We start from the raw sequence: 55,712 nt of genomic DNA, 5'->3' as shown, positions 1-55,712 counted from the left end.
ACCAAGCCACCAATATAGGCAACGTAAATCAGAAAGATCAGCAGCGAGGGGTCATAGCCGAACCAGAGAGCGGCCGCAGTCAGTAACTTAGCGTCGCCGCCGCCCATGACATTGACGGCAAAGAGGGCGAAACAAACTGCAAAGACGATGGCTGCACCGGCAAAATGCATTCCGATCAATTGCAAAGGCACGCCTGATAACAGGGCGATGACCAAGAACGAAGCTATGAGGATCAGCGACACCCGGTTCGGGATCGTCATCGTAAAAAGATCAGATAGCGCTGCAATGGAGAGGCATAGAGGAAAGATCAGAAATGTAGCAGCTTCGATCATCATGCTCTCCTGCGCGGAAATTAATCCCGCAATGTTGCGGAAGCGATAAGTCAAAAAACCGCCTTTCGTTAAAAAGGCGGTTTCATTATCACCTGGCCATCTGTCGAGACTTAACAGCGGCAACCAGAGCCCGTATCACGGCTTAACAGCAGAAGACGGGTCATTCATTACGGTAGCAAGGTTCTGGAACTGCGCGTTCAGAGCGTTGCCGAGGCTCGAAGCGCCGGCGATCAGGGCAACGGAGATCAGAGCGGCGATGAGGCCGTATTCGATGGCGGTTGCACCGGATTCATCTTTCAGGAAACGGGCGAAAAGCTTGGTCATGGATCAATCCTACTCCACTTGTTGGTCAGCACGTCCGCCAACTGTTTGCCGTTGATCGGATGCCAAAGACGGTACCGAATGCCCGTTTCTATCGACTTAAAGAAGTGAGTTAACAATCAGTAAACCCCGAAACCGCAATAGCTTAGTTAACGTTTGATAGCAAAGTTAGAAATCATTCTATTGAATTTATGGAGCGTCTTCTGCAGTATATAGCTTTAGAAATTGATAATTAAGCGGAGCAACGTTTCGAAATATTACATGCTGCGACGCACGTTCCCATTTTGAATATTCCCAGCACCTTAAGCGACCCGTATTTATACACCAGCACCATATCTTAATCGTTCATTTACCATTTTTTTTCATTCTATGGCATCTTTACCCTGCATGAACGCTCCAAGAGGCCTGATAATGTCAACCCACGGTAGAACGGCATCCCTTGCTTGCGTCATCGCCATTTCCTGGCTGATCCCGCAGATTGCGCAGGCTGCGGATGACATGCTGCGGGTTTATATGGACCATGCCCGCGTCTTGAAACTCGACCGGCCCGTGAGCAAGGTCATCGTCGGAAATTCGCAGGTTGCGGATGCGACAGTGGCGGACCCAAAGACCATCGTGCTGACAGGTCGAGCCTTCGGCACAACGAACATCGTGCTTCTCGACGCAGACGGCAATGCGATCCTCGACGACCGCATTCTGGTGTCGATCGATGAGGGCAATACCGTTCGCGTCTTCCGCCAGACGGATCGATCGGTCTTGTCCTGCACGCCCAATTGCGAAGTGCATGCGCAGCAGAACAACAACGGAGCTGCTGCCCCGGCCGCCGCCGGCCCCTGAAGCCTCATCGCTCCCTCAAATTTCATGGAGCCAAGAAACGGAATATCAACAAACGTTTCCTAGTTTAGCCTGGGTTTCGAAATGATATTCGGTGGCTGGATGACGGTAGGGCGTGAAGACAGAGGCGGAGCTACGACCGTTCTCAGGGGATGGCGTGGTCTTATCCATTCGCGGGATGGTGCAACCGCGATCGAATTCGCGCTTCTGGCCATTCCCTATTTCGTCATCGTTTTTGCCATTCTGGAAACGTTCATAGCCTTTACCGCCGAGCAACTGGTGTCGAACGCGGTCGACACTGTCGGGCGCCAGCTTCGAACCGGACAGATCACCTACAATCTCGGCCGCAGCACCGACAAGACGCAGGCGCAATTCCGCCAGCTCTTCTGTAACGAGATCAACATATTGATCCAATGCTCGGCAACAGAGATCGCCACACCGGACAAACTCTGGCTCGACGTGGAAAGCTATACCTCGTTTGGCAGCATGCCGACGACAGTTCCGATGAAGAACGGCGACCTTGATACGTCGGGCCTGAAATATTCACCTGGTGGTTCCGGCACGATCAACATGCTTCGAGCCTACTATCGCTGGCAGATCATTACCGACCTTGTTCGCCCTTTCGTCAGTACGATCCGACCTTCGGATGGATCCATACCGAGCATATTCCTGATCGTGGCCACTGCTGCCTTCCAGAACGAAAAGTATCCCTGAAATGGTGCGTGACCGTAATTTCCGAAATGAGTCGCCCGCCCCGCAGCCGACCGACGCGCGCGGAGTCATGATACCTTTGGGACTCCTGATCCGCCTTAGCCGTGACAAGCGCGGCATCGGAGCAATCGAATTCGCCATTCTCGCTCCCGTATTGCTGCTGCTCTATCTCGGCGCGCTGGAAATCACGGTCGCGCTGAGCGTTGCCAAGCGTACAAGTCGCGCCTCCGGTACGATCGCCGATATCGTGACGCAGCAAAGCAGCGTCACCAAATCCTTTCTTGCGACCATGCCGTCGGCGGCCAGCGCAATCTTTGCACCCTTCGGCACGACGGGCATGACCATGAAGATCACCGGCATCACGATCGACAGCAGTTCCAAGGCAACGGTGGCGTGGTCGTGGGCGCAGAACGGGACCACGCCTTACAGTGCGGGCAGTGCCGCGTCTGGCGTCCCCACGGACATGAACACGGCGGGTTCGTTTCTCGTTCGCACGGAACTATCCATTCCGTATCAGATGCTGAGTTTCGGCCCCGATTTCCTGCCGTCAGGGACCAATACGATTACGATCTCCAGGGAATATTTTTATCGGCAACGCACCGGACAATCGATCCCGTGCAGCGACTGCTGAGGCGGCTACCTCCTTCACCTGCCCGAACATGAAAATTGCAAAGCCTCTTACCTCGATATATGGGTGAGGGTTAAAGCGCATGGAGGCGGCTGCCGGCCGGCAGTCGGCGCTCTCAATCTCGTATCGGGTGGATAATGGCACGCGCGTTTCTCTTCGTTCTCGACTCCTTCGGCGTCGGCGGTGCTCCGGATGCCGTGGATTATGGTGACGAGGGTGCCGACACGCTTGGGCATATCGCCGAATTCTGCGCCGCAGGGGCCGCAGACCGCGCCGGCTTGCGCGAAGGCCCCCTGGCACTGCCCAATCTGTCGACCCTCGGCCTGATGCAGATTGCGAAAGCGGCCACCGGCGCCTATCCGGCGGGAATGCCAATGCCGGAAAGGCTTTATGGTCTCTATGGCTGCGCCAACGAAGTCTCGCGAGGCAAAGACACGCCTTCCGGGCACTGGGAGATATCAGGAACGCCCGTCATGTTCGACTGGGGCTATTTTTCGTCCGAGGGCGATGCCTTTCCGCCTGACCTTGTCGAGGCGATCTGCAAGGCTGCGGAGATACCGGGCATCCTTGGCAACTGTCACGCATCCGGCACCGATATCATCGCCAGATACGGCGAGGAACATATCCGTACCGGCAAGCCGATCTGCTATACGTCGACGGACTCCGTCTTCCAGATCGCGGCCCACGAAACCCATTTCGGCCTCGAGCGGCTGATCAAGCTCTGCGAAACCGTCCGCACTCTGCTCGATCCCTACAATATCGGCCGCGTCATTGCCCGACCCTTCGTCGGCGAGACGCGAGCCACTTTCGCAAGGACCGGCAATCGTCGTGATTTTTCGGTGCTGCCGCCGGAACCAACCTTGCTCGACCGGCTTGTTGCGGCCGAGCGGACGGTTCATGCGGTCGGCAAGATCGGCGACATCTTCGCACACCAGGGAGTCTCCAAGGTGATCAAGGCCAATGGCAACATGGCGCTGATGGACGCGACGCTTGAGGCAATGGACAATGCTGCCGACGGCGATCTGGTCTTCACCAATTTCGTCGATTTCGACATGGTCTACGGCCACCGCCGCGACGTTGCGGGGTATGCGGCGGCACTGGAAGCCTTCGATGCGCGGTTGCCGGAAGTCCATCGCAAGCTCAAGGCCGGCGATCTCGTCATCCTGACCGCCGACCACGGATGCGATCCGACATGGCGGGGCACCGACCATACGCGCGAGCGTGTGCCGATCATCGCTTACGGGCCAGGAATCCGATCGCGGGCGATCGGCATTCGTCCAAGCTATGCCGATATAGGCGAAACCATTGCATATCATCTGGGGATTGCGGCCGGGCCGCATGGAAGGAGCTTTCTGTGACATCGCATCTGAAGAAGGTCGAGCTGCATTGCCATCTGGAAGGTGCGGCTCCGCCTGCTTTGACGGAGAGCCAGGCGCGTAAATACGGCGTCGACACCACGAGCTTCATGCGCGACGGCGTCTATCTCTGGAATGATTTCGCGGAATTCCTGGTCAGCTACGACAAGGTGTCGGAAGTCTATCGCACGGAAGAGGACTACGCCCTTCTGACCGAGACCTACCTCGAAGAGCTGGCATCCATCGGCACGATCTATAGCGAGCTGATCGTCTCTCCCGATCATGGGGAGCGCATCGGTCTCGGCGCTGACGCCTATATGGCCGGCGTCTCCGCGGGCATTTTGTCGGCAAAAGAGAAAACCGGTATCGAAGCGCGCCTAATCGTGACCGGCGAGCGCCATTTCGGACCGGAGCGCGTCATCCGGGCGGCCGAATATGCCGCAAAGAGCGACAATCCGTTGATTACCGGATTCAACATGGCGGGCGAAGAGCGCATGGGTCGCGTTGCCGACTACGCGCGCGCCTTCGACATCGCCCGCGAGGCCGGTCTCGGGATTACCATCCATGCCGGCGAAGTGTGCGGTGCGTTTAGCGTCGCTGACGCGGTGGATCTCGTCAAACCGGCGCGTATCGGCCATGGCGTGCGGGCGATCGAGGATGGCGAATTGGTCAAGCGGCTCGCCGATCTCGGAACCGTGCTGGAGGTCTGCCCCGGTTCCAACATTGCGCTCAAGGTCTTCCCCGATTTCGCCTCGCATCCACTACGCAGGCTGAAGGAAGCCGGCGTGCGGGTCACGATCAGCTCCGACGACCCGCCATTCTTCCACACCTCGCTGAAGCGCGAATACGAACTGGCCTCGGAGGCCTTCGGCTTCAGCGATGCAGAAATCAACGAGATGACACGCACCGGCATCGAAGCCGCCTTCGTCGATGAAGCGACACGGAAGGCGCTGCTTGCCAAAATATGAGAGATTCCGCCTCGGATTGGGGATGGCTTGGCGCTAAAATCGCCTCCTCTCTTGCAGCGGGATCGATTTCGGTGAAAGAAACATCTGATATCAGGAAATTATCGGAAGGCTGAAACCATGGACGGCGTCACTGTCATCGATCACCCCCTTGTGCAGCACAAGCTCACCATCATGCGCCGCAAGGAAACATCGACGGGTAGCTTTCGTCGCCTGCTCAGGGAAATCTCGACGCTTCTCTGCTACGAGGTGACCCGCGATCTCGAACTGACCATGGAAACGATCGAGACGCCGCTGCAGGAAATCGAATCTCCGATCCTCGAGGGCAAGAAGCTGGTCTTCGCCTCGATCCTGCGCGCCGGAAACGGACTGCTAGAAGGCATGCTCGATCTCGTGCCCTCGGCCCGTGTTTCCCACATCGGCGTCTATCGCGATCATGAGACGCTGCAGCCGGTCGAATATTACTTCAAGGCGCCCGAGGACATTTCGGAACGCCTGATCATCGTCGTCGATCCGATGCTGGCGACAGGCAATTCCTCGATCGCCGCGATCGACAAGCTGAAGGAGCGCGGCGCTCACAATATCCGCTTCCTCTGCCTGCTGGCGGCCCCTGAGGGCATCAAGCATTTCCGCGACGCCCATCCGGATGTCCCGGTCTATACCGCTGCCATCGACAGCCATCTCAACGAGAAGGGCTATATCGTTCCCGGCCTCGGCGACGCCGGCGACCGTATGTACGGCACGAAGTAACTTCAGCCTTTCTTAACTATTTCAAAAATTTTAAGCCCGGCGAAATCAAGTGCCGGGCTTTTTCTTTCCTCGTTCTTAGCAACTTGTCAGCAAACAGAAGATAAAGGTTGCGATATGAAGCACGCCTCGCATGAAGCCGGGGTTTATACGGGAAGGATTCTTGTTGATGCTCATTCGTATGCTGGTTTTCGCCGGGGTGGTCGCGGCGATCGCAACCCAGGTGCCGTCTCTCTTCGAGACGAGCGGCTCTGCCGACATTTCTCCTAAACCCGTCCTGAACGTTGCGCTATCGCAGCAGCCGGTCGTGGTCGATGCCCGTGGCAATGTCCGGCTGAAGGCGGACACGCAGGGCCACTACAATGGCGACTTCAAGATCAACGGCAAACCCGTCCAGGGCCTGATCGATACCGGGGCAACCTATGTCGCGCTGAACGAGACGACCGCAAGGCATCTTGGCTTCAGCGGCAACGCTCTCGACTATCGCTATTCCGTCAATACGGCCAACGGCGCCACGAAGGCGGCCTATGTCAAGCTCGACCGCATGGAGATCGGCTCGATCAAGGTCAACGACGTCGACGCGCTCGTGCTGAAGGACGAGGCGCTGAGCTCCACGCTGATCGGGGTCAGCTTCCTCAAGAAGCTCAATTCATACAGCGTCGAGGATGGCTCGCTCCATCTCATGCAGTAGCGCTTACAGTCGCGTTACGATGACAGGCGGCAAATCAGGCGCATCATCGGAAATCCGATAGCTGTCCAGAAGACTAGCCGCCGCCCTTTCCGCAGCGTCCTCATCCGCCGCATGCACGGTCGCGATGGGGTCGCCTGCTGTCACCTTCGTTCCAAGCGACAGAAGATCGCTGAAACCGACACGGTGGTCGATGCTGTCCTGCGGGCGGCGGCGACCGCCGCCAAGGTCGATGACGGCAATGCCGGTCGAGCGGGCGTCGCATGCGGCGAGCCAGCCATCGACAGGTGCATAAACTGCCTTCTGAACAGGAGCCTTCTGGAGATATCTGTCAGGCTGCTCCAGAAGATCGGCCGGCCCTCCCAGGCCGTGAACCATCTTGCCGAAGGCTTCCGCCGCCCTGCCGGACGCCAAAGCCTGACGAGCAGCGATCTCTCCTTCCTCGAGCGACGCCGCCAGTTTGGACTGGACGAGCATCTCGGCGGCGAAGGCCATTACCACAGTTTCGAGACGCGTATCCGCCTTGCGGCCAGCCAGAAAATCCAGGCAGTTTCGCAATTCCACGACATTTCCGGCAGCATCCGCCAAGGGCTCGTTCATGTCGGTGATGAGCGCTGACGTCCGGACCCCGGCCCCATTGGCAACCTCGACCAGCGAGCGGGCGAGCGTTTCGGCTTCGTCCTTCGATGTCATGAAGGCGCCGTTGCCGATCTTGACGTCGAGTACGAGCGTCTCAAGGCCGGCGGCCAGCTTCTTCGAGAGGATGGAGGCAGTAATCAGCGGAACGGAATCGACCGTGGCGGTCACGTCGCGTACCGCATAAAGCCTGCCGTCCGCGGGGGCCAGACTGCCGGTCTGGCCGATGATGGCGCAACCCGCCTGCTCGACGACCTTTCGGAAAAGCCCTGCGTCAGGCGTAATCGTATAGCCTGGAATGGATTCCAGTTTGTCCAGCGTACCGCCGGTATGGCCAAGTCCCCTGCCCGATATCATCGGCACCGCAAGGCCGCAGGCGGCGGCGATTGGCGCAAGCATCAGCGAAACATTGTCGCCGACACCGCCCGTGGAATGCTTATCGGCGATCGGGCGGTCCAGGCCCGGCCACGAGAGCGTGTCGCCGGAATGCGCCATAGCAAGGGTCAGCGCCACGGTCTCTTCGGGGGTCATTCCACGGAACCAGACGGCCATGGCAAAAGCACCGATCTGGCCCTCGGAGAGCTCGCCCCGGGCAAGCGCATCGATGAAAACATAGATGTCGGCGGCGGAAAGAGTTCCGCCGTTCCGCTTCTGCCGGATGATCTCCTGCGGAATCATGTCAGTAACTGGCCGCAGCCACCTTTGCCGGCTCGCCGCCGCTCAGCACGACGAGGATGTCATCGAGCAGACCGGACGCACCAAAGCGGAAGGTTGACGGCATCGCCCAATCCGGCGCCATGATGGTTTCGGCAAGGCTCAGGTAAAGTGCCGCATCCGCAACGGAGCCAATGCCGCCCGCCGGCTTGAAGCCGATCTTCCGGCCGCTCTCGCGGATCGCCCGCAGCATCACGTCTGCTGCCTCCAGCGTCGCGTTTACGGCAACCTTGCCCGTCGATGTCTTGATGAAATCGGCGCCTGCGGCAATGGCGAGTTCCGAAGCACGCTTGATCAGCGCCACATCCTTCAGCTCGCCGGTCTCCAGAATGACCTTGAGCAAGGTCGATCCGGTGCATTCGGCGCGCACGGCGGCAACCATGTCGGTGACGGTCTGCTCGTTGCCGGCAATCAACGCGCGGTAAGGAATGACGAGATCGATCTCGTCGGCGCCGTCAGCAATCGCCTCACGGGTTTCTGCGGCAACGTCAGCGACCTCCATATCGCCGGCGGGGAAATTCACCACCGTTGCGATCTTCACCGGATGGTCGGCACCGAGAATGCCGCGGGCCTGGGCCACGAAACGCGGCCAGATGCAAATAGCGGCGCTATGGCCGAAAGGGGTTTGGGCGCGGGCGCAGAGCGTGACGATCTGCGCGTCCGTGCAATCGTCCTTGAGATTGGTCAGGTCAAGCAGGGAAAGTGCTACCGCCGCCGTCTCCCTTATCGAATGGTTTGCCATTATTCGCTTCCTCCATCCGCAATCATTTTTTTCAGAATCGCGGCCAGACGGGCGCCACCGACGGGCGCCATGTCTTTTGTTTCTTCGTGGGTCAATTCGTTGCCGGTCATACCCGCCCCATAATTGGTGATCACGGAGGCCGCCGCAACCCTCAAGCCGAAAAGACGCGCAAGAATGACCTCGGGCACGGTCGACATGCCGACGGCATCGGCGCCGAGAATGCGGGCCATCCGGATTTCCGCCGGCGTCTCGAAGCTTGGCCCGGAAAACCACATATAGACGCCGTGGAAAAGGCCGACGCCTGCAGCTTCGGCGGCGCGCCGCATCGCCATCGACATTTCACTGTCATAGGCGTTGGTCATGCCGACGAAGCGATTATCGCTATGCGCGCCGATCAGCGGGTTCATGCCGGAATAGTTGATGTGATCGGTGATCTGCATGACCGACCCGGGTGGCATCTCCTCGCGGAGGGAACCTGCGGAATTCGTCAGGATCAGCTTCTCCACCCCGAGACCTTTCAGGGTCTCGATCGGGACACGCATGGCGTTGGCGTCACCCTTCTCGTAATAGTGGACGCGGCCTGAGAGCATGACAACAGGAACATCGCCAAGCCGTCCGGCGACGAGTTCGCCGGCATGACCGGAAACCGCGCTGACCGGGAAGTCTTGCAGTTCCGAATAGGGTATGCGGACGGCATCAGCCAGTTCGGCAACGAGCGAGCCAAGACCCGAACCGAGCACGATGCCGTGGCGCGGTGACAGCGGGCCGAGCCTCTCGGTGAGCAGGTCGACGGCGTCGGTCATCCCAGTATCTCGGTTTCGAAGCTGAAGGGCAGAAGCTCTTCCATGGACATGGTCTTCTTCACACCAGTCTCGTCGCAGAGATAGATCTTGGTGCCCTTGCTGGCGAACTCGGCGATCTTCTGCCGGCAGCCGCCACAGGGCGGGCAGAGCGGCAGCTTTTCGGCAATCACGGCCATTTCGACGATCTTCTTCGCTCCGCCCATGATCATATGGCTGATCGCGGTCGGCTCGGCGCACCAGCCCTGCGGGAAGGAGAGGTTTTCGATGTTGGCGCCGGCATAGATCTTGCCGTCCTCGGCGCGGATGGCCGCGCCGACCGGGAATTTCGAATAGGGCGCATGGGCAAAAGCCATTGCGTCACGGGCGGCTTCGAAAAGATCATGCGACATGGATCAGCGCTCCTTCACATAGGGGACGCCACCGGCCTTCGGCGGATTGGCGACACCAATGAAACCGGCCAGCAGGATGCAGGTAAGGATATAGGGCAATGCCTGGAAAATCTGCACCGGGACCTCACCGATGAGCGGAACATCCTTGCCCTGCATGAAGTTTGCGAAGGCATCGAGGAAACCGAACAGCAGGCAGGTGAACATGACAGGCACCGGCTTCCACTTGGCAAAGATCAGCGCGGCAAGCGCGATATAGCCCTTGCCGGCCGACATGTTGTTGATGAAGGCGGCCGACTGGGCAATCGCCAGATAGGTGCCGGAGAAACCGCAGAGGATACCGGCGCAGATCAGTGAGCGGTAACGCAGCCATTCGACCGAGATGCCGGCGGTATCGACCGCACCCGGATTTTCGCCGACGGCGCGCAGGCGCAGGCCAAAGCGCGTGCGATAGAGGATCCACCAGCTGATCGGCACGGCGATGAAGGCGAGATAGGTCAGGATATTGTTGCCGGATATAACGTTGGCATAGAGCGGCCCGATGATCGGCACGCCCCGCAATGCATCGGCACCCGGCAGCACGATCGAGCCGAAGCGCGCGGTTGCGGGAAGCGTCGGCGTGCGGCCGCCCTGCCCGAACCAGGAGTTTCCAAGCACGATCGTTAGACCAGCCGTCAGGAAGTTGATCGCAACGCCCGATACGATCTGGTTACCGCGATTGGTGATGGAGGCAAAGCCGTGCAGCAGGCCGAACAACACCGAAATGAGAATACCGGCGAGCAGGCCGAGCCAGGGCGAGCCTGTCACCGAGGCAACACAGGCCGCAGCGAAGGCGGATGCCAGCATCTTGCCTTCGAGACCGATGTCGAAAATGCCCGCCCGCTCGGAGAACAGACCGGCAAGAGCGGTGAAGATCAGCGGGATCGAGAGGCGGATCGTCGAGCCCAGGATACTGATGAGGGTGTCGTAATATTCCATTGTCCGATCCTCAGGCTCTCGCGAATTTCTGATAGGCACGCACCATGGCTGGTCGGAACATATATTCCAGCGCACCGGCAAAGAGGATGACAAGCCCCTGGATCACCACGATCATGTCACGGGTGATGTCGGGCATGTCAAAAGAGAGTGCATCGCCGCCCTGATACAGGATCCCGAACAGGATAGCCGCCAGGATGATGCCGAACGGATGGTTTCTGCCCATCAGTGACACCGCAATGCCAACAAAGCCCGCACCGAGCACGAATTCAACCTGCAGGCGTGCAGAAGCGCCCATGACGGGGTTGAGCGCCATCATGCCCGCGAGGCCGCCTGATATCAGCATGGCAATAATGACCGTGCGCGCATAGGGAATGCCGGCATAAACGGCAGCGGTCTGGCTAAGGCCGAGGGTACGCATCTCGTAACCGAGCTTGGTCCTCCAGACGAGGAACCAGACCAGAACGCACATGACGAGCGCGATCAGGAAGGAAACGTTGAGCGGGGCGGCACCTATCGTCGAGCCGAACATGGCGATCAGCCAGTCCAGTTTCGGCAACTGCCCGCCTTCGAGGAAGGTGCGGGTTTCCGGCGCCATCTTGCCGGGCACGATCAGCACATGCACCAGAATGAAGTTCATCATCGCCGAGGCGATGAAATTGAACATGATTGTCGTAATGACGATATGGCTGCCGCGCTTGGCCTGCAGCCATGCCGGAATCAGAGCCCAGAGTGCGCCGAATACCGCGGAGCCGATGACCGCGAAGGGCATCGTCACATACCAGGGCACATATTTGTCGAGCGTCAGCGCCGCCAGCGCGCAGCCGAGGCCGCCGACATAGGCCTGCCCTTCCGAGCCGATATTGAACAGGCCGGCATGGATAGCAACGGCGACCGAAAGGCCGGTGAAGATGAAGCTCGTCGCATAGAAAAGCGTAAAGCCGATGCCTTCGCCGTTGCCGAGCGCGCCCTGCAGCAGAAGCACCAGCGCGTCCAGCGGATTCTCGCCGATCAGCCAGACCACAAGACCGGAAATCAGGAAGGCGACGATGATATTGATGACAGGGATCAAGCCATAGCTGATCCAATTGGGAAGCGGTACGGAAGCAGTGCTCATCGGGGCCTCATGCGGCAATGCCGGCCATCATCAGGCCGAGGGTCTGTTCACCGGCATCAGCCGTCTTTTCGCCGACGACATGGCCGGCGAACATTACGAGGATACGGTCCGAGAGCGCGCGGATTTCATCGAGTTCCACCGATACAAGCAGGATCGCCTTGCCGGCATCGCGCATGTCGATGACTCGGCGATGGATGAATTCGATGGCACCGATATCGACGCCGCGCGTCGGCTGGCCGATCAGCAGCATCTTCGGGTCGCGCTCGATCTCACGCGCGACGACGATCTTCTGCTGGTTGCCACCGGAGAAATTGGCGGTCTTCAGCTGCGCATTCGGCGGACGGATGTCGTATTTCTCGATCTTTTCGATCGCATCCTTTTTGATGGCCTCGAGATCAAGCAGGCCGCCACGGCCGTATTTCTGGTCGCGGTGATAGCCGAGGATCGAATTCTCGTATTCCTCGAACTTCAGGACGAGGCCCATATGGTGCCGGTCTTCCGGGATATGGCCAAGGCCAAGTTCGCGCAGCCTCGCCGGGTCCGCTTTGTCGATAGATTTGCCGTCGAGGAAGATTTCGCCCGAGGTCGGCTTGCGGATGCCTGCGATCGCTTCCAGCAGCTCCGACTGACCATTGCCGGCAACGCCGGCGATGCCAACGATTTCGCCGGCGCGAACATCGAAGGAAACATTGTCGACCATGGTCACGCCGCGGCCGTCCTTGACCGTCAGATTGCGAACGGAGAGAACAACGTCGCCGGGATTGGCCTCGCCCTTTTCGACGCGCAGCAGAACGCGCCGGCCCACCATCAGCTCGGCGAGCTCTTCGACTGTCGTCTCCGATGTCTTGCGGGTGGCCACCATCTCGCCGCGGCGCATGACGGACACCGTATCGGTGATAGCCATGATCTCACGCAGCTTATGGGTAATCAGTAGAACGGTTTTGCCCTGGTCGCGCAGAACGCCAAGGATGCGAAACAGGTGATCGGCTTCGGCGGGCGTCAGCACGCCGGTCGGCTCGTCCAGGATCAGGATCTCCGCGCCGCGATACATGGCCTTGAGGATTTCGACACGCTGCTGCAGACCGACGGGAAGCTCCTCGATCAATGCATCCGGATTGACCTCGAGGCCGTAATCCGTTTCCAGCCTTTTCAGCTCGGCCCTTGCCGAGGCCACGCCCTTGGCAAGGAGTGCGCCACCCTCGGCGCCGAGCATGACGTTTTCAAGCACTGTGAAATTGTCGACGAGCATGAAATGCTGGTGCACCATGCCGATGCCGGCGCTGATCGCGGCCTGGCTATCGCGGATCGTGATGGGGCTGCCATTGACGCGGATCTCGCCGCTGTCGGCTTGATAGAAACCGTAGATAATCGACATCAGCGTCGATTTGCCGGCACCATTTTCGCCGATGATTCCGTGGATCGAGCCCTTGGAAACAGTCAGGTTAATATCTTTATTGGCGTGGACCGCACCGAATTTCTTATCGATGCCCACGAGTTCGATAGCAGGGGCTTGGCTCACTTACACGGCTCCCAAAAAGCGGAATTCCGGATATGAAAAGGGCGTATGACGATACAATACCGTCATACGCCCTCGTTTCATATCAGCTCTTCGGGCAGGCGTTGTCGGTCGTGTAGTCGTGAACCTTCACAGTGCCGGAAATGATGTCGGCGCGCGCCTTGTCGACGGCGGCCTGCATGTCGGGCGTGATCAGCGACTTGTTGTTGTCGTCGATCGCAGCGTCTACGCCCTGTTCCTTCAGGCCGAGTTCCTGGGTGCCGGGAGTGAACTTGCCGTCCTTGGCATCCATGAAAGCATTGTAGACTGCGAGGTCGACGCGCTTTACGACCGAGGTCAGAACCGAGCCCGGATGCAGGTAGTTCTGGTTCGAGTCGACGCCGACGGAGAGCTTCTTGTTGTCGGCTGCCGTCTGGAGAACGCCAAGGCCGGTCGCGCCTGCAGCTGCGTAGACCACGTCGGCACCCTGGTCGATCTGGTTCTTGGTGAGTTCGCCGCCGCGAACCGGATCGTTCCAGGCTGCGCCCGTCGTGCCGGTCATGTTCTGGAAGACTTCGATCTTCGGGTTGGCGGCGCGGGCGCCGAGTTCATAACCACATTCGAACTTGCGGATCAGCGGAATGTCCATGCCGCCGACGAAGCCGATCTTGCCGGTCTTGGAGGCCATCGCGGACATGACGCCGGCGAGGTAGGAGCCTTCGTTTTCCTTGAACTTGACCGAGCGGACGTTCGGCAGATCGAGGCTGTCGTCGATCAGCACGAACTGGGTCTTCGGATATTCGGCAGCGACCTTCTGAAGAGCGGACGTCCATGCGAAGGACACAGCGATAACGGGGTTGAAGCCCTTACTTGCAAAGTTGCGCAGCGCCTGTTCGCCCTGGGTGTCACCCGTCGGCTCGAAGTCGCGATAGGCAACGCCGGTTTCCTTCTTGAACTTCTCTGCGCCGTTATAGGCTGCTTCGTTGAAGGACTTGTCGAACTTGCCGCCAGTACCATAGACGATCGCCGGCTTGATGTCGGCCGCAAGCGCCGTTGCCGACATTGCAGCCAAGGCAAAGAGAGTCAGAAGGGATTTTTTCATGTGATGCAGCCCTGTTGTTGCTATTTGTTGGGTCCTCCCGCAAGCTCTTATCCGAGCATGTCTGCGGTACCGCCAGCCTCCCCCGAGGCACGGCTTGGCGCGCATCCTTGCATGGCTGCACGAAAAATTCACGAGAAATTTTTCAGTTGGTAAAGATTTGTAGAGTCTGCCAAAAACCCGGCCAAATGGCCTTATTTTTGAACGTTTTAGCCGTCGATCTGCGTTTTTTATAGCCAGATAAACAGCTTAAAATGCCCAGATATGCAGTGGATTCCGACGCAGGACCGAGCGCGACAAGGGCCAGATACGCAGTTTTTGCAACCAATCCGACATCACGCCGCAAAGCGGCCAGAAGCCGGCGGCTTCTTATAGGCGATCATCCAGAGAAGAAGGGAAATGGTGAGAAGAACTGCGAAAGCCGGCTGCGACATGACCCACTCGATGACCTGATTATAGAGGCTCGGATGAATGTAATAGGAGACGGCGGACTGAAGCGTTGTAAGCGCCGAAGGGCTCAAATCCTGCAGGGCATCCTGCATCGGCGTCATCACGACAGCAGACGCCGCCACTGACTGAATGGAATCGAGCGTGCCGGCAATGGTGGCTGCGACCAGTGCCACGAGACTCGCAAAACGGAGCAGGAAACGCATCGACCCTTCCTATACTCAAAACCCATCGGCAGGCGTTTGGGGGGAAGCCGCCAGCTATAAAACTCCGCCTGAAAAAATAGATAGGGCGTCAGCAGCATTCGCGCAACGGAGGTCTGATCGAGAGTTTTATACAGAGAAGTCAAAAAACTGTTAGACTCGGGTTGATCCGGCGAAATTCATCGGTATATATCGCGCCGTTCCGACGATTTGCCTCCAGACCGGATGTGAAGCGCAGATGGACAGGTGGCCGAGTGGTTTAAGGCGCACGCCTGGAACGCGTGTGTACGTGAAAGCGTACCGAGGGTTCGAATCCCTCCCTGTCCGCCATGATTTTTTCGAAGACATCCCGCCAGATTTAGCGACGCATCAGCCATTGCATCGAACCCAAGCTTTAAAACAAAATTAACCGCCATTGCCAGCTGTGGCTTGGCTGCGCGGGCCTTGTCTCTATTTCATCTTTGCAAGAGAAAGCTGATGGAGGACATGGTTTGCTTTCCTGGGAGAACAAGGGAGGCCCTGGCGTTCCCGCCGATGCCTGCGAGCGAAGCTTCCGCGAGATCAGCGCATCACGGCTTTTCGATGCGGTAAAGCATGTCGACGAGATGACGGTGTTTGAACGGCGGCGTCTGCTCAGACAGGCAGCCGATGAAATCTGGAAGACGCGAGAAGAGTTCGAATTCCACGACGGAAGGTTTTCCGAGGCGCCGAACGATCTCGCCAGCGAATTGAGGCTGATGGCCGAACATATTCTTCGAACGCCGCATCCCCTCGTTCGACTTGCATTCCAGGAGGCGGCAGTGGCGCTGCAGGAATTCGAATGCATCAATTCGAATGAGCCTGTCGCGCATTGAAACCGCCCGCGGATGCGCTATGACTTCCAGGCATGAATGCCAACGCCGGCTGCAGACAAAGCCTGCAGCCATTCCGTGCGTCCGGAGACCGACATGCCAATATCATCCGACGATCTCGATCCGCTGTATCTTGCAGAGGATTGGAAAAGTAACGGCCGCGATGTCGCGATTGCCACCGTTATCGACACCTGGGGATCGGCTCCCCGGCCTGCCGGCAGTCATCTGGTGGTCGATGCGGACGGCAATTTTGCAGGTTCCGTTTCGGGCGGCTGCGTCGAAGGCGCGGTCATTGCCGAAGCCATGGACGTCATCGCTTCGGGCAAGGCGAAAATGCTGGAGTTCGGCGTGGCCGACGAAACCGCCTGGAATGTCGGCCTGTCCTGCGGCGGGCGTATCCGTGTGTATGTGGAGCGGGTGAGCTGACCCACAGCGCTTCCCGATTTCGGAAAGCTGCCGGCAACCTGTCATTCACCCTGCCCATCACGTCTCTTTAACGGAACATCATTCGTGACCGCGCCGATTGCCGCGGAAATGTCGTCGGGCCCGTAGGGTTTGCGAATGAACGCCGAGGCAATATCCTGGTCGATGGACGGCGGCTCGTCCTGGCCCGTGGCAAAGATCACGCCGATATCGGGCCAGCGCTTTGCTATTTCGCGCGCAAGATCCATGCCCGTCAGTCCTTGAAATCCGAGATCGGTTATGACGACATCGATATCACCGCTCTCCAGATGACGGATTGCGTCGCTGACATTGGCGGCCTCCTCGACACTGTGCCCGAGTTGCGACACCATCTCGAGGGTCGACATGCGTATCAACGCGTCGTCTTCGACGACAAGCACGGAGTGAGAGGGTCTTTTCGCCGGTTTGAGCGGAGAGTTGACAGCCCCCAACGTCTCCTCGACGAACTCGCGCTGCTTGCGATTGTTCAGCACGGCCCTGATCTTGCGGGCCAGAGCCTCCCGACTATAGGGCTTTGACAAGAGTTCGACACCGGGGTCCAGGCGCCCGCCATGAACGATCGCGTTTTCGGTGTAACCCGAGGTGAACAGAATGGCGAGGTTCGGCAGCCTCCGGCGGGCCTGACGCGCGAGTTCCGTGGTTTTCAGCGTACCGGGCATGACGATATCGGTAAAGAGAAGATCGACCGATACGCCGCTCTCGATGACGCTGAGCGCGCTGGCGGCATCCTTCGCTCTCAAAACGCCGTAGCCGAGCTCATGAAGAAGTTCGATGACCGTTGCCCGGACCTGCTCGTCATCCTCGGCAACCAAAATGGTCTCCGTGCCGCCAGTGACGGGACCGAAATCGGTCTCGCTGGCAGTATCCTCCCGCTGATGAACGCGCGGGAAATAGAGCTTGACCGTAGTTCCCTGCCCCACCTCGCTATAGATCTTGACGTGGCCGCCGGACTGCTTGACGAAACCATAGACCATGGACAGACCAAGGCCCGTGCCCTTGCCGACAGGCTTCGTCGAGAAAAAGGGGTCGAAGACCTTATCCACCACATCGGGCGGCATCCCAGACCCTGTATCGGTGATGGCGAGCATGACATATTGGCCAGCCAGGACTTCGTCGTGCTGCCGGGCGTAGTTGTCGTCGAGATAAGCGTTGCCGACCTCGATGGTGAGCTTGCCGCCGGCGTCCATTGCATCTCGCGCGTTGATCGCCAGATTGAGCAGCGCATTTTCCACCTGGGTCGGATCGACTAGCGCATTCCAGAGGCCGCCGGAGCGAACCGTCTCGATCTCGATCGACTCGCCGAGGGTTCTTCTCAGCATATCCTCAAAGCCGGATACCAACCGACCGATATTGACGACCCTTGGGTCGAGCGGCTGTCGCCGTCCGAAGGCTAAGAGCTGGCTTGCCAATTTCGATCCGCGGCTCACGCCCGCCAATGCGTTTTCGACGCGTCTTTGAGCCCTGGCATTGTCGGATACGTCCTGCGACAGGAGTTGAAGGTTGCCGGAGACCACCTGGAGCAGATTGTTGAAATCATGCGCCACGCCGCCGGTGAGTTGGCCGAGCGCTTCCATTTTCTGTGCCTGGCGGAGGGCTTCCTCCGCCTTGACGCGCTCGTTGAACTCGTCCGATACGCGCTGTTCGAGCGTGACATTCAGGGCTTGCAGCTTTTCCTCGGCCCGCCGGCGCTCCGCGAGTTCCCGTTCGGCCGCCCGAAACAGTCGCGCATTGTCCATGGCGATGGCGCCCTGACCGGCCGCGCCGACGATCAGTTCCTCATGCTCTGCCTTGAACATGGCAGGCAACCGATGCCCGAAGAAGAGGCCGCCTATGACTTCGCCCGAACTGGAGATTACCGGGGCAGCCAGATAGCTTCTGACGGGGAGATGCCCATTCGGCATTCCCTTACGGGGTTCGTTTTTTCCGTAGCGGGCATCCTGCAGAATATCGTCGGACCGAATGACGCCCTCGCCCTTGAAGGTCGGCTGGAAGACTGCCGTTGCCCGCGGCATTGGGAAATCAGCAAATTTTTCGCGTGGGACGCCGGACAACGCATAGAGCATGTAACGCTCGCCGTTTTCGTCCATTACATTGTAGAAAAATGCACCAAACTCGGCGCCTGTCATCTCCACGCCGGCGTCGGTGATCATTTGGACGACCTTCTCAAGGTCCAGCTCCGCGGCGAGATCGGCACCCAGCCTGTTCAAGACGCCGAGGATCCGCGTTTCCCGCCGAAGGGCGTTCTCCGCCCGCTTCTGCTCGGTTACGTCATTTCCCTGGATGAAGATGCCGACCGGCTTTCGATCCTCTCCCAGGACCGGCTGGAAGATGAAATCGACGAATATTTCAGCGACGCGACCGGGCTCCCTTTCCAGCAACACGCGGGAGGATTCACCGACAAACGGCTCGCCAGTGGAATAGACGCGGTCAAGCAATTGGCGAAAGCCCTGCTCGTTCAGTTCCGGCAGGGCTTCCAGCAGCGGATGATCCAAGATGTCGCGATTTCCGATGAGCCGCAGGTAGGCTTCATTTGCCATTTCAAACACGTGGTTGGGACCCACCGTCATGGCCATGAAACCCGGGGCCTGCTCGAACATGCGCGTCAATCGCTCGCGTTCGCCCCGCAGGCGCCGCTCCGCCTTGACCTTGGCCGTCGTCTCGACGACCACGGCGATGACACCCGCCGGCTTGCCCGCCTCGTCTATGACGGGCGAATAGTAGAGATCCATCCAGCCTGCTTCGGGCTTGCCCGTGCGGTTCAGAACGAGTTCCCGATCGGCGTAGTCGAGGGTGCCGCCGCTCAAGCCCACCTTCATCACGTTATCATTGAAATCGGCGACCTCGGGCCAGCCTTCCCGTACCTTCGACCCCAGCAGCCGCGGATGCCTTTCGCCAGCGAAGACGGAATAGGCATCATTGTAGATCATGATGCCTTCTTCGCCCCAGAGCGTGACGATCGGAACGGGCGACTGCAGGACGAGCGCTATCGTCGTCTTGAGGCTTTGCGGCCAGCGCTGGTGGGAACCAATCGAAGTGGAAGACCAATCAAAATCGGCGATCAGGCGGGCCAGTTCGCCGTCATGTGCCAAAAACGCAAATGCTTCTTGCATGAAACCCATCGATTCGGTCGCGGAACGGAAGGAACGTGGGTTAACTAGATTAGTGTTCCGCAACGGCTAGGGACTCGCCCGCGCTGCGACTGAAAAATATTACCATGACCCAATGCTCTGCGTCTGTCCCACAGGGTCGCCGCGAACGGTTCCGCTCACATTTCGCGCTCGGATTTCAGGCGATGGATCGACGTCAACAAGGCCGCGTATTGATAGGGCTTGGGGAGGAAAACCGCATTTGCCGGCAAGGCCATGGGATCAAGCTGCACGACACCTGACGTGATGATGATACCGATGTCAGGGCGGATGGCCCGGACCCTTTTCGCAAGCTGAATGCCATCCATGGATCCTGCCATGTTGACATCGGTAAACAGGATTTCGACGTCACGGCGGCTTTTCAGCAAAACCATGGCCTCATCGGCGTTGCCTGCTTCCAGCGCAACATGTCCGACACCTTCCAGAGCATCCAGCGTGCTGAAGCGAATGAGGGGCTCGTCTTCGACGATGAGGACGACGGACCTGTCGGTATTCATTTTCTCTCCTTTTGGGCGTTCGCTGCGGCCAAGGCGGCCTTGAAAGCAAGCGGTCTTACCCAACATCCCTATGGTCGGCGGAGTGCTATATATATTCGCGATTCCCAAAGGAAACCTCTTGTCGATCCGATCTTTTGGGAGGTTAATGATCTTGGCATGGGGGAAATTGATCGTGGAGGACTGCATTCCGCTTGGATAACTGACATCAACGCTGCTGGCCGAAATCGGTCATCGGAGGTGAAGCATGGTTTTCAATCGCGCTTTACCCGTGCTGGCATCCCTGCCCGCAATTGTTGGAGTCTGTTCCGAGCCTTCCATAGCCAGCGATATAAGCCGGCCTTTTCTCCAAGAAAGAGTGGCGACGCTCGCGCCCTTCGCTCATGTGCGCTTCTGCCTGTCCAATCCGGACCAATGCGTCAAAGGAAATGGTGCGTCGGTCATATTGATGACGCCTGAAATCGAGCAGCAGATCGAAACGGTCAACAGCTACGTCAATCAAGAGATAAGGCCTGAGCGAGATACATCGGCAGAGGAAGATTGGCGCATCGATGTATCCGCGGGCGATTGCAACGATTACGCGGTCACCAAGCGCAAGGACCTCATCGACCGCGGCTTTCCTATCCCCGCCCTTCGATTGGCTGTCGCGATGACGCCTCAGGGCATCGGGCACACGGTGCTCGTGGTGCGTACGACAAAGGGCGACCTCGTTCTGGATAACCGCACCGCGGACATCAAGACATGGAGCCAGACCGGCCTCAGGTGGCTCAAGATCGAATCCGCAACCGACCCGCATCTATGGTTCGCGCTCTAGAGCCTTTCCGGAACGAAAACGTCTCCTTATTCGTTATGAACCACCGGAACCAAAAACGTCATTGAAAAATTCGCGAGAATCCGCGGCCTTGTCGGAGGCGCGGCTTTTCGCGGAAGCGTAGCCGCTAGCACACGGCTGCGTTTCGAGCAGGGAGAAAATTATGCAAAGCAGACCGCGTGCAAAAATGCTTTCGCCGGCGGAGAAAATAAAAAAGGCGGAAGAGACCAAGCATGTAGCACAGGCAACCATCGACGCAGAAAAGAAGGCTCGCGATGAAAAGACCGCGCGGCTGCGTGCCCTTCGGCTTTCGAAGAGCAAGGAGGACTGATTTCCCGCTCTGTTCCGCGGCCCCGCTCAAGCATCGTCACCGCATTCATTATCCCAAAGACGCATCAGCCTTCACTTGCGTGTGACAGGAGCGCGCCATAAATGATGTCCGTCATTTTAATTGACGACGGCATCGATCACCACAGGAGATGTCGTAGAAAAACGCCACGTCAGGAGGACATCCGATGCCGTCCAAGCTCTTCTCGCCCCTGCAGTTCGGCCCCTATCAATTGACGCATCGGGTGGTCATGGCGCCGCTGACGCGCATGCGGGCCGCACAACCGGGCAACGTGCCCCACGCGCTCAACGCCGAATATTATGGGCAACGTGCAAGCAAGGGCGGCCTGATCATATCCGAAGGGTCGCAGATTTCGCCGAGCGGCCAAGGCATGCCGGCAACGCCGGGCATCCATTCTCCCGAACAGATCGCCGGCTGGAAGGCGATCACCGATGCCGTCCATGCAAAGGGTGGCATTATTTTTCTCCAGCTCTGGCATGTCGGACGGATCTCGCATTCCTCGCATCAGCCGGCGAGCGCCCTGCCGATCGCACCCTCTGCGATTGCCGCTGCCGGTGACGCCTTTACGGCCTCCTTCGAGCGTGTTCCCTTCGAAACGCCTCGGGCGTTGGAAACAGGCGAAATCCCCTCATTGATCGAGAGTTACCGGCATGCGGCAGCGAATGCCAAGCTCGCAGGCTTCGATGGCGTCGAGATTCACGGAGCGAACGGCTATCTGCTTGAGCAATTCCTACAGTCGCGCTCGAACCAGCGGACCGACCGTTATGGCGGCTCGATCGAAAATCGCACACGGCTCTTGATCGAGGTCGCCCAGGCCGTCTCCGAGGTCTGGGGAGCCGATCGAGTCGGCGTCCGCCTCTCGCCATTCGGCGTCGCAAACGATAGCGGCGAGGAGGATCCCTTGCCGCTCTATACGCACGCCATCAAGGAGCTGGCAAAACTCGGTCTTGCCTATCTGCATTTCATCGAGCCGCGCGCAAGCGGCGCCGGCCAGGCCGAAGTCGACCACAAGGATGTGCCGTCGGCTGCCGAACTCTTCCGGCCGCTCTGGCCGAACGTGCTGATTGCGGCCGGCAACTTCAAGCCGGATACGGCGGAAGGAGCGGTCGCGTCGGGCAATGCCGATGCCATTGGCTTCGGCCGGCTGTTCATCGCCAATCCCGATCTGCCGAAACGGCTCAAGAAGGGTGCCGAGCTCAATCCCTATTATCGCCCGACCTTCTATGGCGGTGGCGCTGAAGGCTACATCGATTATCCCACGCTGGACGCAAGGGAGGCTGCGGAATGAGCCGACCGAGCGCTATCGTGGTCGGCGTCGGCGCCGAGATGGGGCTGGGTGCTGCCCTCTGCCGACGCTTCGCCTCCGAGGGGTACCACGTCATCATTGCCGGCCGGACAGCCGAGAAGATCGAGAAGGTCGCGGCAACGATCACCGCCGACGGCGGCACTGCCGAGCCGGTTGCGGTGGACGCAGCGGATGAGGCAGCCGCCGTTCGCCTGTTCGATGATGCCTTTGCGGCAAGGGATGGCATTTCGCCGCCGGATCTCGTGGTCTTCAACGCCGGCATCAACCGCCCGATCGGCTTTCGCGATGTGACGGTCGAAGATTTCGAGGAATTCTGGCGCGTCTGCTGTCTGGGCGGTTTCATCGTCGGGCGGGAGGCGGCAAAGCATCTCGTCCCGCTCGGGCGCGGCACCGTCATCTTCACGGGGGCCTCCGCCAGCCTGCGTGGCAAGGCGGGCTTTGCGCAATTCGCGGCCGCCAAGGCCGGTCTTCGGATGATCAGCCAGAGCATGGCCCGCGAGTTCGGACCGCTCGGCATTCACGTGGCCCATACGATCATCGACGGCGGCATCGATGGCGAGAAATTGCGGTCAAGACGGGTTCTTCGCGAAGGTGACGCGGAAGGCCTGCTCAACATCGACGCCATCGCAGACAGCTACTGGCACATTCACCGCCAGCATCCGTCCGCCTGGACGCAGGAACTCGATCTGCGACCCTTCAAGGAAACTTTCTAGGGCCGGCGCAGTGCGCGCCGACCCCTGGCGTTCGTATCAGCCGGCCGGGAACGGGTTGCGTTCGCCAAAGCCGCGCTGGTGCCAATAGGGATAGGCAGGCGTTTTCTCGCTGGCCGCATCGAGGCGTGCGACCTGCTCTGCGGTCAGGTTCCAGCCGATCGCACCGAGATTGTCGCGCAGCTGGCCCTCATCGCGGGCGCCGATGATGATGCTCGACACCGTCGGCCTTTGCAGAAGCCAGTTCAAGGCGACCTGCGGGATGGTCTTGCCCGTCTCCTTGGCCACTTCATCGAGCGCATCGACGACGTTGTAGAGATATTCATCGTCCACCTGCGGACCGTTGTCGGCCGTCTTGTGCAGGCGGCTTACTTCGGGCAGAGGCTGGCCACGGCGGATCTTGCCTGTCAGGCGACCCCAGCCGAGCGGGCTCCAGACCACGGCGCCGACCTTCTGGTCGACGGCAAGCGGCATCAGTTCCCATTCGTAATCGCGGCCGATCAGCGAATAATAGGCCTGGTGGGCGACATAGCGCGGCAGGTTGTAGCGATCGGCGACCGCCAGCGACTTCATCAGGTGCCAGCCGGAGAAATTCGAGCAGCCGACGTAGCGGATCTTGCCAGCACGGACGAGATCGTCGAGCGCCGACAGCGTCTCCTCGATCGGTTTCATGGCATCGAAGCCATGCAGTTGGAAGAGATCGATATGGTCGGTCTGCAGCCGCTTCAGCGCCTTTTCGCAGGATTCGATGAGGTGGAAGCGGGAGGAGCCGACATCGTTCGGGCCATCGCCGGAGCGAAAGGTGGCCTTGGTGGAGATCAGGACCTTGTCACGCCGTCCCTTGATCGCCTCGCCGAGCACTTCTTCGGCAACGCCGCCGGAATAGACATCAGCGCTGTCGAAGAAATTGAGACCGGCGTCAAGGCAGATATCGATCAGGCGGCTGGCTTCCTTGACATCGGTCGCGCCCCAGGCGCCGAAGAACTCGCCCTTTCCACCGAATGTACCTGTTCCGAAGCTGAGTACTGGCACGCGAAGGCCCGAGCCTCCGAGGTAGCGATAATCCATGATACGTCCTCCAATAATAAAATAGCTCTTGTGAATAAATGCGCCGAAGACGGCCGGAAGGACCATAGGGCGCGGCTCGATGTATGAATGCCTGCACTTCGGTTCAACGATGAGGCATCCGACAACAGTCAGGATGCAGCCTTGCCGGAAGGCGTTGCCAAAGCCACCCGAAAGACTATCGTCAGCTTTAACCGAATTCTGTCCAGGGGCGAAATATATGACTGATCGGCTGAAGGGAAAGATCGCAATCATATCGGGCGGCGCGACTGGAATGGGCGGTGCCGCGTCGCGCCTGTTTGCGGCAGAAGGGGCGCGCGTCGCCATCATCGACCGCAATGCGCAAGCGTCTGCCGAAACGGTCGCTGAGATCCGCAAGGCCGGCGGCATCGCGGAATATTGGGTCGCCGATGTCTCGGACGAAGATGCCGTCAACACAGCCGTCAAAGGCGTCGAGGAGCATTTCGGGCCTGTCACGGTGCTTTTCAATCATGCCGGAACGATCGTCATCAAGCCGTTCCTCGAAACGACGCTTGAGGAATGGGAATGGCTGCATGCGGTCAACGTCCGCTCGATGTTTCTGATGACGCGCGCCGTGCTGCCGCAGATGTTGGCCTCCGGCCGCGGCTCGATCGTCTGCACCTCGTCGATTTCGGCGGTTGCGGCGACGCCGATGGAAGTACTCTACGATACGACCAAGGGCGCCGTTCACATGTTTGCCCGCGCTATCGCCGTCGAGTTCCGTGACCGCAACATTCGCTGCAATGCCGTCTGCCCCGGCTTCATCCGCACACCGCACGGCCAGAAGGAAGTCGCCGAATTGCAGGCACTGGGCGTGGATGTCTCGGATGCGGCAATCGCGGCGCAGCAAGGCAGGATCGGCGAGCCCGAGGATGTCGCGCGGGCAGCCCTCTATCTGGCGAGTGATGAATCCAACTTTGTCAACGGCGCGCATCTTTTCGTCGACAACGGCTTCACCGCCATCTGACGGCTTCGGTCAGACCAAAACGGCCTGGTCGACGCGATCCTCGGCGCCGAAGAATTTCAGGTAACGCTCGACCTCATCAGGCTCGCCCGTCGCCTTCTGCGGATTGTCGGAGAGCTTGACGGCCGGACGGCCGTCGGCATCCGTCACCTTGCAGACGATCGAAATCGGGTTCAGGCCCTGGATGTCAGTGGGAGCGCAGCCGGCAAAATCATTGGTCAGGTTAGTGCCCCAGCCGAAACCCATGCGCGCGCGACCGTCGAAGTGCTTGTAGGTGTCGATGATCGCGTCGACATCGAGGCCGTCGGAGAAGATCAGGAGCTTCTGCCGGGGATCGCGGCCCATCTTCTTCCACCAGGCAATGATTTTCTCGCCGCCCTCTATCGGCGGAGCGCTGTCGGGACGGAAGCCCGTCCAGTCGGCAACCCATTCCGGCGCATCGCGCAGGAATGAGGCCGTACCGAAAGCATCGGGCAGCACGATCAGCAGATTGCCACCATAGAGCCGGTTCCAGTCGCGCAGGACCTTGTAGGGTGCATTGCGCAGCTCTTCGTCGGTACGGGCAAGTGCTGCGGCGACCATCGGCAGCTCATGCGCATTGGTGCCTACGGCTTCGAGATCGGAATCCATAGCAAGCAATACATTGCTGGTGCCGGTAAAACCCTGGCCGACGCCTTCCTTCAGCGCTTCCACACACCAGCGCTGCCACAGGAAGCTATGGCGACGGCGGGTGCCGAAATCGGATATGCGAAGCTTCGGCAGCTCCCGCAGCCGCTCGACCTTTTCCCACATCTTGGCCTTGGCGCGGGCGTAGAGAACATCGAGGGTAAATGGGCCAAGCGCCTTGAGAGCGGCACGCGAGCGCAGCTCGTTGATGATGGCGAGCGCCGGGATCTCCCACATGGTCGTCTCTTTCCACGACCCGCGAAACTCCAGGATATACTGGCCATCCCGCTTGGAAAGTTCATATTCGGGGAGCTGGAAAGTCGCCAGCCAGGCAAGGAACTCAGGCTCGAAAATCTGGGCGCGGCCATAGAAACTGTTACCCGCAAGCCAGATCATTTCCTTCTTCGAGAGGCGCAGCGTGCGGGCATGATCCAGCTGTTCGCGCAATTCCCTTTCGTCGATGACCTCGGCAAGTCTCACGCTCTTCGTACGGTTGATGACGGAGAAAGTCGCATCGACATCTGGATAGAGCTTCCAGATCATCTGCAACATCAGCAGCTTGTAGAAATCCGTATCGATCAGGCTGCGGATGATCGGATCGAGCTTCCAGGTGTGATTGTAGACACGGGTGGCGATATCCGTCTTGGTCATGCTGTTCCTGCCCCGTCTTCCAACCCGACGCCGCGTGCGCTGCCCAAGGGAAGACCGGCAGCGTGGTGCATTCCTACTCTTATCAAAAAATGTTGAGCGAAAGTCCAGTCATCGCAAGAAAATTGATACAAAATAAAACGCCCTGCGACCAGGCGGACGCAGGGCGTTACTGTCTTTGATCTTCGGCGTCTATTACTTGTGCTGGGCATCGACCTCCGCCGGTGTTTCCGGCGTCTTGTTCGGCAGCGTGTTGGGCGTAACCTGGCCCTGAGCCGGCGGCTGTGGAGCGGCCTGTTTCGCCGCGTGGCTGCTCCAGATCTCAACCGGCACCCAGACGATGAAAGCAAGGACCAGAGCCGTTATCAGAACCGTCAGCACGCGGCGGCCTGTGCGGCCTTGCTTTGCCTTGGTAGCCGCCAGTTCCTTTTCACTGTGCAGCCGGTTGTCGGCCTTTTCCCATTCGGTATGGATTTCCATCTGCTGTGCCACTGTTGCCTCCTTGGATCTGCAAAAGGCAGGCAAAGACCCGCCATTCAGAAGCGTTCCTTTTGGAAACGACCCGATCTGGCGAAAGTTCCGATGCTTTTCGGCGGCTGAAATGCGGGTCAGTAGCCCGTGGCGCGGTCCACGACATGCTGCAACACTTCGCCCCGCTCGTAGCGGGCGATCTGCGTTTCGACATGGCGAAACAGCGCGTTCACATCCGAGGCCGCAGCCGCATGCGGCGTGATGATGACGTTATCCATGACCCATAGCGGGCTATCTGCCGGCAGCGGCTCGACCTCGAAGACGTCGAGCGATGCTGCTCCGAGCAGACCGTTGTCAAGGGCTGCCACCAGCTCACGCTGGTTCTGGCTCTTGCCGCGGCCGGCATTGATGAAAACAGGTCTTCCGAGCGCTCCGCCCTGGCGCAGCTTGGAAAATAGCTTGCGATCAAAAATTTCCGTCGTTTCAGCGGTCAACGGAAGCAGACCGACAAGAATGTCTGTTTTGGCTAGAAACGCATCGAGTTGCCCGGCGTCATATGTCTCTGTCCCGTCGATCACCTTGTGACGCCGCGACCAGCCGATGACGTTGAAACCCATCACCTTCAGCTTTGCCACAGCATCCTGGCCGAGAACGCCGAGTCCCATGACGCCGACCGTGACTTCCCTCGCTTCCGGCTGGACGAGTTCGTTCCAGACGCGGTCGCGCGCCTGTCTTTCATAGGCTTTGACCTGCCGCAGGTGCGTCAGGCATTGCAGGACAACCCACTCGCTCATCCGTGTCGTCAGGCTATGGTCGACGAAGCGAACGACCGGAATATCAGGCAGTCCCTTGAGCGTCATGACGTGATCGACGCCGGCGCCGCCCGAAAACAGCACCTTCAGGTTCGGTGCACGAGCAAAGAGATCGGCATGCGGCTTCCAGATGACGGCATAGTCCAGGCCGGACAGATCACGATCCCCGTTTGCGGGATCGGCCAGATCGATGCTGCTGCGATCGGGAAACGCGGTCTTCAGGGCGTGCGTGATCGCCTCAGGATCGAATTTGAGGTCGATAAGGACGGGGGGCTTGGTCGGCATGGGGCTGTCTTTATTGCTGGACGGTTGCTGACGGGACCGCCTCGATGTTGAAGGCGGCGGCAAGAAGCGCCTTGGTATATTCTTCCTGCGGCGCGCGGAAGATATCTGCGGAAGCGCCCTGCTCGACGACCTTGCCGAAACGCATGACGATCAGATCGTTGGCGAGCGCCTTCACGACCCTCAGATCGTGGCTGATGAAGAGATAGGCGAGGTCGTGCTTGCGCTGCAGGTCGCGCAGGAGATCGACCACCTGCGCCTGCACGCTCATGTCGAGCGCAGACGTCGGCTCATCCAGCATCACGAAGCGCGGCTTGAGCACCATGGCACGGGCAATGGCGATACGCTGGCGCTGGCCGCCGGAGAATTCATGCGGGAAACGCCAGCGGGTCTGCGGATCGAGGCCGACTTCCTCCAGCGCCCAACAGACGCGCTGGTCGCGATCCTCCGGCGAAAGCTCGCGTTCGTGGACCTTCAGGCCTTCCGCCACGATGTCGCCGACCGACATGCGCGGGCTGAGCGAGCCATAGGGATCCTGGAAGACCACCTGCAGCTGGCTGCGCAGGGGACGCATCTCGCGGAAGGAATAGGCGGCAATGTCCTTGCCGACGAAGCTGATGCGGCCTTGCGACGAGATAAGGCGGGTCAGCGCCAGGCCGAGTGTCGTCTTGCCTGACCCGGATTCGCCGACGACACCCAGCGTCTGCCCGGCGCGCAGCTTGAGATCGATGCCGTCGACCGCCTTCACATGATCGACGACCTTGCGCATCAACCCCGACTTGATCGGGAACCAGACGCGGATATCCGAGCCCTCCATGACGACCGGCTTTCCCGCATCCGTGACCGGCGGCTCGCCACGCGGCTCTGATGCCAAAAGATGGCGCGTATAGTCGTGCTGCGGATTGGTGAAGACCTGTTCGACCGTGCCTGTTTCGACGATCTTGCCCTTGGTCATGACGCAGACGCGATCGGCGAATTTGCGCACGATGCCGAGATCGTGGGTGATGAACAGCATCGACATGCCGTGCTGGCCCTTAAGGTCGCGCAGCAGTTCGAGGATCTGCGCCTGCACCGTCACATCGAGCGCCGTCGTCGGCTCGTCGGCGACCAGAAGCTCCGGCCTGTTGGCGAGCGCCATAGCGATCATGACACGCTGGCGCTGGCCGCCGGAAAGCTCGTGCGGATAGGCTTTCAGGCGCTTTTCCGGCTCGCGGATGCCGACCTGGTTCAGGAGTTCCAGCACGCGGGTCCGGGCCGCCTGACCCGTCAGCCCCTGATGGAGAGCGAGAATCTCGCTGATCTGCTTCTCGATCGTGTGGAGCGGGTTGAGCGATGTCATCGGCTCCTGGAAGATCATCGTGATGTCGTTGCCGCGCACGGCGCGCAACGCGTTGTCCGACGCTTTCAAGAGGTCCTTGCCCTTGAAGAATATCTCCCCGGAGGGATGGCTCGCCGAAGGATAAGGCAAAAGCTTCAGGATCGAATTGGCCGAGACCGATTTGCCCGAACCGGATTCGCCGACCAGCGCCAGCACCTCGCCCTTCATGATATCAAAGGAGATGCCGTCGACGGCGAGTGACGTACCGCCGCCCTGATGAAAGGCGACCGAGAGATTGCGGACGGAGAGCAGGGCTTGCGAGGCTTCGGTCATTTGAACGTCTTTCTCGGATCGAAGGCATCGCGAACGGCTTCGCCGATGAAGATCAGGAGCGAGAGCATGATCGACATGGTGAAGAAGGCGGTGAGACCCAGCCAGGGCGCCTGCAGGTTGGACTTGCCCTGCGCGATCATCTCACCGAGCGAGGGCGAGCCGGGCGGCATGCCGAAACCGAGGAAATCCAGCGAGGTCAGCGTCGTGATCGAGCCCGACAGGATGAAGGGCAGGAAGGTCAGCGTCGCGACCATGGCGTTCGGCAGGAGGTGACGCCACATGATCGTGCGATTGTTGACGCCAAGCGCGCGGGCGGCGCGGACATATTCGAAATTGCGGGCGCGCAGGAATTCGGCGCGCACGACGCCGACGAAGCCGGTCCAGGAGAAGAGCAGGAGGATGCTGAGGAGCACGAAGAAGCCCGGCGGCAGGATGGCGGCGATGATCAGCAGGATATAAAGCACCGGCATCGACGACCATATTTCGATGAAGCGCTGCAGCAGCAGGTCCGTCCAGCCGCCGAAATAGCCTTGAATAGCGCCAGCGGTGACGCCGACGAGCGCAGAGCAGATGGTCAGCGCCAGGCCGAACAGCACCGAGATGCGAAAACCGTAGATCATGCGGGCCATGACGTCGCGCGCCTGGTCGTCGGTGCCCAGCCAGTTGAGATTGCCGAAATTGCAATCGGGGTCGGCCGCCTTCTGCGGATAGCCCGAGCAGCGCTCGTCCTTGCTCATCATCCAGAAGGGCGCTGTTGGCGCAGAATGCGGAATGTTCGAATTGACCGTCTGGTAGGAATAGTGGACCGGCGGCCAGATCATCCAGCCATTGCCGTTGATCTCGTCCTTGATGAAGGAGGAGCGATAGTCGGTTTCGGCGAGGAAGCCGCCAAATTTCTCCTCGGGATAATTTACGAAGACGGGGAAGAGGATTTCGCCCTTGTAGGAGACGATGATCGGGCGGTCATTGGCGATGAATTCGGCACCCATGCTCAGGATGAAGAGGATCAAGAAGAGCCAGAAGGACCAATAACCGCGGCGATTGGCCTTGAAATTCTGCCAGCGGCGGATGTTGGTCGGCGACAGCAGGCCCTTGCGGGGCGGCTTGACGGGAACCGACGTCGGCGCGGTCACGGGCGTGTCCATCTCAGACATCCCTCCGCTCGAAATCGATGCGCGGATCGACCCAGGTATAGAGAAGGTCGGAGATGAGGCCGACGAAAAGGCCCATCAGCGAGAAGATATAGAGCGTGGCGAAGACGATCGGATAGTCGCGGTTGACGATCGAGAGATAGCCGAGGCGGCCGAGCCCATCGAGCGAGAAGATGTTTTCGATCAGCAGCGAGCCGGTGAAGAAGGCCGAGATGAAGGCGCCGGGAAAGCCGGCGATGATGATCAGCATGGCATTGCGGAAAACGTGTCCGTAGAGCACCTGCCGCTCGTTCAGCCCCTTGGCGCGCGCCGTGATGACATACTGCTTCTTGATCTCCTCGATGAAGGAATTCTTGGTGAGCAGTGTCGTGGTCGCGAAGGCGGCGAGCGAGAGCGAGATCAGCGGCAGTATGAGATGCCAGACGTAGTCGAAAATCTTCTGATACCAGTGCAGGTCCCAGAAATTATCCGAGACCAGACCGCGGAGCGGAAACCAGTCGAAGAACGAGCCGCCGGCAAAAATCACGATTAGCAGAATGCCGAAGAGGAAGCTCGGCACGGCATAGCCGACGATGATCACGCCCGAGGTCCAGACATCGAAGGTCGATCCGTCCTTTACCGCCTTGCGGATGCCGAGCGGGATCGAGATCATGTAGGAAAAGATCAAAATCCAGACGCCGAGCGACATGGAAACGGGCAGTTTATCGAGGATGAGATCGAGGACGGGCGTGTTGCGGAAGAAGCTCTCGCCGAAATCGAAGCGGATATAGTTCCACATCATCTCGCCGAAGCGGGTGAGCGGCGGCTTGTCGAAGCCAAACTGCTTCTCGAGCTTGGCGATGAGTTCGGGATCGAGTCCCTGCGCGCCGCGATAGCGCGAGCCGCTGTCGTCGAAGGATTGCTGGTTGGCGAGATCGCCGCCGGCGCCGGACAGGCGGTCAGAGGCGCTGTCGCCCTGCCCTGTCAGCTGGGCGATGACTTGCTCGACCGGGCCGCCAGGGGCAAACTGCACGATCGCGAAGGAGATCGCCATGATGCCGACGATGGTCGGTATCATCAGCAGAATGCGCCGGATGATATAGGCACCCATCAGCCTGCCGCTCCCTGAAGAGCGAGACGCGCCCGCCGACCCTGCATCACCCTATCGATCAATCCGCCTACCTCTTTATCCGCAGCCCTTGGGAAACATCGCAAATCGCTGCGATTCGGCATGGGCCATTTGGACCCCAGCGCGCACAGCAATGCAAGCACCTGCTACTTTGCCGCCGATTTCGACCACCAGACATCGGGGAAGCCGATCGCGTATTTCGGCAGCTCGGGCAGATGCTCGAACTTGTCCCAATAGGCGATGTTGTAGTGTGTCGTGTAATACATCGGCACGACGTAGTGGTTGGCGAGGAGCACGCGGTCAAGCGCCTTTACCGAGGCCTTCTTCTCCTCGAAGTCCTGCGCGAAGATCACCTTGGGGATCAGCGCATCCACGGCAGGATCCATGATGCCGGCGAAATTATGCGATCCCTTGCGCGACGCCGCAGCCGAACCCCAGAAATCCGCCTGCTCGTTGCCTGGGCTCAGCGTCTCGCCCCAGACATACCAGATCATGTCGTAGTCGAAATTCTGGACGCGATTGATGTATTGCGAGGTATCGACGGTGCGCACCCGCGCATCGATGCCGATCTTCTTCAGGTTCTGGGCGTATGGCAGCGCCACGCGTTCCAGAATCGAGCTGTTCAGCAGGATTTCGAAGGATAAGGGCTGGCCGGTCTTGGCATTGACCATCTGATTGCCCTTCAGGGTGTAGCCAGCCTGCTTGAGAAGCTCGAGCGCACGGCGAAGGTTGTCGCGCGATTTCTGCGGGTCGCCGCCAACTGGGTTGGTGTAGGGCGTCGTGAAGACCTCCGGCGGAACCTTGTCCTTGATCTCATTCAGCAACTCCAGCTCCTTGCTCTCGGGCAGACCGGAGGACGCAAGCTCCGTCCCGAAGAAATAGCTGTTCACCCGCGTATAGGCGTTGAAAAGGACATTGCGGTTGAGATCTTCGAAATCGAAGGCGTAGTTCAGCGCCTCGCGCACGCGCTCGTCCTTGAACTGGTCGCGCCGCATGTTCGGCACCATTGCCTGCATCACGCCGGATGCGCGCAGCGGATTGGGCAGTTCCTCGCGCTTGATGCGCCCGTCCTTGGCAGCCGGGAAATTATAGCCGGTCGCCCATCGGCTTGCTTGATTGTCCATCCAGTAGTCGGTATTGCCCGCTCGGAAGGATTCGAACTCGACGTCCCGGTCGCCGTAATAGGTGTAGGTGATCGAACCGAAATTGTTCTGGCCGACATTGACCGGCAGGTTCTTGCCCCAATAGTCGTCACGCAGCTCGTAGCGGATGGTCGAGCCGGCCGTAAAGGAGGCTATCTTGTAGGGGCCTGAGCCCATGACCGGCTCCAGCGTCGTGCGGGTGATGTCGCGCGGCTTGCCATCAGGACCGGTCCCTTCCCACCAATGCTTGGGAACGATCGGAAATTCGCCGAGGATCATCGGCAGCTCGCGATTGCCCTTCTGGTCGAAAGTGAAGGTGACATCGCGGTCGCCGGTCTTCTCCGCCTTCGTCACATGTGCGTAATAGGCCGTATAGAGCGGGTTCAGCTCCTTGTTATTGTTGAAGCTGAAAATGACGTCTTCAGGTGTCACGGGCGTGCCGTCCGCCCATTTCGCTTCAGGGCGCAGCCGGAAGGTGGCACTCGATATATCGTCCGGAACGGCGACGCCTTCTGCCAGCAACCCATAGGATGCAGCGGTTTCGTCATCGGAATGCTTCAGCAATGTGTCGAAGACGGCGCCTACGCCGGCAGCGGGCGCGCCCTTCTGCAGCAACGGATTGAAGGTATCGAAGGTGCCGTCGTCCGACAGCTTGAGATCGCCACCTTTCGGAGCATCGGGATTTGCATAGTCGAAATGCTTGAAACCAGGCTGGTACTTCAGGTCACCGATAATGGTGGTCCCGATCTTGAACTGCGGATCGTCCGCCCGCGATGTTGCCGTCGACGTCAACAGGCAGATGAAAGAAAGAGCCAAACCCGCTGATCGCACCAATGCCATGCAAAACCCCTGCCATTTTGTCGTTTGAATCAAGCATAAGACAAATGAGGGCAAAAAACAGGACGGTTTTGCTCATCTCTTCGCCGATGCAAAGATTAGCAGGAATCACCCCTTCGCAGACGCCTCCTCCAGCCGTTTGCGCAGCATCAGGCGCAGTTCCCTGACAAGACGCTGATCCTCTACGGCATCGGGATCGCTGGCGGTCGTCACCGCAATCCGCAGCAATTCCAGGATGATCGCCGAGAGCAGCCCGACATCGTCGATGACAGGCGGCTGCGCGCGCCGCAGCAGGGAGGCGAGGTGCTCCTTGAGTTCGGCGCGCGAGCGTGCCTTTCGATCTCTCGGAACATCGCGACGACCCGCAAGGACCGGAAATTCCGGAAATTCCTCGATGAAGGCGGCCAGCCGGTCAAAAATCTCCTCGCCGATATCGGCCGCAGACAGGCCGTCGGCCTTCTCACCAATATCGCGCAGCACCGCCTTCAATCGTTCGAGGCGGTCGATATGCAGGTCTTCGGCAAGTAGCGGCTTGGTCGGGAAAAACTGGTAGAGCGAGCCGATGGAGGAGCGGGCCTCGGCGGCAATCTCCGTCATCGTTGCGGCATCGTAACCCCGCTCGCAGAAGACTTTCGCCGCTGCCTCCAGCAGCACTGCGACGCGGTCATGGCCGCGCTGACGCTTCGGAACACGCGCTTTCGGCTCCTCGCTTGACTTTTGCGAGGCCTCCTTCATATCTTGCATTGTGAGGATACCCTCATGTTTCTTTCCGGAGCCTTCCCATGTCTCTTTACGATCCCAAAACGACCGCCCTTGTTTCGATAGATCTCCAGGGTTTCGTCCTTGGCCGCGCGCTTGCCCCCCATTCCGCACAGCAGATCGTCGACAATACGGCAGCAATCGCCAAAAAGCTGAAGGCCGATGGCGGCACCACCGTATTCGTCACCGTCGGATTTTCTTCGGACTATGCCGACGCTGTCAACCAGCCAGTCGACGAAAGCACGAGCTTTCCTGTCGGCGGCCTGCCTGCCGCCGCTTTGCTGCCGCCGCCGGAAATCGCTAAACTGACGCCCGACGTTTCGGTGCTCAAGCGCAATTGGAGCGCATTCTACGGCACCGATCTCGATCTTCAGCTGCGCCGCCGTGGCATCAAAACGGTCATTTTGACCGGCGTCGCAACGAATTTCGGTGTCGAGGGAACGGTGCGTGACGCCTATGCGCACAATTACGCCGTCATCGTTGCCGAAGACGCGACCACGACCTTCACGGCCGAGATGCATGATTTTTCCTGCACCAGAATCCTGCCGCGGCTGTCGCGCGTCCGCAAGACCGCGGAGATCCTTTCCAACTGAAACACAGAGCGCCCGGAGCCGGTTTCGGCGTAACTGTCGATTCATAAGGAAACACAGATTCACCAAAATCGCTTTTCAAGCTAGATTCGGTTGCAAATCACCTCGGCAATAGCCGGCAAGCTTGCAAGGAACGGCATGATCTTCCGTTTGGCTCGGACCCTCAGCGCATTAGCCCTCGCCGCAAGCATCGGCGCGGGCCTTACTGCCGGCGATGTCGCGGCTCAGCAGAAGACCCCGACGCTCGGCAGCGCGAAAGCGATCTTCGGCGCTGTCGGCCTGCCGACCAAGGGTCCGGCGCAATCGATCGGCTTTTATGCCAAGGGCTGCCTTGCCGGCGGGGTCGCGCTGCCGACCGACGGGCCGACCTGGCAGGCCATGCGGCCTTCGCGCAATCGCCGCTGGGGACGGCCGGACATGATCGCGTTCCTGGAGCGCTTCTCACAGGATGCCGCAAAAAATGACGGCTGGCCCGGCCTTCTCGTCGGCGACATATCGCAGCCGCGCGGTGGCCCGATGTTCAACGGCCATGCCTCACACCAGATTGGGCTCGATGCTGATGTCTGGCTGACGCCGATGCCGCCGCGCACGCTGACGGCGACCGAGCGCGAGACCATGCCTTTCACGACCATGCTCGACAAGAACAAGTTTCTGACCGTCGATGACAGCGTCTGGACCGAGTCCCACGCGCGTCTATTGATGCAGGCGGCAAGCTATCCGCAGGTCGAACGCATCTTCGTCAATCCGGCCATCAAAAAGAAGATGTGCCAGAGCTGGACGGGCGACCGCTCCAATCTCGGCAAGCTGCGTCCGGAATACGGCCACGATTCGCATTTCCATATCCGCCTTCGCTGTCCGGCCGGCTCGATCGGCTGCAAGCCGCAGGCGCCGGTTGCCGCCGGCGACGGTTGCGGCAAGCCGCTGGCCTGGTGGTTTACCAAGGAACCATGGGCCAAGCCGAAACCGAAGCCGCCTGGCGTTAAGCCACCACCGAAGCCGCGCGACGTGATGGTCTCGGATCTTCCGAAAGCCTGCCAGACGGTCCTCGATACGCCATCCGTCGCTTCCGTGAAGGCAGCGACCTTCGGCGGCACGTCAGCGACGGATTCGCCAGCGGCGGTCGAGCCTGTTTCTGGCGCATCCGCGGGTGATACGCCACCGGGTGATCTGCCCTTGCGGCCAACGCAGCAATAGGACGTCATATCAGGGGAAACCCTTTCCGGTTCCCCCTTTCCGGGTCCCATGTCTTTCAAACACTAAACTGTTGGTATAGAAGGCTGTCAAATCGATTAAATACCGGATGCGGTTGGAGGTTTTCATGGCTGGCGAGAAGTGCGTTGCGCTGATTGCGCATGACCAGAAAAAGGAAGACATGGCGGATTTCGCCCGCCGCAACCGGGACATCCTCGCCAAATGGCGGATCGTGGCAACCGGCACCACGGGCGGCCGCGTCATCGACGCCGTTCCTGATCTCTCCGTGACGCGGCTCAAAAGCGGTCCGCTCGGCGGTGACCAGCAGATCGGCGCGATGATCGCCACGGGCCAGATCAACGCGCTTATTTTCTTTGTCGACCCGCTCACGCCAATGCCGCATGATGTCGATGTGAAGGCCCTCATGCGGCTTGCCATCGTCTATGATATTCCAATGGCCCTGAATGCGGCGACCGCCGAACGACTGATCAAGACCCTTTAAGACCAATCCGCCTGCCGGCGGCAACACGGATCCGGCCATGCCACAGCTCAACCATAGTGATGCACCCCTGCCCTTTCCCATTCTGATGGGCGATATCGGCGGAACGAATGCTCGTTTTTCGATCCTCGCTGATGCCGGCGCGGAGCCAATCCACTTCCCGAACCTGCATGCCGCCAGCTTCGAGACGATCGACGAAGCCATTCAGAAGGGCGTGCTGGACAAGTCTGCCGCGCGTCCGCGCTCGGCAGTGCTTGCCATTGCAGGCCCGATCAGGGGCGATGAAATCCCGCTCACCAATTCCCATTGGGTCGTGCGACCGAAGACGATGATCGGCGATCTCGGTTTCGAGGACGTTCTTGTCATCAACGACTTCGAGGCGCAGGCGCTGGCGATCGCTTCCCTCACCGGCGATGCCCGCGAAGCGATCGGTCCCACGCAAGCCGACATGATGGCCTCCCGCGCAGTTCTTGGTCCGGGCACCGGCCTCGGTGTTGCTGGCCTCGTACACGCTCAGCATGCCTGGATCCCGGTTCCGGGTGAAGGCGGCCACATCGATCTTGGCCCGCGCAGCGCCCGCGATCTGCAGATCTGGCCGCATCTCGAAGAGATCGAAGGCCGTATTTCCGCCGAGCAGGTGCTCTGCGGCCGTGGCCTGCAGAACCTCTACCACGCAATCTGCAAGGTCGACGGCATCGAGCCCACGCTGAAGGAGCCGGCCGACATCACCACTCATGCCCTGGCAGGCACTGATAAGGCAGCGGAAGAGACGGTCTCCCTCTTCGTCACCTATCTCGGCAGGCTGGCGGGCGATGTCGCGATGCTCTTCATGGCGCGCGGCGGCGTCTATCTCTCCGGCGGCATTTCGCAGAAAATCATCCCGGCGCTGAAGAAGCCGGAATTCCGTGCGGCTTTCGAGGACAAGGCGCCGCATTCCGCAATGCTGCGCACGATCCCGACCTATGTTGTCACCCATCCGCTGGCGGCGCTTGAGGGCTTGTCGTCCTATGCCCGCGCGCCGGGCAGTTTCGGTGTCGCAACCGAAGGGCGTCGGTGGCGCAGCTGAGCACAGTCTAGCCAAAGCCCCGCTAACTCTTTATAGAGCCGCGAAGACCATGAGCCTTCGCGGCTCGCATGTTTCTACACAGGAAGCCGATTGTTGAAATCGCCCGAGACCAAGAAAAGCGTCAGCAGCGAAACCGTGACAGGTATCCTGAAGCGCATCATTGCCGAGAACGGCCGTGAGCACATTTGGGGCTATGCTTTTGCCATCGTCTGCCTGATCATCGTTGCGCTTTCCACTGCGTTTACGGCTTGGATCATGCGTTCGATCATCGACGAGGCCTTCGCCAACCGCCGTGCCGATGTCGTCTGGATCATCTGCCTGTCGATCTTCATCGCCTTCGTCATGCGCGGTTTTGCGAGCTACGGACAGGCAGTCGCGCTTTCCAAGGTCGGCAACAATATCGTCGCCCGCTACCAGCGCCGTCTCTATTCCCATCTCATGACCCTGTCGGTCGGCTATTTCAACGAGGCGCGGTCGGCTCATATCGCCGCCCAGGTCAGCCAAAATGTCAGCGGCATCAGAGACGTGATGAACCTGACCATTACGTCGACGGCGCGTGATCTGCTGACCTTCATCTCCTTGCTCGGGGTGATGCTATTCCAGGATCCGCTCCTGAGCCTCGCGGTATTCATCATGGCGCCGCCGCTGCTTTACGCCCTTCGCTACGTATCGAAGCGGCTGCGCGCGGTGACGAAGGAAGCCGTCCATCTCAATAGCCACGTTCTCGGCGCGATGCAGGAAACCATTCAGGGTATTGCGATCGTCAAGGCCTTCACGATGGAGGCAGAGCTTGAAAACAAGGTCAACAAGATCATCACAAAGGCGGAAAGCCGCGCAAACCGTATTGCCCGCCTTTCCGAGCGCACATCGCCGCTGACGGACAGTTTTGCCGGATTTGCCGTTGCGAGCGTGCTTGCCTATGCGGCCTATCGCTCGATCTATCAGAACGTCCTGCCCGGCGCCTTTTTCTCCTTCGTGACCGCATTGCTGCTTGCCTATGACCCCGCCCGCCGCTTGGCGCGCCTGCAGGTTCAGATGGAGCGCGCGGTCGTCAATGCACGAATGATCTACGACATTCTCGACATGGAGCCGCGGCAACGCGACCTCCCGGATGCCAAGGATCTCGTGGTTACCGAGGCTAGGATCGAATTCCGCGATGTCAGCTTTGCCTATGCCAATGGCGAAGTTGTCCTCAACAAGGTCAGCTTCGTCGCCGAAGGCGGGCGAACTACGGCACTGGTCGGTCCATCGGGCGCCGGCAAGTCGACGGTCATCAGCCTGATCCCTCGCTTCTATGATCCGCATGAAGGCCAGATCCTGATCGACGGACAGGATATCAGCCGTATCACCAAGAGCTCCCTGCGCCAGCACCTCGCCTATGTTTCGCAGCAACCCTACCTATTCGAAGGTTCGATCCGCGACAATATCCGCTACGGCCGGCCGGAAGCGACGGACGCCGAGGTCGAGGATGCAGCCCGGCTGGCTTATGCGCACGACTTCATCGTCGCGCAGCCGCAGGGCTACGACACGCCGGTCGGCGAAAACGGCGTGACGCTCTCCGGCGGCCAGCGCCAGCGGCTTTCGATCGCGCGCGCCCTGGTGCGCAACGCGCCGATCCTGCTGCTTGACGAGGCGACCTCGGCGCTCGATACGGAATCGGAAGCGGCCGTGCAGAAAGCGCTGGACGAGGCAATGAGCGGGCGCACTGTCGTCGTCATCGCGCATCGGCTTTCGACGGTCGTGCGGGCGGAAAAAATCGTCGTCATGCAGCAGGGCAGGATCGTCGAAGAGGGCAACCACGAGACGCTTGCGCAGGCGCCGGACGGACTCTACGCTCGTCTCAACAATCTACAGAGACCAGCCGCATCCGGTCATTTCTAGAACCCTGACAGCAGACGGATATTATGAGCGACAATGCGATGAAGCTGGTGGTGGTGGGTGCTGCAGGCCGCATGGGCCAGGCGCTGATCCGGATGATCCATGAGACCGCGGGCGTTACCCTGCATGCCGCGATCCAGCGCGAAGGTTCTCCGTTCCTCGGCAAGGATGCCGGCGAGATCGCTGGCCTCAGACCGATCGGGGTCCCGATCACCGACGATCCGCTTTCCGCCTTCCTGCATGCCGAGGGCGTGATCGACTTCACCAAGCCGGCAGCGACGGTCGCCTTTGCCGGGCTTGCTGCACAGGCGCGCATCGTCCATATCATCGGAACGACGGGCTGCTCGACCGAAGACGAAGCGAAGATCAAGGCTGCCGCGCGTCATGCCCGTGTCGTCAAATCGGGCAATATGGGTCTCGGTATCAATCTCTTGAGCGTGCTGGTCGAACAGGCGGCGCGGGCGCTGCCGCCGGCCGACTGGGATATCGAGATCCTCGAAATGCATCACAAGCACAAAGTCGATGCGCCCTCGGGCACGGCGCTACTTTTGGGGCAAGCCGCAGCACAGGGCCGCGGCATCGATCTTGCTGACCATTCGGTGCGGGTGCGCGACGGCCATACGGGACCGCGCGTTGCTGGTACGATCGGTTTTGCGACGCTGCGCGGCGGCTCCGTCATCGGCGATCATTCGGTGATCTTCGCCGGCGAAGGCGAGCGCGTAACCCTGTCACACAATGCGGGCGACCGTTCCCTTTTCGCGCGCGGCGCCGTGCAGGCAGCGCTGTGGGCGCGCGACAAGAAACCAGGCCATTACTCCATGCTCGACGTTCTCGGGCTTTCTTCACGTTGACCTTAATTCGGAGGCATATTTCATGAGCGGCACACTCGTCCTCGTTCGCCACGGGCAGAGCGACTGGAACCTGAAGAACCTTTTCACCGGCTGGAAGGACCCTGATCTGACCGAAGTCGGCATCCAGGAGGCAGTGACCGGCGGCCAGGCGCTCGCCGACTACGGCATCCAGTTCGACATCGCCTTTACCTCGGCGCTGACGCGCGCTCAGCACACGCTGAAGCTCATCCTCGACAAGGTCGGCCAGACCGGGCTCGAAACCATCAGGGATCAGGCCCTCAACGAGCGTGACTATGGCGACCTGTCCGGCCTCAACAAGGACGATGCCCGCGCCAAGTGGGGCGAAGAACAGGTCCATATCTGGCGCCGCTCCTATGATGTGCCCCCTCCGGGCGGCGAAAGCCTGCGCGACACCGGCGCCCGCGTCTGGCCCTACTACCTGACGGAAATCCTGCCGCGCGTGCTTGCCGGCCAAAAGGTGCTGGTCGCCGCTCACGGCAACTCGCTGCGCTCGCTGGTCATGGTGCTCGACCGCCTGAGCAAGGAACAGGTGCTGTCGCTCAACCTCGCGACCGGCGTGCCCATGGTCTACAAGCTCAAGGCAGATTCGACCGTCGCTTCGAAGGAAGTGCTCGGCGATATGTCCGGCGCGCATTAAGCGCATCTAAGCCTTACGCATCAAACCTTCTCCCCGCGTCGCCGGGGAGAAGTGCCGGATTCGCTGCTAATTCTCGATCGTGAACTGCACCCTATCCGCCGCAAAGCGGGTGATGGAATATTGCACCGGCTTGTCGTCGAGATCGGTGTTCATCGCGCGGGTGATCAGGATGATTGCGCCCGGCGACAGTTCGAGATCTGTGAGATCGCCGGTATCGGCATGGGTTGCCGTGATTTCGGTCTTGGCGCGAATATAATCCGACAGGCCCAGTTCCCGGAAAGCCTTGGTGATCGATCCGGTCATCCGATAGACATCGCCGATGCCCGCAAAGCGGTCGGCCGGAAACCAGCTTGTCGCCCGAGAGACCGGACGCTGGTCGGCTTCGCCGCGCGTTTCGAGCCGGATGACATCGTCTCCGGGGCGCAGATGCAGCCAGCGCGCGATCTCGGCATCCGCCTTTTCTTCGGCAAGGTCGAGGAGTGTCGCGCGGGTCTCCCTCGCCTGATCGCCGATGCCTTGCGAAAAGCGCGTTCGCTTCGAGATCGGGAAATTCAGTCGCTCCTTGCGCTCGATCAGCGTGCCACGTCCCTGGACGGCCCGGACCACGCCTTCCTGCGCCAGTGCGGCCAGCGCACTCCTGACGGTGTGTCGGTTGACCCCGAATTGCAGCGCCAGCACCGTTTCCGGGGGCACCATGCCGGTCGAGTCGAAATCGCCGTGATTGATCGATGCGCGAATACGGTCGGCAATCTGCCGCCAGAGCGCTACGCCCGTCTGTCTCTGTACCTGCTTCTGCCCTGCCATCAGATTCCCGTGTCATACGCTTGTCATGTCGCGCCACTATCTGTAAGACTATCTTGTATAGTTGTCTATATCAATAGACATTTTGAGGTGGCAGGATGAATTCAGCACAAAGGCATCAAGCGGCAGCCCTGGAGCTTCGCGAACGCAAGCGTACGATCGATCTCTTGGCCCGCGCGGAGCACGAAGAGCTCGATGCAGCCTGGAGCGGGCTAGCAAGCAAACCGGACGTGCACCCCGTGCGCGGCCCCGAAACGGGTCTCGTCATGGTGCGCGGCCGCATCGGCGGCGGCGGATCTCCCTTCAATCTCGGCGAAGTCACCGTGACGCGCGCGACCGTCCGTCTCGGCTCCGGGACGGTCGGCCATTCCCAGGCGCTGGGCACGGACCGGGAGAAGGCGCGTCTCGCGGCTGTCTTCGATGCGCTCTGGCAGGAGCCGGCAACGAAGGACCTCGTCGAAAGCACGATCCTGACACCGGTGGCAGAGCGCATTACCGCCGGCAATCGCAAGAAGGCGGAGGAGACTGCGGCGACCCGCGTCGACTTCTTCACCATGGTTCGCGGAGAAGACTAATGAGCCTCAGCAACGAAGCACTGACCGGCGGCTTTGCCGAGCCGGTCTATAATGCCCAGAGCGTCTTCAAGATGCTGATGGACGCAATGGCCCGTCCGGGCACGATCCAGACCGTTGCTCCCGAGGTTGTGCCACCGGCGCCGCTCGGGCTTGCAGCCGGCGCGATCGCCCTGACGCTCTGCGATCACGACACTCCCGTCTGGCTCTCCGCCACTCTTGGCAAATCGGCCGTTCCGGCATGGCTCGGCTTTCATACCGGCGCAACGATGACCGACGACAGGCTGGAAGCCCGCTTTGCGCTCGCAGAAGCCGTCACGACGCTTTCCTCCCTCGGCCAGTTCTCGGTCGGCACCCAGGAATATCCGGATCGCTCGACGACACTCATTCAGGAGATCGAAAGCCTCGAGGGTGGCGCCGAATTCGCCCTTTCCGGCCCCGGCATTCGCGACATCAGCATGATTGCTCCCAAGGGGCTGCCGGAAAATTTCCTCAGAGTGTGGAATGAGAACCGCGCGCAGTTTCCGCGCGGCGCCGATCTCGTTCTGACCGCCGGCCGGCATTTCCTCTGCCTGCCGCGCACCACGAAGATAACAGCAACGGAGATGTGACCCCATGTATGTTGCCGTAAAAGGTGGCGAGGCCGCCATCGCCAATGCCCACCGCCTGCTCGCAGATCGTCGTCGTGGCGACCGGTCTCTTCCCGCGATCGGCATAGACCAGATCGTCGCACAGCTGTCGCTCGCCGTCGACCGCGTCATGGCGGAAGCTTCGCTTTACGACCGCACGCTGGCAGCGCTCGCCGTGCGCCAGTCGCGCGGAGACATGATCGAGGCGATCTTCCTGCTGCGCGCCTATCGCACGACATTGCCGCGTTTCGGCTATTCGAACCCGCTCGACACGGCCGACATGAAGATCGAGCGCCGCATCTCGGCGACCTACAAGGATCTGCCGGGCGGCCAGCTTCTCGGCCCGACCTTCGACTACACGCATCGTCTGCTCGACCCGACTCTTCTCACCGACGCGCCGGTGGACGAGCCGGTGAACCGGCCCGCCGAAGACGGCCGGACGATGCGCGTATCGGAAATTCTCGCACAGGAAGGCCTGATCGAGAGCGATGGCGAATTGCCGCTCGACCATGAGACCGGCGACCTGACGCGCGAGCCGATGGAATTTCCGATGAGCCGCGACCTGCGCCTGCAGGCGCTTGCGCGTGGCGACGAGGGCTTCCTTCTAGCGCTCGGCTATTCGACGCAGCGCGGCTACGGTCGCAACCATCCCTTCACCGGCGAAATCCGGATCGGCGACGTCGAGGTCGAAATGGATATGCCCGAGCTCGGCTTTGCCGTCTCGCTCGGCGTGATCCAGGTCACCGAATGCCAGATGGTCAACCAGTTCAAGGGTTCGGCCAAGGCACCGCCGCAGTTTACCCGTGGCTACGGCCTCGTCTTCGGCCAGAGCGAACGCAAGGCCATGGCGATGTCGCTGGTCGACCGCGCCCTGCGCACGGAAGAGTTCGGCGAGGATGTCACAGCGCCGGCCCAAGACGAGGAATTCGTCATGTCTCACTGCGACAACGTCCAGTCCACCGGCTTCGTCGAGCATCTGAAGCTGCCGCATTATGTCGACTTCCAGGCCGAGCTCGATCTGGTGCGCCGCATGCGCCGCGACTTCGAAGCAGCACGCGACGCCGGCAAGGATCCCATTCAGGAGGCTGCGGAATGACCGAGCTTGCTACCTACAACTTCGCCTATCTCGACGAGCAGACGAAGCGGATGATCCGCCGCGCGATCCTGAAGGCGATCGCCATTCCCGGCTACCAGGTTCCCTTCGCCTCGCGCGAAATGCCGATGCCTTATGGCTGGGGCACCGGCGGCGTGCAGGTTACGGCCTCGATCATCGGCCCGGAAGACGTGCTGAAGGTCATCGACCAGGGTGCTGACGACACGACGAACGCGGTCTCGATCCGCGCCTTTTTCCAGAAGGTCGCCAATGTCGCTGTTACCACCCATACCGGCGACGCCACGATCATCCAGACGCGCCACCGCATTCCGGAAGAGAAACTGAAGGCAAACCAGGTGCTGGTCTACCAGGTGCCGACGCCGGAACCGCTGCGCTTTCTCGAACCGCGCGAGACCGAGACCCGCAAGATGCATGCGCTCGAGGAATACGGCCTCATGCATGTGAAGCTCTACGAGGACATCGCTCGCAACGGCCGCATCGCCACGACCTACGACTACCCGGTCAAGGTCAACGGTCGCTATGTGATGGACCCCTCGCCGACACCGAAATTCGACAATCCGAAAATGCACATGTCGGATGCGCTCCAGCTCTTCGGCGCCGGACGCGAAAAGCGCATATACGCGGTGCCGCCCCATACCCAGGTCGTCAGCCTCGACTTCGAGGACCATCCCTTCGAAGTCCAGCGCTTCGACAAGCCCTGCGCGCTTTGCGGCGCCGAACAGGTCTATCTCGACGAGGTCATCCTCGACGACAAGGGCGGCCGCATGTTCGTCTGCTCCGACACCGATCACTGCGAAGACCGCCGGGCGCACGGCCATGTCGGCGCGATGCTGGCCCAGAAGGAGGCTGCGGAATGAGTGATACACCACTCCTGAAGGTGAGCGACGTCTCGAAGTTCTACGGCAACCGCATCGGCTGCCAGAACGTGTCCTTCGAGCTGTGGCCGGGCGAAGTGCTTGCGATCGTCGGCGAATCCGGCTCGGGCAAGACGACATTGCTGAACTGCATTTCGACGCGGCTGATGCCGACGACGGGTATCGTCGAATATCACATGCGCGACGGCAGCTACCGCGACCTCTACCGCATGAATGAGGCCGAGCGCCGCTTCCTGATGCGGACGGACTGGGGATTTGTGCACCAGAACCCGGCTGACGGGCTGCGTATGACCGTGTCTGCCGGTGCCAATGTCGGCGAGCGTCTGATGGCGATCGGCAACCGGCACTACGGCAACATCCGTTCCACAGCAGTCGACTGGCTGGAACGCGTCGAGATTGACGCAGACCGTATCGACGACCAGCCGCGCGCCTTCTCCGGCGGCATGCGCCAGCGCCTGCAGATCGCCCGCAACCTCGTCACCGGCCCGCGTCTCGTCTTCATGGATGAGCCGACCGGCGGTCTCGACGTATCGGTGCAGGCGCGCCTGCTCGATCTCGTGCGCGGCCTCGTCCAGGATCTCGGCCTTGCAGCCATCATCGTCACCCACGACCTCGCGGTTGCCCGCCTGCTCTCCCATCGCATGATGGTGATGAAGGACGGGGAAGTGATCGAACAGGGCCTCACCGACCGCGTGCTCGACGATCCGCGCGAGCCCTACACCCAATTGCTCGTCTCCTCGATCCTCCAGGTCTGAGACGGAAGAACGGAAAGAACAGCCATGGCAACGCCCCTCGTCGTTTCCGAAGTCCATAAGAGCTTCACCATGCATCTGCGCGATGGCATACGTCTGCCCGTCGTCGCCGATGTCTCCTTTTCCGTCGCCGCTGGCGAGTGTGTCGTGCTTGGCGGTCCGTCCGGCATCGGCAAGAGCTCGCTGCTGAAGATGATCTACGGCAATTATGCCGTGGATGCTGGCCAGATCCTCATCAATCACAAGGACAGGATCGTCGATCTTGCGACCGCCGACCCGCGCACCGTTCTCGACGTGCGGCGCCAGACGCTCGGCTATGTCAGCCAGTTCCTGCGCACCGTGCCCCGTGTCGCTGCGATCGATGTCGTTGCCGAACCCTTGCTTGCCCGCGGCGAAAGCCAGTCGGTCGCCAAGCAGCGGGCGGCCGATCTGCTGGCGCAGCTCAACCTGCCGGAAGAACTCTGGCAGCTTCCGCCCGCCACTTTCTCCGGCGGCGAGCAGCAGCGTGTCAACATCGCCCGCGGCTTCATCACCGACCATACGATCCTTCTGCTCGACGAGCCGACGGCATCACTCGATGCGCGCAATCGCGGCGTAGTCGTCGAGATGATCGAAGAAAAGAAGAAGGCGGGCGTTGCCCTGCTCGGCATCTTCCATGACACAGAGGTCCGCGACTCCGTTGCCGACCGCATTCTCGACGTCAGCAAATTCTCACCCAGAAAGACCGCCGCATGAGCCGCAAGCTGGGCGAAACGCCCTATATCCACGAAACCGCCCGGGTGAAGGACACCACCCTCGGCCGCTACACCGAAGTCTCGGAGCGTTGCCGCATCGACGAAGTCGAGATGGGCGACTATTCCTATATCATGCAGGACGGCACCGTCTGGTGCGCGACGATCGGCAAGTTCGTCAACATCGCGGCTGCGGTGCGTATCAATGCCACGAACCATCCGACCTGGCGCGCGACGCTGCACCATTTCACCTACCGTGCCGCAGACTACTGGCCGGACGCCGACATGGAGACGGACTTCTTCAGCTGGCGTCGCGATAACCGTGTCACAATCGGCCACGACGTCTGGATCGGCCATGGAGCAACCATCCTGCCCGGCGCCAATGTCGGCAATGGCGCCGTGATCGGAGCCGGTGCGGTCGTCTCGAAGGACGTCGCCCCCTACACGATCGTGGGTGGCGTGCCTGCGAAACTCATTCGCGAGCGCTTTACCAGGGAAATCGGCGAGAGGATGGACCGGATCGCCTGGTGGGACTGGGACCATACAAAGCTGCGCGACGCGTTGCAGGATTTTCGCGCGCTGGGCGCAGAGGATTTCCTGGTCCGCTACGGCGGCTGACCGGATCGGATCGGGACGGATTTCGCGGCGATCGAGCCCCGTTAATACACTGTCACAATCAACGCCGCGGGCGGCGAAAAAAGAAAACCATCGAGCGAGGGCGGAGCAACTCCACCCTCGCCGGTGGTGCTTGCGTGTCATCAGTTTGTTGCGCCTTTTGCGCCCAAAACGCCTGCAAACTCTGGCCTAACGTCAGTTTATCGCCGGAAAGAACGGCAAAGCCATTTGTGACAATGCTTACATAAAACTGACATTTGAGCTTCATGAAGCAAGTCTAAGCCCTTCCCTCGACGCAGGCTAGAAATACGAAGGAAGAGCATGATGTTCGAGCTAAAGAATGTCTCCCGCCGTTTCGGAAACAAGCTGGCCGTAGATTCCGTAAGCCTTGAAATTCCGCAGGGACAGATGGTCGGCATTATCGGCCGCTCGGGCGCCGGCAAGTCGACGCTGCTGCGCATGATCAACCGCCTTGCCGACCCGACCTCGGGCTCCATCCATTTCGGCGGCGTCGAAGTCTCCGCCCTTAGCGGCCGCAAGCGTCGCGACTGGCAGCGCGATTGCGCCATGATCTTTCAGCAGTTCAATCTGGTGCCGCGCATCGACGTGCTGACCAACGTCATGCTGGGACGCCTGAACCAGCGCTCGACCGTGCTCAGCCTGCTCAACGTGTTTACCCGTGAGGAACGCATCGACGCGATCACGGCTCTGGAGCGGCTCGGCATCGAGCAGACCGCCATGCAGATGGCCGGCACGCTTTCCGGCGGACAGCAGCAGCGCGTGGCGATCGCCCGCGCCCTGATGCAGAAGCCGAAGATGATGCTGGCGGACGAGCCGATCGCATCGCTCGACCCGCTCAACGCCAAGATCGTGATGGACGCGCTGCGCGACATCAACGAGCGCGAAGGCATCACCGTCATCACGAACCTTCATACGCTCGACACGGCGCGCAACTACTGTGAGCGCATCGTCGGCATGGCGGCCGGCAAGGTCGTCTTCGACGGCGCTCCATCCGATCTGACCGCCGACGCGGTCAAGGCGATCTACGGCACCGACAAGGACGGCGCCGGCATCGACGAAAGCATGACTTCGACCAGCATCAACATTCCCGAATTGCCTGCGGCCGCCGCGGCAAACGCATCCGCCGGCGCGCAACCGCTGGCAATGGTCGGCCTCTGAGGGAGCCGACCAAGATCGAGAGCCCGCGTAAAGGGCGCTTCTCTTCTAGACGCAAGACCATCCGGGGACACCGGTCAATCAGGAGACGACACCCATGTTGAAGAAGACTCTTCTCGCAGCCACGGCGCTTCTCGCGCTCGTCGGTTCTGCATCCGCAGCCGACCTCAAGGAATTCCGCGTTGGTATCCTTGGCGGCGAAAACGAAGCCGACCGCCTGCGCAACTATGCTTGCCTCGCCGACCACCTGAAGGAAACCTTCGGTTTCGAAAAGGTATCGCTGTTCCCGGCTGCCGACTATGACGGCGTTATCCAGGGCCTTCTCGGCGGCACGCTCGACTTCGCCGAACTCGGCGCTTCCGGCTATGCAGCCACCTACATCAAGGACCCGAACGCCGTTACCCCGATCCTGACGACCCAGCAGACGGACGGCTCGACCGGCTACTACTCGATCGGTCTCGCTCTGAAGTCCTCCGGCATCAAGACGATCATGGACGCCAAGGGCAAGAAGCTCGGCTACGCCGATCCGGATAGCACGTCTGGCTACCTCGTTCCGCTGACGCAGATCCCGAAGACCACCAACATGCCGAACGACAAGTTCTTCGGCTCGACCCAGTTCAACGGCGGCCACGAGAACAACCTTCTCGCCGCTTATGACGGCAAGGTCGACGTTGCCGTCGACGACTCTTCGGGCCTCGGCGATTTCAAGGACGGCTTCACGTCCGGCACCTTCCGCAAGGAAGTCGACAAGGGCTCGGTTGATCCGAACAAGCTCGTCGAAGTATGGCGTTCGCCGCTGATCCCGAACGGCCCGCTGGTCGTCTCGAACAAGATCGGCCAGGAATGGCAGGGCAAGCTGGCCGACTTCTTCACGAAGCTGCCGCAGACCGACGCCAAGTGCTTCTCCGCCATCGAAGGCGGCGACTTCAAGGGCTACGTTCCGGTCAAGCAGGAATTCTACAACGCTGTTATCGACATCCGTAAGGCTGCGATCGGCGGTTGATCCGCATGCATACTAGGGCGGCCGGCTGACGGCCGCCCTTTCCATTCTCGCCGTTTTCCGGTTCCAGTACGGGCGAATTCTTCATGACCTTTGCCGATCCCCAGCAACACCTCAGTGCCCATGACATCGGCGAGGCCTGGCGCAAAGTTGTTGCGCGCCGCCGGATGTATACTGGTTTCGGCCTTCTCCTGCTGGTCGTTGCCTTCGTCTCCTCGGTTCAGTTCGCCAACGACAGCAATGCCGGGCACTTCTTCGACCGCCTGCCCCATCTCTTCGATTTCACGACCTGGTTGATCCCGAAGGACTGGAACGACGTCTGGCGCGCGCTGTTCGATATCGCCAGCCCGAACAATCCGGGCACCGGCGGCGAAGAGTGGAACTTTCCGGAAGGCCGCGTCTATATCTGGGGCAGTTTCTACATCCCCGAATATTTCGAGCTGATGATCATCACCTTCAACGTGGCGCTGGTCTCGACGCTCGTCGGTTTTATCTTTGCCGTGCCACTCTCCTTCCTGGCCTCGCGCAATCTGACGCCCGCCTGGCCGGTTCGCCTTGTCGTCAAGCGCTTCATGGAAGTCTTGCGCGCCTTTCCGGAGATCGTCATTGCCGGCCTCTTTGCCGCGATCGTCTCGATCGGCCCCGTCTCCGCGATCATCGCCGTGGGCCTGCATTCGATCGGCGCGCTCGGCAAGCTTTTCTACGAAGTGGTCGAAAACGCCGACATGAAGGCCGACGAGGGCATCCGCTCCGTGGGCGGCAGCTGGACCGAACGCGTCCGCTTCGCCGCCCTGCCGCAGATCCTGCCGAATTTCATGTCCTACGCGCTGCTTCGCCTTGAAATCAACGTTCGCGCATCGACCATCATCGGCGCGGTCGGCGGCGGCGGTATCGGCCAGGAGCTGAAGCTGGCGATTTCACGCGGCTTCGGCCCAAAGGCGCTCGCGCTGATCCTTCTGCTTTTCCTCACCATTCTTGCCGTCGATCAGTTTTCTGCCTGGCTCAGACGGCGCCTGGTCGGCGAGCACGCCTTCCTGCTGCAACATTGAGGATTCCATGACGATGACAAACGCAAGCCATGCGGCATCGATCGAGGAGCGCTTCCCGGAAGCCTTCAATCCTCCTTTCCTCAAGCGCTTCGGCCCGCTTTTGACGGTCATTGCGCTGATCCTCTACGGCATCTACTCCGTATGGTTCTTCGATATCCCGAAGATCGTGGCGGAAGCCCATTGGGAGCGTGTCGGCCTCTATCTCGGGGAATGGATCAGCTACGACGTGCAGCCGGAGTTCCGGCTTTCCGGCAGCAAGATCACGCCGCGATATCCCCGCTTCTCTCCGCTCGGCGACGATCCGCATCCTGATTGGGTCACGCAGAATGCAGATGGCACGGTCACCGTAGATGTCGGCGGCACGCAGAAAATGGTCACGCTCAGCAAAACAGAGGTGACCGTTCTCAATCACGGCCAGAGCGTCGTGGTCGCGCTGACCAGCGGCCAACCCAAGGTCGTCGGCACTCCGCCGGCCTGGATGACCGTCTATGACGACAATGTGCTTGCCAACCTCGGCTTTGCCGGCGACGTCAGCATCGACGTCGATCGCGTCAAGATCCGCAAGCGCTTCCTTGGCTGGCCAAACTTCATCTTCGACACGCAATCGAAATTCTTCGGCAAATCGGCCAGCGAAGTTGCCACGCTGCTGATCAGCGGTCCGCAGCTTGAGAAGGGCACCTCCAACTGGGCGCTCGCCTTCGACAATTTCTGGAACAATAGCGGCTGGCAGCACGGTGACGTTATCACCAAGCTGCTACAGACGATCGTCATGGCCTTTCTCGGAACGCTGCTGGGCGCCGTCTTCAGCTTCCCCATGGCTTTCCTGGCAGCGCGCAACATCACCCCGAACCGATTTGCAAATCACCTGTTCAAACGCTTCTTCGATTTCCTGCGTTCGATGGACATGCTGATCTGGGCGCTGTTCTTTACCCGCGCCTTCGGTCCCGGCCCCTTGGCCGGTAGTGCGGCGGTCTTCTTCACCGAGACCGGCACGCTCGGCAAGATCTACTCCGAAGCGCTAGAAAATATCGATGACAAGCCGCGCGAGGGTGTTTCCTCGACCGGCGCGGACAATGTTCTCGTGCAGCGCTACGGCGTGATGCCGCAGATCGTGCCTGTCATTGTCAGCCAGACACTCTACCAGTGGGAGTCGAATGTCCGCGGCGCCACCATTATCGGCGCGGTCGGCGCAGGCGGCATCGGCCTCAAGCTCTGGGAGGCGATGGCCACCAATGCGAACTGGGAAAACGTCGCTTACATGGTGCTTTTGATCCTGATCGTCGTCTTCCTGTTCGACATGGCATCGAACGCATTGCGTACGCGCCTGATGGGTCCGAACGTCCGTTAAACATTGCTGAAAAATGATGGCGGACGCCGCTCCGCCATCATCATTCTGTCATGGAAATCTTTTAGCGCAGGGCCGTGTTGCGGTTCGTCGCCAAATCACCCATCAGTATGGCCGCCGCCGATTTCCAAGGATATTCCCTTGCGCTACGCACTCTATTTCACGCCTCCGAAGGACGACCCGTTGACCGGACTGGCTGCGCGCTGGCTCGGTCGCGATGCTTTTTCCAACGATAGTTTTCCGGCTACCGGTTCCGGCGATATTTCCGCCGATGAGCAGCGCGATATCACTGCCGAACCGCACCGCTACGGCTTCCATGCCACGCTGAAAGCGCCTTTCGAGCTGGCTGCCTCAGTGACCGAGCGCGATCTGATGGCGGTCGTGGAAGATTTTGCAGCCCGCACGCCGGCCTTCACGCTTCCGGAACTGGTGCTGGGCCAGCTTGGCCGCTTCTTCGCGCTCGTGCCGGGTGCCTTGTATCAACCGCTGCAGGATTTCGCCGCCACTGTTGTCAAATCCTTCGAGCCTTTCCGTGCGGCCTTGTCGGAGGCTGATATAGCCCGGCGCAAACCAGAAAGCCTCAGCGAAGCGCATCGCAACAATCTCCTGCGCTGGGGCTACCCGTATGTTATGGATGAATTCCGTTTTCATATGACGCTGACGGGCCAGGTCGCGCCTGAGCGGCAGGCCGTTGTTCACGATCTGCTTCGCGAGACCTTTGCCGCCCATACCGGTCGCCCGATTGCGATCTCCGGCCTCGCCGTCTTCGTCGAAGAGGCGCGCGGTGCGCCGTTCACCGTCCACTCCTGGCTGCCGCTCGCCGGCGCCCAAAGCTGAAAGTGACTGCAATGTCCAAAGAGACTGTCCTATCGAACGCCCGCATCGTCCTGGAAGATCAACTTCTCTCGGGCTCGGTGCTGATCCGCGACGGCAAGATCGCCGACATTTCGGAAGGACACTCCACGGTCGGCGAGGATTTCGAGGGCGACTACCTGATACCCGGTCTCGTCGAATTGCATACCGACCATCTCGAATCACACTATTCGCCGCGTCCGGGCGTTCGCTGGAACAAGACGGCAGCCATCCAGGCGCATGATGCGCAGGTGGTGACCTCGGGCATCACCACCGTCTTCGATTGTCTGCGCATGGGCTCGGATGAGGACGGCGGTTTCGAAAAGGGCGAGATGCGCGACATGGCCGACGCCATCCAGCAGGCACAGCGCGAGGACCGGCTGCGTGCCGACCACCTCATCCACCTGCGCTGCGAGGTGTCGGCCGACAACGTGCTCGACCATTTCCACGATTTCGAGAACGACAACTACGTCCGTCTCGTCTCGCTGATGGACCATGCGCCCGGTCAGCGCCAGTTCCAGACGATGGACCAGTACATCTTCTACTATCAGAAGAAGCGCGGTCTGAGCGACGAGGCATTCGCGCGTTTTGTCGCCAAGCGACAGGAAGAATCGGCCAAATATTCGAAGCCGCACCGCGACGTGCTCACGAAGATCTGCCACGAGCGCGGCATCACCATTGCCAGCCATGACGACGCAACGCTCGACCATGTCGACGAAGCGATCGGGTATGGCGTGCGCCTGGCGGAATTCCCGACCAGCGTCGAGGCTGCCAAGGCCTCGCACAAGGCGGGCATGAGCGTTCTGATGGGCGCTCCCAACATCGTTCGCGGCAAGTCGCACTCCGGCAATATCGCAGCCCGCGATCTCGCCGAACTCGATGTGCTCGATGTACTTTCCTCCGACTATGTGCCGCTCAGCCTGCTGCACGCACCCTTCATCCTGGCCGACGAAGTCGAGGCGATCTCGCTGCCGAAGGCGATTGCGATGGTGACGGCGACGCCTGCGCGCACCGTCAGCCTCGACGACCGTGGCCGCATCGCAACCGGCCTGCGCGCCGACCTGGTGCGCGTCCGCCGCGACCACGGCGTGCCGGTGACGCGTTCGGTCTGGCGCGAAGGACGGCGTGTGGCATGACGGCGAGCCCCAACATTCACAGCGCGGCCGACATGCCCGGTACGAAGGCGGGCATGATGGTCGTGGTCGTCGGCCCGAGCGGCGCGGGCAAGGACACGCTGATGAATATTGCGGCCGAGCATTTTGCCGGCCGGCGCGACGTGCATTTCGTGCGCCGCGTCATTACGCGGGACGGTGAGGCCGGCAATGAGGATCATTTGAGCGTTTCCGTCGCCGAGTTCTTCGCGATGGACCGGGCCGGCAGCTTTGCCGTCTGCTGGGACGCCCATGGCCTGAAATACGGCATTCCGGCTGCCGTGCGCCAAGAACTGTCGCAGGGGCATCTTGTGATCGCCAACGGCTCACGTTCCGTGCTCGACCGGTTCCAGGCAGCTTTTCCCCGGCTAAAGGTGCTGAACATCACCGCCCGGCCCGAGGTTCTGGCGGAAAGGCTGATCGCACGCGGTCGGGAGACACGCGAGGATATCATCAAGCGCCTTGAGCGCGGCTCGCTGACGGTTCAGGACACCTATGACGTGACCGACATCGACAATAGCGGCAAGCTCGAAGATGCCGCGCGCACGATCGTCGAAAAGTTGGAAGCCCTGCTGAAAGGCTAAGGCCGTCCACCTCGCCGCAGCCGTCACTTGGTTGGACGCTCATTGGGTCTAGACCCCTGGACGACAACGTAAACTCTCGCCTAGGCTGCCGCCTGTGAGTGTCGAGGCAAACCGAACCGCGGATGCCACATCACGAATTAGATCGGTGGGACCATGACAGCAAAAAAGGACGCTGGAACGCCGCAGGAAAAAGGTGCCGAGCTTTTGGTCGCGATGACCGGCAAGGCGAGTCCCGCGAAAGCGGCCGAAGGCGACAAGCCGGTATTTGCCTATATCCAGAGCCTTCCCGAACCGCAGAAGAGCATTGCCAAACATGTCGATGCCTTGGCCGCCAAGGCACTGCCGGACCTCAAACGCGCGGTGAAATGGGGAATGGCTTACTATGGCGTTCCCAATGGGTGGTGCTTCACTTCCGGCGCCTTCGTCGGTCACCTGAAGCTGATGTTCATCCGGGGCAACGAGCTGCAACCAGAACCCCCGGTGACCCCGATCGGAATGGGCAAGGCCACGCGTGGCGTCGAATTGACCTCCATGGACGAGCTCGACGAAGACCAGGTGCTCTCGTGGATGGCTCAGGCCGCCGAGAAACCGTTCGTCGGGGGTAAGAAGAAGAAATAGCTCCTGGCTGCTTAGCGGGTCACCCGAATGCAGCCCGAGGCCGTAACGACGGTCTACCTACCGGAATCTCGGAATCGGCCTTCGGCCCGAGCGCCAGCTGATTGAGTACGAACCCTAGCACTACTTTGGCAGAATTGAATTTAGGTTCATTTGGAACCTGATACGGCAGTGTGGACATCGTTGTGGTGGATGGTGGTTTGAGAGTGCGGCT

General features: G+C 60.3%; 59 protein-coding genes and 1 tRNA gene (1 of these 60 running past the window's edge). 37 read left to right on the top strand and 23 right to left on the bottom strand.

The genetic code is table 11. The annotated features are described in order from the left end of the window. Together EV561_RS08630 and EV561_RS08625 are read right to left on the bottom strand one after the other, a co-directional pair. Positions 1 to 332 carry the 5' portion of a prepilin peptidase gene (locus EV561_RS08630; RefSeq protein ID WP_132521602.1) on the bottom strand. 181 nt of this gene lie to the left of the window's left edge, so only the first 332 of its 513 coding nucleotides appear in the window; it begins with the start codon at positions 330 to 332; the stop codon falls past the left edge of the window. Positions 333 to 467: 135 nt separating this feature from the next. Further along, positions 468 to 656, bottom strand: a complete 189-nt coding sequence (locus EV561_RS08625) for a Flp family type IVb pilin (protein ID WP_132520114.1) — start codon at positions 654 to 656, stop codon at positions 468 to 470. Positions 657 to 1,064: 408 nt separating this feature from the next. On the opposite strand from EV561_RS08625, the gene EV561_RS08620 reads away from it, so the two are divergent. The 7 genes from EV561_RS08620 (at position 1,065) to EV561_RS08590 (ending at position 6,584) form a co-directional block, all read left to right on the top strand. After that, the gene (locus EV561_RS08620; protein WP_132520111.1) at positions 1,065 to 1,490 is read left to right on the top strand and encodes a pilus assembly protein N-terminal domain-containing protein; all 426 of its coding nucleotides are present in this window, start codon (positions 1,065 to 1,067) and stop codon (positions 1,488 to 1,490) included. 99 nt (positions 1,491 to 1,589) lie between these two features. Further along, a complete protein-coding gene (locus EV561_RS08615; protein ID WP_132520108.1) occupies positions 1,590 to 2,201 on the top strand; it encodes a TadE/TadG family type IV pilus assembly protein in 612 nt (203 codons plus the stop codon). Between the two features lie 67 nt (positions 2,202 to 2,268). Continuing rightward, the gene (locus EV561_RS08610; protein ID WP_132520105.1) at positions 2,269 to 2,829 is read left to right on the top strand and encodes a TadE/TadG family type IV pilus assembly protein; all 561 of its coding nucleotides are present in this window, start codon (positions 2,269 to 2,271) and stop codon (positions 2,827 to 2,829) included. A gap of 134 nt (positions 2,830 to 2,963) precedes the next feature. Continuing rightward, positions 2,964 to 4,184, top strand: coding sequence for a phosphopentomutase (locus EV561_RS08605; protein WP_132520102.1), 1,221 nt, complete (start codon positions 2,964 to 2,966; stop codon positions 4,182 to 4,184). Continuing rightward, positions 4,181 to 5,149, top strand: coding sequence for an adenosine deaminase (locus EV561_RS08600; RefSeq protein WP_132520099.1), 969 nt, complete (start codon positions 4,181 to 4,183; stop codon positions 5,147 to 5,149). The genes EV561_RS08605 and EV561_RS08600 overlap by 4 nt, the downstream gene beginning before the upstream one ends. A 117-nt stretch (positions 5,150 to 5,266) precedes the next feature. After that, positions 5,267 to 5,896 (top strand): uracil phosphoribosyltransferase, encoded by a 630-nt coding sequence (gene upp / locus EV561_RS08595; protein ID WP_132520096.1) that lies wholly within the window; start codon positions 5,267 to 5,269, stop codon positions 5,894 to 5,896. 130 nt (positions 5,897 to 6,026) lie between these two features. Further along, positions 6,027 to 6,584, top strand: coding sequence for a TIGR02281 family clan AA aspartic protease (locus EV561_RS08590; protein WP_207910506.1), 558 nt, complete (start codon positions 6,027 to 6,029; stop codon positions 6,582 to 6,584). Positions 6,585 to 6,587: 3 nt separating this feature from the next. On the opposite strand, the gene deoA is transcribed toward EV561_RS08590, so the two are convergent. From deoA to EV561_RS08545, 9 genes are all read right to left on the bottom strand, one after another. Next, positions 6,588 to 7,895, bottom strand: coding sequence for a thymidine phosphorylase (deoA, locus tag EV561_RS08585; protein ID WP_132520090.1), 1,308 nt, complete (start codon positions 7,893 to 7,895; stop codon positions 6,588 to 6,590). Between the two features lies 1 nt (position 7,896). Then, entirely contained in the window at positions 7,897 to 8,673 is a 777-nt protein-coding gene (gene deoC, locus EV561_RS08580) for a deoxyribose-phosphate aldolase (protein WP_132520087.1), read from the bottom strand. After that, the gene (locus EV561_RS08575; RefSeq protein ID WP_132520084.1) at positions 8,673 to 9,476 is read right to left on the bottom strand and encodes a purine-nucleoside phosphorylase; all 804 of its coding nucleotides are present in this window, start codon (positions 9,474 to 9,476) and stop codon (positions 8,673 to 8,675) included. The genes deoC and EV561_RS08575 overlap by 1 nt, the downstream gene beginning before the upstream one ends. Next, on the bottom strand, positions 9,473 to 9,865 hold the full coding sequence (locus tag EV561_RS08570) for a cytidine deaminase (protein ID WP_132520081.1): 393 nt from the start codon (positions 9,863 to 9,865) through the stop codon (positions 9,473 to 9,475). Before EV561_RS08570 ends, EV561_RS08575 begins: the two co-directional genes overlap by 4 nt. A 3-nt stretch (positions 9,866 to 9,868) precedes the next feature. Next, a complete protein-coding gene (locus tag EV561_RS08565) occupies positions 9,869 to 10,840 on the bottom strand; it encodes an ABC transporter permease (protein ID WP_132520078.1) in 972 nt (323 codons plus the stop codon). A gap of 10 nt (positions 10,841 to 10,850) precedes the next feature. Continuing rightward, the gene (locus tag EV561_RS08560) at positions 10,851 to 11,954 is read right to left on the bottom strand and encodes an ABC transporter permease (RefSeq protein ID WP_132520075.1); all 1,104 of its coding nucleotides are present in this window, start codon (positions 11,952 to 11,954) and stop codon (positions 10,851 to 10,853) included. A 7-nt stretch (positions 11,955 to 11,961) separates the two neighbouring features. Then, the gene (locus EV561_RS08555) at positions 11,962 to 13,473 is read right to left on the bottom strand and encodes an ABC transporter ATP-binding protein (RefSeq protein ID WP_132520072.1); all 1,512 of its coding nucleotides are present in this window, start codon (positions 13,471 to 13,473) and stop codon (positions 11,962 to 11,964) included. A gap of 82 nt (positions 13,474 to 13,555) precedes the next feature. Continuing rightward, positions 13,556 to 14,551, bottom strand: coding sequence for a BMP family ABC transporter substrate-binding protein (locus tag EV561_RS08550; RefSeq protein ID WP_132520069.1), 996 nt, complete (start codon positions 14,549 to 14,551; stop codon positions 13,556 to 13,558). A gap of 332 nt (positions 14,552 to 14,883) precedes the next feature. Further along, positions 14,884 to 15,201 carry a hypothetical protein gene (locus EV561_RS08545; protein WP_132520066.1) on the bottom strand — a complete coding sequence of 106 codons (318 nt, stop codon included), beginning with the start codon at positions 15,199 to 15,201 and terminating at the stop codon, positions 14,884 to 14,886. 237 nt (positions 15,202 to 15,438) lie between these two features. Here EV561_RS08545 and EV561_RS08540 point away from each other — a divergent pair. The 3 genes from EV561_RS08540 to EV561_RS08530 all read left to right on the top strand — a co-directional run bounded on the left by EV561_RS08540 (position 15,439) and on the right by EV561_RS08530 (position 16,475). Next, positions 15,439 to 15,528: transfer RNA gene (locus EV561_RS08540), tRNA-Ser, on the top strand. A 161-nt stretch (positions 15,529 to 15,689) separates the two neighbouring features. After that, positions 15,690 to 16,052, top strand: a complete 363-nt coding sequence (locus EV561_RS08535; RefSeq protein ID WP_132520063.1) for a hypothetical protein — start codon at positions 15,690 to 15,692, stop codon at positions 16,050 to 16,052. Positions 16,053 to 16,145: 93 nt separating this feature from the next. Then, a complete protein-coding gene (locus EV561_RS08530; protein ID WP_132520060.1) occupies positions 16,146 to 16,475 on the top strand; it encodes an XdhC family protein in 330 nt (109 codons plus the stop codon). A 41-nt stretch (positions 16,476 to 16,516) separates the two neighbouring features. Here the strand turns inward: EV561_RS08530 and EV561_RS08525 are convergent, their stop codons facing one another. Next, entirely contained in the window at positions 16,517 to 19,621 is a 3,105-nt protein-coding gene (locus tag EV561_RS08525; protein WP_132520057.1) for a response regulator, read from the bottom strand. 155 nt (positions 19,622 to 19,776) lie between these two features. Next, entirely contained in the window at positions 19,777 to 20,154 is a 378-nt protein-coding gene (locus EV561_RS08520) for a response regulator (RefSeq protein ID WP_132520054.1), read from the bottom strand. A 355-nt stretch (positions 20,155 to 20,509) separates the two neighbouring features. Here EV561_RS08520 and EV561_RS08515 point away from each other — a divergent pair, with 355 nt between their 5' ends. The 4 genes from EV561_RS08515 to EV561_RS08505 all read left to right on the top strand — a co-directional run bounded on the left by EV561_RS08515 (position 20,510) and on the right by EV561_RS08505 (position 23,330). Next, the gene (locus EV561_RS08515) at positions 20,510 to 20,965 is read left to right on the top strand and encodes a transglutaminase-like cysteine peptidase (RefSeq protein ID WP_165927776.1); all 456 of its coding nucleotides are present in this window, start codon (positions 20,510 to 20,512) and stop codon (positions 20,963 to 20,965) included. Between the two features lie 160 nt (positions 20,966 to 21,125). Continuing rightward, entirely contained in the window at positions 21,126 to 21,293 is a 168-nt protein-coding gene (locus tag EV561_RS37100; protein WP_165927775.1) for a hypothetical protein, read from the top strand. A 184-nt stretch (positions 21,294 to 21,477) separates the two neighbouring features. Beyond that, positions 21,478 to 22,599 (top strand): alkene reductase, encoded by a 1,122-nt coding sequence (locus EV561_RS08510; RefSeq protein ID WP_132520048.1) that lies wholly within the window; start codon positions 21,478 to 21,480, stop codon positions 22,597 to 22,599. After that, positions 22,596 to 23,330: an SDR family NAD(P)-dependent oxidoreductase gene (locus EV561_RS08505; RefSeq protein ID WP_132520045.1), complete on the top strand. Its 735-nt coding sequence runs from the start codon at positions 22,596 to 22,598 to the stop codon at positions 23,328 to 23,330. The genes EV561_RS08510 and EV561_RS08505 overlap by 4 nt, the downstream gene beginning before the upstream one ends. A 36-nt stretch (positions 23,331 to 23,366) precedes the next feature. Here the strand turns inward: EV561_RS08505 and EV561_RS08500 are convergent, their stop codons facing one another. Continuing rightward, positions 23,367 to 24,395 (bottom strand): aldo/keto reductase, encoded by a 1,029-nt coding sequence (locus EV561_RS08500; protein ID WP_132520042.1) that lies wholly within the window; start codon positions 24,393 to 24,395, stop codon positions 23,367 to 23,369. Between the two features lie 217 nt (positions 24,396 to 24,612). Between EV561_RS08500 and EV561_RS08495 the strand changes: the two genes are divergently transcribed. Further along, entirely contained in the window at positions 24,613 to 25,380 is a 768-nt protein-coding gene (locus tag EV561_RS08495) for an SDR family oxidoreductase (protein WP_132520039.1), read from the top strand. A 9-nt stretch (positions 25,381 to 25,389) separates the two neighbouring features. Here EV561_RS08495 and pncB read toward each other — a convergent pair whose 3' ends face one another. The 8 genes from pncB to EV561_RS08455 form a co-directional block, all read right to left on the bottom strand. Next, positions 25,390 to 26,694: a nicotinate phosphoribosyltransferase gene (gene pncB, locus EV561_RS08490; RefSeq protein ID WP_132520036.1), complete on the bottom strand. Its 1,305-nt coding sequence runs from the start codon at positions 26,692 to 26,694 to the stop codon at positions 25,390 to 25,392. A 192-nt stretch (positions 26,695 to 26,886) separates the two neighbouring features. After that, positions 26,887 to 27,183 (bottom strand): hypothetical protein, encoded by a 297-nt coding sequence (locus EV561_RS08485; RefSeq protein WP_245512631.1) that lies wholly within the window; start codon positions 27,181 to 27,183, stop codon positions 26,887 to 26,889. A 116-nt stretch (positions 27,184 to 27,299) separates the two neighbouring features. Further along, on the bottom strand, positions 27,300 to 28,259 hold the full coding sequence (locus EV561_RS08480) for a glyoxylate/hydroxypyruvate reductase A (protein WP_132520033.1): 960 nt from the start codon (positions 28,257 to 28,259) through the stop codon (positions 27,300 to 27,302). A 10-nt stretch (positions 28,260 to 28,269) separates the two neighbouring features. After that, positions 28,270 to 29,907, bottom strand: coding sequence for an ABC transporter ATP-binding protein (locus EV561_RS08475; protein WP_132520030.1), 1,638 nt, complete (start codon positions 29,905 to 29,907; stop codon positions 28,270 to 28,272). Next, positions 29,904 to 31,052 (bottom strand): ABC transporter permease, encoded by a 1,149-nt coding sequence (locus tag EV561_RS08470; RefSeq protein ID WP_132520027.1) that lies wholly within the window; start codon positions 31,050 to 31,052, stop codon positions 29,904 to 29,906. The genes EV561_RS08475 and EV561_RS08470 overlap by 4 nt, the downstream gene beginning before the upstream one ends. A gap of 1 nt (position 31,053) precedes the next feature. After that, positions 31,054 to 32,148, bottom strand: a complete 1,095-nt coding sequence (locus EV561_RS08465) for a microcin C ABC transporter permease YejB (protein WP_132520024.1) — start codon at positions 32,146 to 32,148, stop codon at positions 31,054 to 31,056. A gap of 164 nt (positions 32,149 to 32,312) precedes the next feature. Further along, a complete protein-coding gene (locus EV561_RS08460) occupies positions 32,313 to 34,148 on the bottom strand; it encodes an extracellular solute-binding protein (RefSeq protein WP_132520021.1) in 1,836 nt (611 codons plus the stop codon). A gap of 105 nt (positions 34,149 to 34,253) precedes the next feature. Beyond that, the gene (locus EV561_RS08455; protein WP_132520018.1) at positions 34,254 to 34,889 is read right to left on the bottom strand and encodes a TetR/AcrR family transcriptional regulator; all 636 of its coding nucleotides are present in this window, start codon (positions 34,887 to 34,889) and stop codon (positions 34,254 to 34,256) included. A gap of 38 nt (positions 34,890 to 34,927) precedes the next feature. Between EV561_RS08455 and EV561_RS08450 the strand changes: the two genes are divergently transcribed. The 7 genes from EV561_RS08450 to EV561_RS08420 all read left to right on the top strand — a co-directional run bounded on the left by EV561_RS08450 (position 34,928) and on the right by EV561_RS08420 (position 41,637). Continuing rightward, positions 34,928 to 35,497: a hydrolase gene (locus tag EV561_RS08450; RefSeq protein ID WP_132520015.1), complete on the top strand. Its 570-nt coding sequence runs from the start codon at positions 34,928 to 34,930 to the stop codon at positions 35,495 to 35,497. Positions 35,498 to 35,632: 135 nt separating this feature from the next. Beyond that, entirely contained in the window at positions 35,633 to 36,688 is a 1,056-nt protein-coding gene (gene mepA / locus EV561_RS08445; protein WP_132520012.1) for a penicillin-insensitive murein endopeptidase, read from the top strand. Positions 36,689 to 36,812: 124 nt separating this feature from the next. Then, positions 36,813 to 37,187 (top strand): methylglyoxal synthase, encoded by a 375-nt coding sequence (locus EV561_RS08440; RefSeq protein ID WP_132520009.1) that lies wholly within the window; start codon positions 36,813 to 36,815, stop codon positions 37,185 to 37,187. A 37-nt stretch (positions 37,188 to 37,224) separates the two neighbouring features. Continuing rightward, positions 37,225 to 38,250 carry a glucokinase gene (locus tag EV561_RS08435; RefSeq protein WP_132520006.1) on the top strand — a complete coding sequence of 342 codons (1,026 nt, stop codon included), beginning with the start codon at positions 37,225 to 37,227 and terminating at the stop codon, positions 38,248 to 38,250. A gap of 93 nt (positions 38,251 to 38,343) precedes the next feature. Beyond that, positions 38,344 to 40,131 (top strand): ABC transporter ATP-binding protein, encoded by a 1,788-nt coding sequence (locus EV561_RS08430; RefSeq protein WP_132520003.1) that lies wholly within the window; start codon positions 38,344 to 38,346, stop codon positions 40,129 to 40,131. A gap of 23 nt (positions 40,132 to 40,154) precedes the next feature. Continuing rightward, positions 40,155 to 40,979 carry a 4-hydroxy-tetrahydrodipicolinate reductase gene (gene dapB / locus EV561_RS08425; protein WP_132520000.1) on the top strand — a complete coding sequence of 275 codons (825 nt, stop codon included), beginning with the start codon at positions 40,155 to 40,157 and terminating at the stop codon, positions 40,977 to 40,979. Positions 40,980 to 41,001: 22 nt separating this feature from the next. Beyond that, positions 41,002 to 41,637, top strand: a complete 636-nt coding sequence (locus tag EV561_RS08420) for a 2,3-bisphosphoglycerate-dependent phosphoglycerate mutase (RefSeq protein ID WP_132519997.1) — start codon at positions 41,002 to 41,004, stop codon at positions 41,635 to 41,637. Between the two features lie 66 nt (positions 41,638 to 41,703). Here the strand turns inward: EV561_RS08420 and phnF are convergent, their stop codons facing one another. Continuing rightward, positions 41,704 to 42,441 (bottom strand): phosphonate metabolism transcriptional regulator PhnF, encoded by a 738-nt coding sequence (gene phnF, locus EV561_RS08415; RefSeq protein WP_132519994.1) that lies wholly within the window; start codon positions 42,439 to 42,441, stop codon positions 41,704 to 41,706. 95 nt (positions 42,442 to 42,536) lie between these two features. On the opposite strand from phnF, the gene phnG reads away from it, so the two are divergent. The 15 genes from phnG to EV561_RS08340 all read left to right on the top strand — a co-directional run bounded on the left by phnG (position 42,537) and on the right by EV561_RS08340 (position 55,501). Then, positions 42,537 to 43,013 carry a phosphonate C-P lyase system protein PhnG gene (gene phnG, locus EV561_RS08410; RefSeq protein ID WP_132519991.1) on the top strand — a complete coding sequence of 159 codons (477 nt, stop codon included), beginning with the start codon at positions 42,537 to 42,539 and terminating at the stop codon, positions 43,011 to 43,013. Next, on the top strand, positions 43,013 to 43,621 hold the full coding sequence (phnH, locus tag EV561_RS08405; RefSeq protein ID WP_132519988.1) for a phosphonate C-P lyase system protein PhnH: 609 nt from the start codon (positions 43,013 to 43,015) through the stop codon (positions 43,619 to 43,621). Before phnG ends, phnH begins: the two co-directional genes overlap by 1 nt. A gap of 4 nt (positions 43,622 to 43,625) precedes the next feature. After that, positions 43,626 to 44,735 (top strand): carbon-phosphorus lyase complex subunit PhnI, encoded by a 1,110-nt coding sequence (locus EV561_RS08400; protein ID WP_132519985.1) that lies wholly within the window; start codon positions 43,626 to 43,628, stop codon positions 44,733 to 44,735. Beyond that, a complete protein-coding gene (locus EV561_RS08395; protein ID WP_132519982.1) occupies positions 44,732 to 45,610 on the top strand; it encodes an alpha-D-ribose 1-methylphosphonate 5-phosphate C-P-lyase PhnJ in 879 nt (292 codons plus the stop codon). Before EV561_RS08400 ends, EV561_RS08395 begins: the two co-directional genes overlap by 4 nt. Then, positions 45,607 to 46,383, top strand: a complete 777-nt coding sequence (gene phnK, locus EV561_RS08390) for a phosphonate C-P lyase system protein PhnK (RefSeq protein ID WP_132519979.1) — start codon at positions 45,607 to 45,609, stop codon at positions 46,381 to 46,383. The genes EV561_RS08395 and phnK overlap by 4 nt, the downstream gene beginning before the upstream one ends. 24 nt (positions 46,384 to 46,407) lie before the next feature. After that, the gene (gene phnL, locus EV561_RS08385; RefSeq protein WP_132519976.1) at positions 46,408 to 47,115 is read left to right on the top strand and encodes a phosphonate C-P lyase system protein PhnL; all 708 of its coding nucleotides are present in this window, start codon (positions 46,408 to 46,410) and stop codon (positions 47,113 to 47,115) included. Then, entirely contained in the window at positions 47,112 to 47,729 is a 618-nt protein-coding gene (locus tag EV561_RS08380; protein ID WP_132519973.1) for a DapH/DapD/GlmU-related protein, read from the top strand. The genes phnL and EV561_RS08380 overlap by 4 nt, the downstream gene beginning before the upstream one ends. A gap of 321 nt (positions 47,730 to 48,050) precedes the next feature. Then, positions 48,051 to 48,905: a phosphonate ABC transporter ATP-binding protein gene (gene phnC, locus EV561_RS08375; RefSeq protein WP_207910516.1), complete on the top strand. Its 855-nt coding sequence runs from the start codon at positions 48,051 to 48,053 to the stop codon at positions 48,903 to 48,905. A gap of 94 nt (positions 48,906 to 48,999) precedes the next feature. Next, a complete protein-coding gene (gene phnD, locus EV561_RS08370) occupies positions 49,000 to 49,905 on the top strand; it encodes a phosphonate ABC transporter substrate-binding protein (RefSeq protein WP_132519967.1) in 906 nt (301 codons plus the stop codon). Positions 49,906 to 49,988: 83 nt separating this feature from the next. After that, complete coding sequence (gene phnE / locus EV561_RS08365) at positions 49,989 to 50,951, top strand: phosphonate ABC transporter, permease protein PhnE (protein WP_132519964.1); 963 nt, start codon at positions 49,989 to 49,991, stop codon at positions 50,949 to 50,951. Positions 50,952 to 50,958: 7 nt separating this feature from the next. Continuing rightward, a complete protein-coding gene (gene phnE / locus EV561_RS08360) occupies positions 50,959 to 52,299 on the top strand; it encodes a phosphonate ABC transporter, permease protein PhnE (protein ID WP_132519961.1) in 1,341 nt (446 codons plus the stop codon). Between the two features lie 138 nt (positions 52,300 to 52,437). Further along, complete coding sequence (locus EV561_RS08355; RefSeq protein ID WP_132519958.1) at positions 52,438 to 53,133, top strand: DUF1045 domain-containing protein; 696 nt, start codon at positions 52,438 to 52,440, stop codon at positions 53,131 to 53,133. An 11-nt stretch (positions 53,134 to 53,144) separates the two neighbouring features. Then, positions 53,145 to 54,284: an alpha-D-ribose 1-methylphosphonate 5-triphosphate diphosphatase gene (locus tag EV561_RS08350; protein ID WP_132519955.1), complete on the top strand. Its 1,140-nt coding sequence runs from the start codon at positions 53,145 to 53,147 to the stop codon at positions 54,282 to 54,284. Continuing rightward, entirely contained in the window at positions 54,281 to 54,883 is a 603-nt protein-coding gene (gene phnN, locus EV561_RS08345) for a phosphonate metabolism protein/1,5-bisphosphokinase (PRPP-forming) PhnN (protein ID WP_132519952.1), read from the top strand. Before EV561_RS08350 ends, phnN begins: the two co-directional genes overlap by 4 nt. Before the next feature lie 153 nt (positions 54,884 to 55,036). After that, entirely contained in the window at positions 55,037 to 55,501 is a 465-nt protein-coding gene (locus EV561_RS08340; RefSeq protein ID WP_132519949.1) for a DUF1801 domain-containing protein, read from the top strand. The last annotated feature ends 211 nt before the right edge of the window (positions 55,502 to 55,712 follow it).

This window comes from Rhizobium sp. BK376, from assembly GCF_004341625.1.
Taxonomy (GTDB): domain Bacteria; phylum Pseudomonadota; class Alphaproteobacteria; order Rhizobiales; family Rhizobiaceae; genus Rhizobium.
This window is presented reverse-complemented; position numbering and strand designations above follow the sequence as displayed.

Excerpts from the sequence above, each read along its gene's own strand:
- EV561_RS08470 (WP_132520027.1), bottom strand. The coding sequence starts at position 31,052 with ATGGACACGCCCGTGACCGCGCCGACGTCGGTTCCCGTCAAGCCGCCC.
- EV561_RS08440 (WP_132520009.1), top strand. The coding sequence starts at position 36,813 with ATGGCTGGCGAGAAGTGCGTTGCGCTGATTGCGCATGACCAGAAAAAG.
- EV561_RS08420 (WP_132519997.1), top strand. The coding sequence starts at position 41,002 with ATGAGCGGCACACTCGTCCTCGTTCGCCACGGGCAGAGCGACTGGAAC.
- EV561_RS08610 (WP_132520105.1), top strand. The coding sequence starts at position 2,269 with ATGATACCTTTGGGACTCCTGATCCGCCTTAGCCGTGACAAGCGCGGC.
- EV561_RS08625 (WP_132520114.1), bottom strand. The coding sequence starts at position 656 with ATGACCAAGCTTTTCGCCCGTTTCCTGAAAGATGAATCCGGTGCAACC.
- EV561_RS08340 (WP_132519949.1), top strand. The coding sequence starts at position 55,037 with ATGACAGCAAAAAAGGACGCTGGAACGCCGCAGGAAAAAGGTGCCGAG.
- phnE (WP_132519961.1), top strand. The coding sequence starts at position 50,959 with ATGACGATGACAAACGCAAGCCATGCGGCATCGATCGAGGAGCGCTTC.
- EV561_RS08500 (WP_132520042.1), bottom strand. The coding sequence starts at position 24,395 with ATGGATTATCGCTACCTCGGAGGCTCGGGCCTTCGCGTGCCAGTACTC.
- EV561_RS08505 (WP_132520045.1), top strand. The coding sequence starts at position 22,596 with ATGAGCCGACCGAGCGCTATCGTGGTCGGCGTCGGCGCCGAGATGGGG.
- EV561_RS08575 (WP_132520084.1), bottom strand. The coding sequence starts at position 9,476 with ATGACCGACGCCGTCGACCTGCTCACCGAGAGGCTCGGCCCGCTGTCA.
- EV561_RS08560 (WP_132520075.1), bottom strand. The coding sequence starts at position 11,954 with ATGAGCACTGCTTCCGTACCGCTTCCCAATTGGATCAGCTATGGCTTG.
- phnD (WP_132519967.1), top strand. The coding sequence starts at position 49,000 with ATGTTGAAGAAGACTCTTCTCGCAGCCACGGCGCTTCTCGCGCTCGTC.
- EV561_RS08450 (WP_132520015.1), top strand. The coding sequence starts at position 34,928 with ATGTCTCTTTACGATCCCAAAACGACCGCCCTTGTTTCGATAGATCTC.
- phnH (WP_132519988.1), top strand. The coding sequence starts at position 43,013 with ATGAGCCTCAGCAACGAAGCACTGACCGGCGGCTTTGCCGAGCCGGTC.
- EV561_RS08455 (WP_132520018.1), bottom strand. The coding sequence starts at position 34,889 with ATGCAAGATATGAAGGAGGCCTCGCAAAAGTCAAGCGAGGAGCCGAAA.
- EV561_RS08400 (WP_132519985.1), top strand. The coding sequence starts at position 43,626 with ATGTATGTTGCCGTAAAAGGTGGCGAGGCCGCCATCGCCAATGCCCAC.
- deoA (WP_132520090.1), bottom strand. The coding sequence starts at position 7,895 with ATGATTCCGCAGGAGATCATCCGGCAGAAGCGGAACGGCGGAACTCTT.
- EV561_RS08545 (WP_132520066.1), bottom strand. The coding sequence starts at position 15,201 with ATGCGTTTCCTGCTCCGTTTTGCGAGTCTCGTGGCACTGGTCGCAGCC.
- EV561_RS08570 (WP_132520081.1), bottom strand. The coding sequence starts at position 9,865 with ATGTCGCATGATCTTTTCGAAGCCGCCCGTGACGCAATGGCTTTTGCC.
- EV561_RS08550 (WP_132520069.1), bottom strand. The coding sequence starts at position 14,551 with ATGAAAAAATCCCTTCTGACTCTCTTTGCCTTGGCTGCAATGTCGGCA.
- dapB (WP_132520000.1), top strand. The coding sequence starts at position 40,155 with ATGAGCGACAATGCGATGAAGCTGGTGGTGGTGGGTGCTGCAGGCCGC.
- EV561_RS08620 (WP_132520111.1), top strand. The coding sequence starts at position 1,065 with ATGTCAACCCACGGTAGAACGGCATCCCTTGCTTGCGTCATCGCCATT.
- EV561_RS08495 (WP_132520039.1), top strand. The coding sequence starts at position 24,613 with ATGACTGATCGGCTGAAGGGAAAGATCGCAATCATATCGGGCGGCGCG.
- EV561_RS08525 (WP_132520057.1), bottom strand. The coding sequence starts at position 19,621 with ATGCAAGAAGCATTTGCGTTTTTGGCACATGACGGCGAACTGGCCCGC.
- EV561_RS08510 (WP_132520048.1), top strand. The coding sequence starts at position 21,478 with ATGCCGTCCAAGCTCTTCTCGCCCCTGCAGTTCGGCCCCTATCAATTG.
- EV561_RS08520 (WP_132520054.1), bottom strand. The coding sequence starts at position 20,154 with ATGAATACCGACAGGTCCGTCGTCCTCATCGTCGAAGACGAGCCCCTC.
- phnL (WP_132519976.1), top strand. The coding sequence starts at position 46,408 with ATGGCAACGCCCCTCGTCGTTTCCGAAGTCCATAAGAGCTTCACCATG.
- EV561_RS08435 (WP_132520006.1), top strand. The coding sequence starts at position 37,225 with ATGCCACAGCTCAACCATAGTGATGCACCCCTGCCCTTTCCCATTCTG.
- EV561_RS08395 (WP_132519982.1), top strand. The coding sequence starts at position 44,732 with ATGACCGAGCTTGCTACCTACAACTTCGCCTATCTCGACGAGCAGACG.
- upp (WP_132520096.1), top strand. The coding sequence starts at position 5,267 with ATGGACGGCGTCACTGTCATCGATCACCCCCTTGTGCAGCACAAGCTC.
- phnK (WP_132519979.1), top strand. The coding sequence starts at position 45,607 with ATGAGTGATACACCACTCCTGAAGGTGAGCGACGTCTCGAAGTTCTAC.
- EV561_RS08475 (WP_132520030.1), bottom strand. The coding sequence starts at position 29,907 with ATGACCGAAGCCTCGCAAGCCCTGCTCTCCGTCCGCAATCTCTCGGTC.
- deoC (WP_132520087.1), bottom strand. The coding sequence starts at position 8,673 with ATGGCAAACCATTCGATAAGGGAGACGGCGGCGGTAGCACTTTCCCTG.
- EV561_RS08350 (WP_132519955.1), top strand. The coding sequence starts at position 53,145 with ATGTCCAAAGAGACTGTCCTATCGAACGCCCGCATCGTCCTGGAAGAT.
- EV561_RS08465 (WP_132520024.1), bottom strand. The coding sequence starts at position 32,148 with ATGGGTGCCTATATCATCCGGCGCATTCTGCTGATGATACCGACCATC.
- phnC (WP_207910516.1), top strand. The coding sequence starts at position 48,051 with ATGTTCGAGCTAAAGAATGTCTCCCGCCGTTTCGGAAACAAGCTGGCC.
- pncB (WP_132520036.1), bottom strand. The coding sequence starts at position 26,694 with ATGACCAAGACGGATATCGCCACCCGTGTCTACAATCACACCTGGAAG.
- EV561_RS08380 (WP_132519973.1), top strand. The coding sequence starts at position 47,112 with ATGAGCCGCAAGCTGGGCGAAACGCCCTATATCCACGAAACCGCCCGG.
- EV561_RS08605 (WP_132520102.1), top strand. The coding sequence starts at position 2,964 with ATGGCACGCGCGTTTCTCTTCGTTCTCGACTCCTTCGGCGTCGGCGGT.
- EV561_RS08460 (WP_132520021.1), bottom strand. The coding sequence starts at position 34,148 with ATGGCATTGGTGCGATCAGCGGGTTTGGCTCTTTCTTTCATCTGCCTG.
- EV561_RS37100 (WP_165927775.1), top strand. The coding sequence starts at position 21,126 with ATGCAAAGCAGACCGCGTGCAAAAATGCTTTCGCCGGCGGAGAAAATA.
- mepA (WP_132520012.1), top strand. The coding sequence starts at position 35,633 with ATGATCTTCCGTTTGGCTCGGACCCTCAGCGCATTAGCCCTCGCCGCA.
- EV561_RS08530 (WP_132520060.1), top strand. The coding sequence starts at position 16,146 with ATGCCAATATCATCCGACGATCTCGATCCGCTGTATCTTGCAGAGGAT.
- phnN (WP_132519952.1), top strand. The coding sequence starts at position 54,281 with ATGACGGCGAGCCCCAACATTCACAGCGCGGCCGACATGCCCGGTACG.
- phnE (WP_132519964.1), top strand. The coding sequence starts at position 49,989 with ATGACCTTTGCCGATCCCCAGCAACACCTCAGTGCCCATGACATCGGC.
- phnF (WP_132519994.1), bottom strand. The coding sequence starts at position 42,441 with ATGGCAGGGCAGAAGCAGGTACAGAGACAGACGGGCGTAGCGCTCTGG.
- EV561_RS08565 (WP_132520078.1), bottom strand. The coding sequence starts at position 10,840 with ATGGAATATTACGACACCCTCATCAGTATCCTGGGCTCGACGATCCGC.
- EV561_RS08590 (WP_207910506.1), top strand. The coding sequence starts at position 6,027 with ATGAAGCCGGGGTTTATACGGGAAGGATTCTTGTTGATGCTCATTCGT.
- EV561_RS08480 (WP_132520033.1), bottom strand. The coding sequence starts at position 28,259 with ATGCCGACCAAGCCCCCCGTCCTTATCGACCTCAAATTCGATCCTGAG.
- EV561_RS08615 (WP_132520108.1), top strand. The coding sequence starts at position 1,590 with ATGACGGTAGGGCGTGAAGACAGAGGCGGAGCTACGACCGTTCTCAGG.
- phnG (WP_132519991.1), top strand. The coding sequence starts at position 42,537 with ATGAATTCAGCACAAAGGCATCAAGCGGCAGCCCTGGAGCTTCGCGAA.